Origin of the sequence: Candidatus Pelagibacter communis, assembly GCF_001180105.1 — a bacterium.
Classification (GTDB): domain Bacteria; phylum Pseudomonadota; class Alphaproteobacteria; order Pelagibacterales; family Pelagibacteraceae; genus Pelagibacter; species Pelagibacter ubique_K.
Genome location: NZ_CVSO01000002.1, coordinates 115,344 through 171,033 on the forward strand (window position 1 = coordinate 115,344; position 55,690 = coordinate 171,033).

65 protein-coding genes, 1 tRNA gene and 1 pseudogene (2 of these 67 only partly in view) are annotated in these 55,690 nt (G+C 30.3%); 42 read left to right on the forward strand and 25 right to left on the reverse strand.

Annotation, left to right across the window (positions count from 1 at the left end):
• Positions 1–214: the 5' portion of an alpha/beta hydrolase gene (locus AMN84_RS00605; protein WP_075482441.1), read on the reverse strand. Its footprint begins 443 nt before the window's first position; only the first 214 of its 657 coding nucleotides appear in the window; it begins with the start codon at positions 212–214; its stop codon lies off the left edge, out of view.
• A 134-nt stretch (positions 215–348) separates the two neighbouring features.
• Here AMN84_RS00605 and AMN84_RS00610 point away from each other — a divergent pair, with 134 nt between their 5' ends.
• From AMN84_RS00610 to AMN84_RS04995, 9 genes are read left to right on the forward strand one after another with little or no spacing between them, the layout of a single operon-like run.
• On the forward strand, positions 349–771 hold the full coding sequence (locus AMN84_RS00610) for an Rrf2 family transcriptional regulator (protein WP_075482442.1): 423 nt from the start codon (positions 349–351) through the stop codon (positions 769–771).
• Positions 771–2,207: a Fe-S cluster assembly protein SufB gene (gene sufB / locus AMN84_RS00615; RefSeq protein WP_075482443.1), complete on the forward strand. Its 1,437-nt coding sequence runs from the start codon at positions 771–773 to the stop codon at positions 2,205–2,207. The genes AMN84_RS00610 and sufB overlap by 1 nt, the downstream gene beginning before the upstream one ends.
• Positions 2,207–2,941, forward strand: coding sequence for a Fe-S cluster assembly ATPase SufC (sufC, locus tag AMN84_RS00620; protein WP_075482444.1), 735 nt, complete (start codon positions 2,207–2,209; stop codon positions 2,939–2,941). Before sufB ends, sufC begins: the two co-directional genes overlap by 1 nt.
• On the forward strand, positions 2,941–4,191 hold the full coding sequence (gene sufD / locus AMN84_RS00625) for a Fe-S cluster assembly protein SufD (RefSeq protein ID WP_075482445.1): 1,251 nt from the start codon (positions 2,941–2,943) through the stop codon (positions 4,189–4,191). The genes sufC and sufD overlap by 1 nt, the downstream gene beginning before the upstream one ends.
• Positions 4,181–5,398, forward strand: coding sequence for an aminotransferase class V-fold PLP-dependent enzyme (locus AMN84_RS00630; protein WP_075482447.1), 1,218 nt, complete (start codon positions 4,181–4,183; stop codon positions 5,396–5,398). Before sufD ends, AMN84_RS00630 begins: the two co-directional genes overlap by 11 nt.
• Entirely contained in the window at positions 5,398–5,868 is a 471-nt protein-coding gene (sufU, locus tag AMN84_RS00635) for a Fe-S cluster assembly sulfur transfer protein SufU (RefSeq protein ID WP_075482449.1), read from the forward strand. The genes AMN84_RS00630 and sufU overlap by 1 nt, the downstream gene beginning before the upstream one ends.
• A complete protein-coding gene (locus AMN84_RS00640) occupies positions 5,869–6,168 on the forward strand; it encodes an SUF system Fe-S cluster assembly protein (RefSeq protein WP_075482451.1) in 300 nt (99 codons plus the stop codon). It abuts the gene before it with no gap.
• Complete coding sequence (locus AMN84_RS00645; protein ID WP_075482453.1) at positions 6,165–6,494, forward strand: HesB/IscA family protein; 330 nt, start codon at positions 6,165–6,167, stop codon at positions 6,492–6,494. The genes AMN84_RS00640 and AMN84_RS00645 overlap by 4 nt, the downstream gene beginning before the upstream one ends.
• Before the next feature lie 32 nt (positions 6,495–6,526).
• On the forward strand, positions 6,527–6,724 hold the full coding sequence (locus AMN84_RS04995; RefSeq protein WP_179850671.1) for a hypothetical protein: 198 nt from the start codon (positions 6,527–6,529) through the stop codon (positions 6,722–6,724).
• Here the strand turns inward: AMN84_RS04995 and glnA are convergent, their stop codons facing one another.
• Complete coding sequence (gene glnA, locus AMN84_RS00650) at positions 6,725–8,131, reverse strand: type I glutamate--ammonia ligase (RefSeq protein ID WP_075482455.1); 1,407 nt, start codon at positions 8,129–8,131, stop codon at positions 6,725–6,727.
• 107 nt (positions 8,132–8,238) lie between these two features.
• Here glnA and AMN84_RS00655 point away from each other — a divergent pair, with 107 nt between their 5' ends.
• The 5 genes from AMN84_RS00655 to AMN84_RS00675 all read left to right on the forward strand — a co-directional run bounded on the left by AMN84_RS00655 (position 8,239) and on the right by AMN84_RS00675 (position 12,848).
• Positions 8,239–8,751 carry a YbaK/EbsC family protein gene (locus tag AMN84_RS00655; RefSeq protein WP_256998134.1) on the forward strand — a complete coding sequence of 171 codons (513 nt, stop codon included), beginning with the start codon at positions 8,239–8,241 and terminating at the stop codon, positions 8,749–8,751.
• On the forward strand, positions 8,748–9,653 hold the full coding sequence (locus AMN84_RS00660) for a DMT family transporter (RefSeq protein ID WP_075482457.1): 906 nt from the start codon (positions 8,748–8,750) through the stop codon (positions 9,651–9,653). Before AMN84_RS00655 ends, AMN84_RS00660 begins: the two co-directional genes overlap by 4 nt.
• 130 nt (positions 9,654–9,783) lie before the next feature.
• Entirely contained in the window at positions 9,784–10,635 is an 852-nt protein-coding gene (locus AMN84_RS00665; protein ID WP_075482459.1) for a DMT family transporter, read from the forward strand.
• A gap of 283 nt (positions 10,636–10,918) precedes the next feature.
• Entirely contained in the window at positions 10,919–12,448 is a 1,530-nt protein-coding gene (locus AMN84_RS00670; RefSeq protein ID WP_075482670.1) for an aldehyde dehydrogenase family protein, read from the forward strand.
• Between the two features lie 49 nt (positions 12,449–12,497).
• Positions 12,498–12,848, forward strand: coding sequence for a DUF779 domain-containing protein (locus tag AMN84_RS00675; protein WP_075482461.1), 351 nt, complete (start codon positions 12,498–12,500; stop codon positions 12,846–12,848).
• Positions 12,849–12,856: 8 nt separating this feature from the next.
• Here the strand turns inward: AMN84_RS00675 and AMN84_RS00680 are convergent, their stop codons facing one another.
• Complete coding sequence (locus AMN84_RS00680) at positions 12,857–13,174, reverse strand: GYD domain-containing protein (protein ID WP_075482464.1); 318 nt, start codon at positions 13,172–13,174, stop codon at positions 12,857–12,859.
• 103 nt (positions 13,175–13,277) lie between these two features.
• On the opposite strand from AMN84_RS00680, the gene AMN84_RS00685 reads away from it, so the two are divergent.
• From AMN84_RS00685 to AMN84_RS00695, 3 genes are read left to right on the forward strand one after another with little or no spacing between them, the layout of a single operon-like run.
• Positions 13,278–14,720, forward strand: a complete 1,443-nt coding sequence (locus AMN84_RS00685) for an NAD-dependent succinate-semialdehyde dehydrogenase (RefSeq protein ID WP_075482466.1) — start codon at positions 13,278–13,280, stop codon at positions 14,718–14,720.
• A 5-nt stretch (positions 14,721–14,725) separates the two neighbouring features.
• Positions 14,726–15,433 carry a cytochrome c biogenesis CcdA family protein gene (locus AMN84_RS00690; protein WP_075482468.1) on the forward strand — a complete coding sequence of 236 codons (708 nt, stop codon included), beginning with the start codon at positions 14,726–14,728 and terminating at the stop codon, positions 15,431–15,433.
• A 30-nt stretch (positions 15,434–15,463) separates the two neighbouring features.
• The gene (locus AMN84_RS00695) at positions 15,464–16,483 is read left to right on the forward strand and encodes a class I SAM-dependent methyltransferase (RefSeq protein ID WP_075482470.1); all 1,020 of its coding nucleotides are present in this window, start codon (positions 15,464–15,466) and stop codon (positions 16,481–16,483) included.
• Here AMN84_RS00695 and AMN84_RS00700 read toward each other — a convergent pair whose 3' ends face one another.
• On the reverse strand, positions 16,484–17,584 hold the full coding sequence (locus tag AMN84_RS00700; RefSeq protein WP_075482672.1) for a TauD/TfdA family dioxygenase: 1,101 nt from the start codon (positions 17,582–17,584) through the stop codon (positions 16,484–16,486).
• An 83-nt stretch (positions 17,585–17,667) separates the two neighbouring features.
• On the opposite strand from AMN84_RS00700, the gene AMN84_RS00705 reads away from it, so the two are divergent.
• A complete protein-coding gene (locus AMN84_RS00705; RefSeq protein ID WP_075482472.1) occupies positions 17,668–18,453 on the forward strand; it encodes an inositol monophosphatase family protein in 786 nt (261 codons plus the stop codon).
• Here AMN84_RS00705 and AMN84_RS00710 read toward each other — a convergent pair.
• Positions 18,450–19,328 carry an NAD-dependent epimerase/dehydratase family protein gene (locus tag AMN84_RS00710; protein WP_075482474.1) on the reverse strand — a complete coding sequence of 293 codons (879 nt, stop codon included), beginning with the start codon at positions 19,326–19,328 and terminating at the stop codon, positions 18,450–18,452. The genes AMN84_RS00705 and AMN84_RS00710 overlap by 4 nt on opposite strands.
• Positions 19,329–19,404: 76 nt before the next feature.
• Here AMN84_RS00710 and AMN84_RS00715 point away from each other — a divergent pair, with 76 nt between their 5' ends.
• Positions 19,405–19,797, forward strand: a complete 393-nt coding sequence (locus tag AMN84_RS00715; RefSeq protein ID WP_075482476.1) for a carboxymuconolactone decarboxylase family protein — start codon at positions 19,405–19,407, stop codon at positions 19,795–19,797.
• 3 nt (positions 19,798–19,800) lie between these two features.
• Entirely contained in the window at positions 19,801–20,136 is a 336-nt protein-coding gene (locus AMN84_RS00720) for a DMT family transporter (protein ID WP_075482478.1), read from the forward strand.
• Positions 20,137–20,138: 2 nt separating this feature from the next.
• Here the strand turns inward: AMN84_RS00720 and AMN84_RS00725 are convergent, their stop codons facing one another.
• The 6 genes and pseudogenes from AMN84_RS00725 to AMN84_RS00750 form a co-directional block, all read right to left on the reverse strand.
• On the reverse strand, positions 20,139–20,360 hold the full coding sequence (locus tag AMN84_RS00725) for a DUF2798 domain-containing protein (RefSeq protein ID WP_075482480.1): 222 nt from the start codon (positions 20,358–20,360) through the stop codon (positions 20,139–20,141).
• Positions 20,361–20,378: 18 nt separating this feature from the next.
• Positions 20,379–20,795: a hypothetical protein gene (locus tag AMN84_RS00730; RefSeq protein WP_075482483.1), complete on the reverse strand. Its 417-nt coding sequence runs from the start codon at positions 20,793–20,795 to the stop codon at positions 20,379–20,381.
• A 13-nt stretch (positions 20,796–20,808) separates the two neighbouring features.
• Positions 20,809–21,096 carry a DUF1330 domain-containing protein gene (locus AMN84_RS00735; protein WP_075482485.1) on the reverse strand — a complete coding sequence of 96 codons (288 nt, stop codon included), beginning with the start codon at positions 21,094–21,096 and terminating at the stop codon, positions 20,809–20,811.
• Positions 21,097–21,266: 170 nt separating this feature from the next.
• A complete protein-coding gene (locus AMN84_RS00740) occupies positions 21,267–22,268 on the reverse strand; it encodes a cysteine synthase A (protein ID WP_075482487.1) in 1,002 nt (333 codons plus the stop codon).
• Position 22,269: 1 nt separating this feature from the next.
• Complete coding sequence (gene epsC / locus AMN84_RS00745; protein WP_075482489.1) at positions 22,270–22,851, reverse strand: serine O-acetyltransferase EpsC; 582 nt, start codon at positions 22,849–22,851, stop codon at positions 22,270–22,272.
• 216 nt (positions 22,852–23,067) lie between these two features.
• A pseudogene (locus AMN84_RS00750) lies at positions 23,068–23,736 on the reverse strand (MBL fold metallo-hydrolase); the annotation flags it as partial.
• A gap of 75 nt (positions 23,737–23,811) precedes the next feature.
• Here AMN84_RS00750 and AMN84_RS00755 point away from each other — a divergent pair.
• The 6 genes from AMN84_RS00755 (at position 23,812) to AMN84_RS00780 (ending at position 27,456) form a co-directional block, all read left to right on the forward strand.
• Complete coding sequence (locus tag AMN84_RS00755; RefSeq protein WP_075482491.1) at positions 23,812–24,474, forward strand: peroxiredoxin; 663 nt, start codon at positions 23,812–23,814, stop codon at positions 24,472–24,474.
• A 1-nt stretch (position 24,475) separates the two neighbouring features.
• Complete coding sequence (locus AMN84_RS00760; RefSeq protein ID WP_218836766.1) at positions 24,476–25,129, forward strand: class I SAM-dependent methyltransferase; 654 nt, start codon at positions 24,476–24,478, stop codon at positions 25,127–25,129.
• 1 nt (position 25,130) lies between these two features.
• Positions 25,131–25,745, forward strand: coding sequence for a LysE/ArgO family amino acid transporter (locus AMN84_RS00765; RefSeq protein ID WP_075482495.1), 615 nt, complete (start codon positions 25,131–25,133; stop codon positions 25,743–25,745).
• Between the two features lie 67 nt (positions 25,746–25,812).
• Positions 25,813–26,493 carry an alternative oxidase gene (locus AMN84_RS00770; RefSeq protein WP_075482497.1) on the forward strand — a complete coding sequence of 227 codons (681 nt, stop codon included), beginning with the start codon at positions 25,813–25,815 and terminating at the stop codon, positions 26,491–26,493.
• A 6-nt stretch (positions 26,494–26,499) separates the two neighbouring features.
• Positions 26,500–27,006, forward strand: a complete 507-nt coding sequence (locus tag AMN84_RS00775; RefSeq protein ID WP_082254941.1) for a cupredoxin domain-containing protein — start codon at positions 26,500–26,502, stop codon at positions 27,004–27,006.
• A gap of 6 nt (positions 27,007–27,012) precedes the next feature.
• Positions 27,013–27,456 (forward strand): DUF4396 domain-containing protein, encoded by a 444-nt coding sequence (locus AMN84_RS00780; RefSeq protein WP_075482499.1) that lies wholly within the window; start codon positions 27,013–27,015, stop codon positions 27,454–27,456.
• On the opposite strand, the gene hisD is transcribed toward AMN84_RS00780, so the two are convergent.
• Positions 27,453–28,739, reverse strand: coding sequence for a histidinol dehydrogenase (gene hisD, locus AMN84_RS00785; protein WP_075482501.1), 1,287 nt, complete (start codon positions 28,737–28,739; stop codon positions 27,453–27,455). The genes AMN84_RS00780 and hisD overlap by 4 nt on opposite strands.
• Before the next feature lie 23 nt (positions 28,740–28,762).
• Positions 28,763–29,674: a bifunctional enoyl-CoA hydratase/phosphate acetyltransferase gene (locus tag AMN84_RS00790; RefSeq protein ID WP_075482503.1), complete on the reverse strand. Its 912-nt coding sequence runs from the start codon at positions 29,672–29,674 to the stop codon at positions 28,763–28,765.
• 68 nt (positions 29,675–29,742) lie between these two features.
• On the opposite strand from AMN84_RS00790, the gene AMN84_RS00795 reads away from it, so the two are divergent.
• Positions 29,743–30,597 carry a bile acid:sodium symporter family protein gene (locus AMN84_RS00795; RefSeq protein ID WP_075482505.1) on the forward strand — a complete coding sequence of 285 codons (855 nt, stop codon included), beginning with the start codon at positions 29,743–29,745 and terminating at the stop codon, positions 30,595–30,597.
• Here the strand turns inward: AMN84_RS00795 and AMN84_RS00800 are convergent.
• The 5 genes from AMN84_RS00800 to AMN84_RS00820 all read right to left on the reverse strand — a co-directional run bounded on the left by AMN84_RS00800 (position 30,577) and on the right by AMN84_RS00820 (position 36,370).
• Positions 30,577–31,596 (reverse strand): Ldh family oxidoreductase, encoded by a 1,020-nt coding sequence (locus AMN84_RS00800; RefSeq protein WP_075482507.1) that lies wholly within the window; start codon positions 31,594–31,596, stop codon positions 30,577–30,579. The two genes, AMN84_RS00795 and AMN84_RS00800, sit on opposite strands and share 21 nt — an antisense overlap.
• Positions 31,575–32,636: a PQQ-dependent sugar dehydrogenase gene (locus AMN84_RS00805; protein ID WP_075482509.1), complete on the reverse strand. Its 1,062-nt coding sequence runs from the start codon at positions 32,634–32,636 to the stop codon at positions 31,575–31,577. The genes AMN84_RS00800 and AMN84_RS00805 overlap by 22 nt, the downstream gene beginning before the upstream one ends.
• Positions 32,618–34,543 carry an ABC transporter permease gene (locus tag AMN84_RS00810; RefSeq protein WP_075482511.1) on the reverse strand — a complete coding sequence of 642 codons (1,926 nt, stop codon included), beginning with the start codon at positions 34,541–34,543 and terminating at the stop codon, positions 32,618–32,620. Before AMN84_RS00810 ends, AMN84_RS00805 begins: the two co-directional genes overlap by 19 nt.
• A complete protein-coding gene (locus AMN84_RS00815; protein WP_179850672.1) occupies positions 34,544–35,341 on the reverse strand; it encodes an ABC transporter ATP-binding protein in 798 nt (265 codons plus the stop codon).
• 87 nt (positions 35,342–35,428) lie between these two features.
• On the reverse strand, positions 35,429–36,370 hold the full coding sequence (locus AMN84_RS00820) for an ABC transporter substrate-binding protein (RefSeq protein WP_075482513.1): 942 nt from the start codon (positions 36,368–36,370) through the stop codon (positions 35,429–35,431).
• Between the two features lie 179 nt (positions 36,371–36,549).
• On the opposite strand from AMN84_RS00820, the gene AMN84_RS00825 reads away from it, so the two are divergent.
• From AMN84_RS00825 to AMN84_RS00840, 4 genes are all read left to right on the forward strand, one after another.
• Positions 36,550–37,890 (forward strand): omega-aminotransferase AptA, encoded by a 1,341-nt coding sequence (locus tag AMN84_RS00825; RefSeq protein ID WP_075482515.1) that lies wholly within the window; start codon positions 36,550–36,552, stop codon positions 37,888–37,890.
• Positions 37,891–37,898: 8 nt separating this feature from the next.
• Positions 37,899–39,017, forward strand: a complete 1,119-nt coding sequence (ald, locus tag AMN84_RS00830) for an alanine dehydrogenase (RefSeq protein ID WP_075482517.1) — start codon at positions 37,899–37,901, stop codon at positions 39,015–39,017.
• A 4-nt stretch (positions 39,018–39,021) separates the two neighbouring features.
• Positions 39,022–41,466 carry a GcvT family protein gene (locus AMN84_RS00835; RefSeq protein WP_075482519.1) on the forward strand — a complete coding sequence of 815 codons (2,445 nt, stop codon included), beginning with the start codon at positions 39,022–39,024 and terminating at the stop codon, positions 41,464–41,466.
• A 90-nt stretch (positions 41,467–41,556) separates the two neighbouring features.
• Positions 41,557–41,745: a hypothetical protein gene (locus AMN84_RS00840; RefSeq protein ID WP_075482521.1), complete on the forward strand. Its 189-nt coding sequence runs from the start codon at positions 41,557–41,559 to the stop codon at positions 41,743–41,745.
• Here the strand turns inward: AMN84_RS00840 and AMN84_RS00845 are convergent.
• Positions 41,742–42,746, reverse strand: coding sequence for a helix-turn-helix domain-containing protein (locus AMN84_RS00845; RefSeq protein ID WP_075482523.1), 1,005 nt, complete (start codon positions 42,744–42,746; stop codon positions 41,742–41,744). The two genes, AMN84_RS00840 and AMN84_RS00845, sit on opposite strands and share 4 nt — an antisense overlap.
• A gap of 143 nt (positions 42,747–42,889) precedes the next feature.
• Here AMN84_RS00845 and AMN84_RS00850 point away from each other — a divergent pair, with 143 nt between their 5' ends.
• The 3 genes from AMN84_RS00850 to AMN84_RS00860 all read left to right on the forward strand — a co-directional run bounded on the left by AMN84_RS00850 (position 42,890) and on the right by AMN84_RS00860 (position 44,725).
• Positions 42,890–43,711 carry a bile acid:sodium symporter family protein gene (locus AMN84_RS00850; RefSeq protein WP_256998137.1) on the forward strand — a complete coding sequence of 274 codons (822 nt, stop codon included), beginning with the start codon at positions 42,890–42,892 and terminating at the stop codon, positions 43,709–43,711.
• Between the two features lie 20 nt (positions 43,712–43,731).
• Positions 43,732–44,586, forward strand: coding sequence for a sulfotransferase domain-containing protein (locus AMN84_RS00855; protein ID WP_075482527.1), 855 nt, complete (start codon positions 43,732–43,734; stop codon positions 44,584–44,586).
• 62 nt (positions 44,587–44,648) lie between these two features.
• Positions 44,649–44,725, forward strand: a tRNA-Met gene (locus AMN84_RS00860).
• 3 nt (positions 44,726–44,728) lie between these two features.
• Here AMN84_RS00860 and AMN84_RS00865 read toward each other — a convergent pair.
• Genes AMN84_RS00865 through rfbB form a run of 5 tightly spaced genes read right to left on the reverse strand, consistent with a single transcriptional unit; the run spans position 44,729 to position 49,028 of the window.
• The gene (locus tag AMN84_RS00865) at positions 44,729–45,436 is read right to left on the reverse strand and encodes a sugar nucleotide-binding protein (RefSeq protein WP_075482529.1); all 708 of its coding nucleotides are present in this window, start codon (positions 45,434–45,436) and stop codon (positions 44,729–44,731) included.
• Positions 45,433–46,611, reverse strand: a complete 1,179-nt coding sequence (locus AMN84_RS00870; protein ID WP_075482531.1) for a class I SAM-dependent methyltransferase — start codon at positions 46,609–46,611, stop codon at positions 45,433–45,435. Before AMN84_RS00870 ends, AMN84_RS00865 begins: the two co-directional genes overlap by 4 nt.
• A 1-nt stretch (position 46,612) precedes the next feature.
• The gene (gene rfbC / locus AMN84_RS00875; protein WP_075482533.1) at positions 46,613–47,137 is read right to left on the reverse strand and encodes a dTDP-4-dehydrorhamnose 3,5-epimerase; all 525 of its coding nucleotides are present in this window, start codon (positions 47,135–47,137) and stop codon (positions 46,613–46,615) included.
• A gap of 5 nt (positions 47,138–47,142) precedes the next feature.
• Positions 47,143–48,009: a sugar nucleotidyltransferase gene (locus AMN84_RS00880; protein WP_075482535.1), complete on the reverse strand. Its 867-nt coding sequence runs from the start codon at positions 48,007–48,009 to the stop codon at positions 47,143–47,145.
• Positions 48,006–49,028, reverse strand: a complete 1,023-nt coding sequence (gene rfbB / locus AMN84_RS00885; protein WP_075482537.1) for a dTDP-glucose 4,6-dehydratase — start codon at positions 49,026–49,028, stop codon at positions 48,006–48,008. The genes AMN84_RS00880 and rfbB overlap by 4 nt, the downstream gene beginning before the upstream one ends.
• Positions 49,029–49,078: 50 nt before the next feature.
• On the opposite strand from rfbB, the gene AMN84_RS00890 reads away from it, so the two are divergent.
• Positions 49,079–50,005, forward strand: coding sequence for a glycosyltransferase (locus AMN84_RS00890; protein WP_075482539.1), 927 nt, complete (start codon positions 49,079–49,081; stop codon positions 50,003–50,005).
• Here the strand turns inward: AMN84_RS00890 and AMN84_RS00895 are convergent.
• Positions 50,002–50,529 (reverse strand): adenine phosphoribosyltransferase, encoded by a 528-nt coding sequence (locus AMN84_RS00895; RefSeq protein ID WP_075482541.1) that lies wholly within the window; start codon positions 50,527–50,529, stop codon positions 50,002–50,004. The genes AMN84_RS00890 and AMN84_RS00895 overlap by 4 nt on opposite strands.
• 41 nt (positions 50,530–50,570) lie before the next feature.
• On the opposite strand from AMN84_RS00895, the gene AMN84_RS00900 reads away from it, so the two are divergent.
• The 7 genes in view from AMN84_RS00900 to AMN84_RS00930 are tightly spaced (at most 56 nt apart) and all read left to right on the forward strand, a layout consistent with a single transcriptional unit that may run on beyond the window.
• Positions 50,571–51,443, forward strand: coding sequence for an S-methyl-5'-thioadenosine phosphorylase (locus tag AMN84_RS00900; protein ID WP_075482543.1), 873 nt, complete (start codon positions 50,571–50,573; stop codon positions 51,441–51,443).
• Complete coding sequence (gene mtnA, locus AMN84_RS00905) at positions 51,440–52,510, forward strand: S-methyl-5-thioribose-1-phosphate isomerase (RefSeq protein ID WP_075482545.1); 1,071 nt, start codon at positions 51,440–51,442, stop codon at positions 52,508–52,510. Before AMN84_RS00900 ends, mtnA begins: the two co-directional genes overlap by 4 nt.
• Positions 52,507–52,830, forward strand: a complete 324-nt coding sequence (locus AMN84_RS00910; RefSeq protein WP_075482547.1) for a hypothetical protein — start codon at positions 52,507–52,509, stop codon at positions 52,828–52,830. The genes mtnA and AMN84_RS00910 overlap by 4 nt, the downstream gene beginning before the upstream one ends.
• On the forward strand, positions 52,820–53,467 hold the full coding sequence (locus AMN84_RS00915; RefSeq protein ID WP_075482549.1) for a class II aldolase/adducin family protein: 648 nt from the start codon (positions 52,820–52,822) through the stop codon (positions 53,465–53,467). The genes AMN84_RS00910 and AMN84_RS00915 overlap by 11 nt, the downstream gene beginning before the upstream one ends.
• Positions 53,468–53,473: 6 nt before the next feature.
• Positions 53,474–54,514: an adenosylmethionine decarboxylase gene (gene speD / locus AMN84_RS00920; protein WP_075482551.1), complete on the forward strand. Its 1,041-nt coding sequence runs from the start codon at positions 53,474–53,476 to the stop codon at positions 54,512–54,514.
• Between the two features lie 56 nt (positions 54,515–54,570).
• Positions 54,571–55,422 (forward strand): transporter substrate-binding domain-containing protein, encoded by an 852-nt coding sequence (locus AMN84_RS00925; protein ID WP_075482553.1) that lies wholly within the window; start codon positions 54,571–54,573, stop codon positions 55,420–55,422.
• 43 nt (positions 55,423–55,465) lie between these two features.
• Positions 55,466–55,690, forward strand: the 5' end (the start) of a protein-coding gene (locus AMN84_RS00930; protein ID WP_075482555.1) for an ABC transporter permease. Its footprint extends 468 nt past the window's final position; only the first 225 of its 693 coding nucleotides appear in the window; the start codon lies at positions 55,466–55,468; its stop codon lies beyond the right edge, outside the window.

Genomic DNA, 55,690 nt, shown 5'->3' on the forward strand with positions numbered 1-55,690 from the left:
CTCCTCTAAAATTTACTCTACAAACAGAAAAACCATTATCCATAAAAGCATGAAAAGTATCTACAACCACTTTGTTATTCATTGTGCCGCCATACTGTGGATGCGGTTGAAGAACTAAAGCTATAGGTGATGTAATTTTTTGACTCTTATAATATTTTGCCTCCAACCTTCCCGCAGGTCCTGGAATAAATATTTCTAAAATTTTATTTTCCATGTTTGTTAATGATTATTATTCTCACTAAAAAACTTTATTTATCATATTGCAGTGTCAATTTGCGAGTCTTTTTCTTTAATGCAATCTTGACTATTTTAGTCGGGTATATATATAAGTCCCATAAATTGCGGATTATGAAGCTTAATACTAAATCACGATATGCTGTAATGGCACTTGCTGACATGGCAAGGTTTGACGGGAAAAACCCAGTTAGTCTAAGAGATATATCTCTTAGACAAAGTATATCTTTACTTTATTTAGAACAAATTTTTTTAAGATTAAAAAAAAATAATATTGTTAAAAGCGTGAGAGGCACAAATGGTGGTTATATTATATCTAAAAATATTAACGATCTGAAAATTTCAGATATTTTTTATGCTTTGGATGAAAAAGTCAAAACAGTTGGATGTAAGAAAGAGTCAAAAAAAGGTTGCAATGGGAAATCTTCAAAATGCCTAACTCACAATTTGTGGGATGAACTTGACTTACATATTAACTCATTTTTTGAGAATAAAAAATTGGGTGATTTAGTAAAGAAAAAAGAAAGTAGAAATTAATGAGAGAAAAAGAACTCGAAAAATTAAAAGATTATAAATACGGATTTTCTACTGATATTGAAAACTTTAAAGCTCCCAAAGGTTTAAACGAAGATGTAATTAAATTTATATCTAATATTAAAAAAGAACCTAAGTGGCTGTTAGATTGGAGATTAAAAGCTTACGATAGAGTTAAAGCTTTAAAAGAGCCAAACTGGCAGAAACCAAAATATCCTAAAATTGATTATCAGGATTTATATTATTACTCTGCGCCCAAAAGTTTTAAAGAAAAACCAAAAAGTTTAGATGAGTTGGATCCAAAACTTATTGAGACTTATAATAAGCTTGGTATTCCACTAAATGAACAGAAAAGATTAAACGGTATAGCTGTTGATGCAGTGTTTGACTCCGTTTCTGTAGCTACGACTTTTAAAGATACATTAACTGAGAAAGGAATTATTTTTTGTTCTATCTCTGAAGCAATTCAGAAACATCCTGATTTAGTAAAAAAATATTTAGGTTCTGTAATACCCATTACAGATCATTACTTTGCAACATTAAACTCGGCAGTTTTCACTGATGGGTCATTTGTTTATATCCCGCCAGGTGTGAGATGCCCGATGGAGCTTTCAACATATTTTAGAATTAATGCTTCTGACACAGGTCAGTTCGAGAGAACTCTTATAATTGCGGACAAAGGAAGTTACGTAAGTTATTTAGAAGGATGTACTGCGCCGATGAGAGATGAAAATCAGTTACACGCAGCAAACGTTGAATTAGTCGCATTAGATGATGCAGAAATAAAATATTCAACTGTTCAAAACTGGTATCCAGGAGATAAAGATGGAAAAGGTGGAATTTATAATTTTGTAACCAAAAGAGGTTTATGCAAAGGTAAAAATTCTAAAATTTCTTGGACACAAGTTGAAACTGGATCAGCTATCACTTGGAAGTATCCAAGCTGTATATTACAAGGCGATAACTCAGTTGGAGAATTTTATTCAATAGCAATTACAAACAATCATCAAAAAGCTGACACAGGAACTAAGATGATTCATTTAGGAAAAAATACAAAAAGTAAGATTATATCAAAAGGTATTAGTGCAGGTTTTTCTGATATGACATATAGAGGATTAGTTGATATCTCAACTAAATCATCAAACTCTAGTAATTATACTCAGTGTGATTCATTGCTTATGGGAAATAAATGTGGCGCACATACAATTCCTTATATAAAAAATAAAAACTCTAATTCTAATATTGCTCATGAAGCGACGACATCAAAAATAAGTGATGAACAATTACATTATTGCCAACAAAGAGGACTAAATTCTGAAGAAGCAGTTAGTTTGATTGTAAATGGTTTTTGTAAAGAAGTTCTTCAGCAATTGCCAATGGAATTTGCAGTAGAAGCTCAAAAACTTGTTGGTATTAGTTTAGAGGGGAGTGTTGGTTAATGTTAAAGATCAATAACCTTAATGCAAAAATTGAGGATAAATCAATTTTAAATGGCTTCTCTCTTGAGATTAAACCTGGAGAAGTTCATGCAATCATGGGTCCAAACGGATCAGGAAAAAGCACGCTGTCTAATATTTTATCTGGAAAAAAAGGGTATGATGTAACTGGAGATGTTTTATTTGAAAATAAAAATCTTTTTGATCTTGAAACAGAGGAAAGAGCGCACAAAGGAATATTTTTAGCTTTTCAATATCCTCTTGAAATTCCAGGAGTTAATACAAACATCTTTCTGAAAACCTCTTTAAACGCTATTAAAAAAGCGCGTGGTGAAAAAGAATTAGACGCATTAGAGTTTCTCAAATTAGTAAAAGAAAAAGCCAAAAATCTTAAATTTGATGAAGATAAACTTAGCAGACAACTTAACGTTGGTTTTTCTGGTGGAGAAAAAAAGAAGAATGAAATTTTACAAATGTCTATTTTAGAACCAAAATTATCAATTTTAGATGAAACAGATTCAGGACTAGATATTGATGCATTAAAAATTGTTGCAGATGGTGTTAATTCATTAAGAAAAAAAGATAATTCTTTTTTAATTATAACCCACTATCAACGATTACTTAATTATATAAAACCTGATTTTGTTCATGTTTTAATGAATGGAAAAGTAGTTAAATCAGGAGGACCAGAGTTAGCGTTAGAGTTAGAAAAGAAAGGTTATGAAAATATAAACTAATGGAAAATTTTAAAACAGACTTTGAGAAAGCATTAAAAAATAACAATTTAACTGAAAAGGAAATTGCTTTCAAAAATCTAAATGCAAAAGAGTTCTCGAGCCATGGTTTCCCAAACAGGAAAGACGAGGATTGGAAATTTTCAGATATCAATCAAATTATAAAAAAAGAAATTGGAGAATTAAATTTTTATAGTGAACAATTAAAAAAAAGTGAGATTGATAAAGATATTTTACTAAATGAAATAGAACATAACAAATTGGTTTTTATAAATGGTCAATTTTTACAAATTGACTTTAATTCTGAGGATAAAGGTAAAATAGAATTTTTAGATAATCAAAATAATATAGATGAACAATTAGCAGATAATTCTTTAATAAATTTGAATAATGCCTTATCAAATAAAAGTTATAAATTATTAGTTAAGAAAAATTACCAAATTAAAAAACCTCTTATTATTTACCACACAACCAATAATGAATTAACATCGCAAAACATAAATTTAAAAATTAACTTTGAGTTGGAGGAAAATAGTTCTTTAAAATTAATTGACCTTGTAAAAGACAAAGGTAATAAAAATTTTATTAATATTTTTTACAATTTTTCTTTAGAAAAAAATTCAATTTTAAAAAACTACAAAATTGATCAGTTTGAAAATGATAATATTAGGTATATGTTTAATAACATTAAGCAATCTTCTAATAGTGTTTCAGAAACATTCTATTTATCTAAAGGATCAACTTTTTCAAAAAATGAAATCTTTTGTGACTTAAAAGGAGAACACTCTTCAGCTTTTGTAAATGGTATATTTTCACTAAATAAAAGTAAACACCACGAGATTAAAGCAAAAATTAATCATTTTGTTGAGAATACTAAAAGCTACCAGTTAGTGAAAAGTGTTTTAGAGGATAAATCAAGATCAGTCTATCAAGGAAAAATATACGTAGACTCGAAAGCACAAAAAACAGATGGCTATCAATTAAGTAAAGCAATATTGGTTGATGAAACAACAGAATTTAATGCAAAGCCCGAATTAGAAATTTACGCGGATGATGTAAAATGTTCACATGGATCTGCTTCTGGGAGTTTAGACGAAAATTCAATATTTTATTTGATGTCTAGGGGCCTAAGTTACATAGAGGCAAGAGAATTATTGATCAATGGTTTTCTTGTGGAAGTAATCAATCAAATAACTGATGAACCAATTAAAAAACTTATTAAAAATTTATATGGATTAAAAAATGAATATTAAAGATATCAAAAAAGAATTTCCAATATTCGATAATAAAGTTCATAATAACGATCTAGTTTATTTAGATAGTGCTAATTCATCCCAAAAGCCTAAAGTCGTTGTAGATAGAATTTATGATTTTTATACTAAAGAATTTTCAAATGTGGGTCGTAGCGTTCATTACTTAGCTGTAGCAGCAACGAATTTATATGAGAATACAAGAGTTTTAGTTCAAAAATATATAAATGCAAAAGATCCAAATGAAATAGTTTTTACTAAAGGCGCAACTGAGGCAATAAATTTAGTAGCAAATACATTTGGTCAAAAATACTTAAAAGAAGGTGATGAAATTTTAATTACAGAATTAGAACACCATTCAAACTACGTTCCTTGGCACTATTTAAGAAAATCAAAAGGTGTTAAGATTAATTTTGCTGACGTAGATGAGAACGGTGATATTAGTATAGAAAGTATTGAAAAGAAAATTACTCCTAAAACAAAAATTTTAGCTATCACTCATCTATCTAATGTTACAGGTGCAATTCTTCCTATTAAAGAAATTATTCAATTGGCGCACTCAAAAAATATTCCAGTTCTTGTTGATGGTTGTCAGGGAGCTCCACATTTAAAATTAGATATGCAAGATCTTGATTGTGATTTTTATGCAATATCTTGTCATAAAATGTATGGACCTACAGGTCTTGGTGTTTTGTACGCTAAAAAGAAATGGTTAGAAGAGTTACCACCTTACCAAGGTGGTGGCGGAATGATTGGAGAAGTCAAAAAAGAAGGAATTACTTTTGGAGATCTTCCTAATAAATATGAAGCAGGTACGATGGCAACTGCACAAGTGATAGCTTTCGGTGAGTCAATTAATTTCATAAACAAACTTGGTATAGAAAAAATTGAAGAACATGAAAGAGAATTGACAAAATACGGTGAAGAAATTTTAAGAAAAAATAATTCTGTAAAACTAATTGGTAGTCCAAAAAACAAGGGATCAGTTTTATCATTTACATTAGATGGAGTTCATCCACATGATATAGCAACTATACTTGATGAAGATGGTGTTGCAATAAGAGCCGGGCACCATTGTTGTCAAATCCTACATGAAAAATTAGGATTAGCAGCTACAGCTAGAGCATCCTTAGGTGTTTACAATACTAAAGATGATCTTGATCAATTAAACAGCTCAATTAACAAATGTATAAAAATATTTAATTCATAATGGACTTAAAAGATTTATATCAAGAAATAATTTTGGATCATGGAAAAAATCCCAGGAATTTAGGAAAGTTTGAAAATTTTAATAAAGACGCTAAAGGTCATAATCCTTTATGTGGAGACAAGGTTCATGTTTATCTTAAAGTTGATGAAAATAAAAAAATCTCAGATATTAAATTTGAAGGTCATGGATGTGCAATATCAATGGCCTCAGCTTCAATAATGACAGAGTTGATGAAAGATAAAGATGAAAAAGAGGTAAATGAATTAATAGAAGACTTCTTAAAAATGATAAAAGATAACCCTGAACTAAAATCAAAAATTATAAGTGATGATGATAAAACTAAGCTTATGTCTTTATCAGGTGTAAAAAAATATCCAATGAGAGTTAAATGTGCTACATTACCATGGCATACATTGATTTCAGCAATGACAAATAAACCTGGAGAAGTAAATACTGAGAAGGCAGATTGAATGGAATTAAAAGATAAAGTAATAGAAGAAATTAAGAAAATTTATGATCCTGAAATTCCAGTCAATATTTATGATTTGGGTTTAATATATGATGTTAAAGTTGATAAAGAAAATATTGTAGAAATTAAAATGACACTAACTACTCCAAATTGTCCAGTTGCTGAAAGTCTACCAAAAGAAGTAGAGGACAGTGTTAAAGGTATTAATGAAGTTAAGGATGCAAAATTAGAATTAGTTTGGGAGCCGCCATGGGATAAATCAATGATGTCAGAGGCTGCTAAATTGGAGTTAAATCTATGAGTCAGATAATTAAACTTAGTGATAAAGCTGCAGATAGAATTAAGTCAATTTTATCAAATGACAAAACATCTTTAGGAGTAAGGATTGGAGTAAAGAGTGGGGGATGTGCTGGGATGTCTTACGTAATGGAATATGCGAAATCTCAAAAACCAAATGATGAATTGATTGAGGAAAAAGGTGTTAAAGTATTTATAGATCCTGGTGCTGTTATGTATTTGTTAGGTACTACAATGGATTTTAAAGAGGAGGAGTTTTCATCCTCTTTTGTATTCAATAACCCTAATGAAACTGAGCGTTGTGGGTGTGGAGAGTCCTTTAAGGTTTAAATCCCATTTTGAGCATATCAGCATTGCAACAAATGCATATCTTTAGTAATATAATGTTAATGAATCTTTTTGAATTTAAAAACTTGCTGAAGTCAGAAGACAAAAAAGAAAAGAGAAAGTCTTTTTTTAGAACTCTGATTAAATCTGTTGAAGCAGGTGCAAACGGGACACAAGATTACGTGGTAAAAAAAGGTCCTAACAAAGATAAGATTGCATCAACTGATCAGTAATTAGCAACTGTAATACATGTCGAACTCTATAGGGTGTGGTGTGTGTTCGAAGTTGTGTATTTCCTCAAATTTTAATGCGATGTAAGCATCAATTTGATCATCAGTGAATACGTTTCCTTGTTTTAAGAAATCTCTATCTTTATCTAAACTTTCCATTGCTTCTCTTAAAGAGCCGCAAACAGTTGGAATTTTTTTAACCTCTGCTTCTGATAATGCATAAAGATCTTTATCGAAAGATTTACCTGGATCAATTTTATTTTTAATTCCATCAAGCCCAGCCATTAACATTGCCGCAAACGTTAAGTATGGGTTCCCAGCAGCATCACCAAATCTTACTTCACATCTTGCTGCTTTTTTACTTAATGTAATTGGTATCCTACATGATGCAGATCTGTTTCTCGCTGAGTAAGCTAATAACACAGGAGCTTCAAAACCAGGAATTAATCTTTTGTAACTGTTAGTAGTTGCATTCGCAAATGCATTGATAGCTTTTGCGTGCTTTAAAATTCCACCAATGTAATTTAACGCTAGGTCTGATAGTCCCGCGTATTTGTCTCCTGAAAATAATGCTTTATCACCTTTCCAAATTGATTGGTGCACGTGCATACCTGAACCATTATCACCTTTGACAGGTTTTGGCATAAAAGTAGCTGTTTTCCCAAATGAGTGAGAAACCATATGAACTGCGTATTTATAAAGTTGTAGATTATCAGCTTGATCTACCAAAGTACCAAAGTACATTCCTAACTCGTGTTGGCTAGGAGCTACTTCATGGTGGTGTTTTTCAACTTTAATACCCATATCTCTCATAGCTTTTAAATATTCACCTCTCATGTCTTGAGCGCTATCAACTGGAGGGACTGGAAAATATCCACCCTTAATTCCAGGTCTATGACCCATATTACCATTTGGATAATCTTTACCTGTATTGTAAGGACCTTCTGTACTATCGATTTTAAAACCTGTTTCATTCATATCATTTTTGTATTTAACATCATCAAATACAAAAAATTCTGCTTCTGGCCCGAAAAACGCTTTATCTCCAATTCCTGATTGTTTTAAATAAGCTTCAGCTTTTTTTGCCGTGCCTCTTGGATCTCTCTCATATGGATCTTTCTTAATTGCATCTAAAATATCGCAAAAAATATTTAAAGTGTTATGTGATGTAAAAGGATCAACAACCAACCTGCTTAAATCAGGTTTCAATATCATATCAGACTCGTTAATTGCCTTCCACCCCGCGATTGAAGATCCGTCAAAAAATATACCTTCGTTTAGCATTTCATCATCTACAATTTTCGCATCCATAGTGACATGTTGAAGTTTACCTCTTGGATCCGTAAATCTTAAATCTACGTACTCGATCTCTTTATCTTTTAGTGTTTTTAAAACGTCTTTAGCGCTCATAAAATTCCTTTAATTTCATGGATTACTATCAAAAAAAATTATAATTTAATCTCGTTTTTAATTAATATCTCCTATGCAATTTAAGCATAGGACTTAACAAGAAATATATGGGTATTACAATCACTGAAAAGTTGAAAATGGAAGAAATTATCAACAAAGAACCAGTTCAGAGAGTAATCAAAGCTTTGGAAATATTTGATGAAAGTTTGAAAGTGCAAATTCTTCAAGAAACTGCCAGAACAGCAAAAGATGCGGCTAATGCCTTAAACTGTGAGGAGGGCGCTATAGTTAAAAGTTTAGTATTTCGAGCAGAAACAAAATTCCTAATTTGTCTCGTTTCTGGTGATAAAAGGTGCTCTCTCAATAAACTTAAAAAGGTGATTTCAAAAAAAGATGTTTCAATGGCAAGTGCAGATGAAGTTAAAGCTCAAACTGGCTTTACTATTGGTGGTGTTTCACCCGTAGGTCATATAAATGACTTAAATATTATTATAGATAAGACACTTGAGAGATTTCATGATGTATATGCTGCAGCAGGTCATCCAAACAGTATATTCAAGATAAATTTTTCAAAATTAAAAGATATTACAAAAGGAAGGATTGAAGACATTACTGAATGAGACAACCTACTTTATCAGATTATTCATTGTTGGTTTTTCTAGCAATTGTCTGGGCCTCTGCTTTTTTTAATATCAAATTAGCCACGGACTCGTTCGGTCCTATAACCATTGCATTTATAAGAGTTTTTTTGGGATCTCTCCCTTTAATCATTTTATGCTTTTACAAAAATATAAAAATTGAAGTTTTCTCGAAAGACTGGCCCTGGTTTGCAGCAATAGGTTTTGTTAATTTAGTTTTCCCTTTTTTCTTAATTGCTTATGGGGTTAAAAACGTTCAAAGCAATCTGGCCGCAATATTAATGTCTACCTCTCCCTTGACGTCGACTTTACTTGCACATTTTTTTATCAAGAAAGAAAAAATTAACTTGCTCAAAGTTATAGGAGTTTCTATTGGTTTTGCAGGCATAGTGTATCTGTTTTCTGACAACTTCTTGATTAATGAAAACAATCTATTTTCAGCACTATGTATTTTGCTAGGATCTTTAGGATACGTTATTGGTGGAATACTAACTTTAAAAATAAGTCATAAAAAAAATGAAAATGTCACCGCATCTATCTTAATTTGGGCAACAATAATTTTATTACCAATATGTTTTTATTTTGAAAAACCATGGAACTATGATCCATCATTGACATCAGTAATTTCAATTACGTATTTAGGAATTATAGCTACGGGCTTAGCTTGGGTTTTAAGATTTAAAATTTTAAAAGATAATGGTTTGGTTTTTCAGTCACAGGTCGCTTATTTAATACCTATTTTTGGAGTTATGTTAGGTTACATATTTTTAAATGAAATTATCACATTCAAAGTAATAGTTGCTTTATTTGCAATAGTAATTGGAATTTATTTTGTTAAAAAGTCTACTCAATCAAAAAAAATTTTGAACCAATTCAAAATTTGAATTTCAATTAGAAATAGAAGAATTTATGTAAAACATACCAAATGTTGTTATTGATTGATAATTCAATAATATTTTCAACTTTAGGTTTTTCTGTGGTTTCACGTGAAAATCATATAGGTTCACCAGACAAATGAATAAATTTTTACCTCTTATCTTTATTTTATTATGGTCTTCAGCTTTTGTTACTACAAAGCCAATAGTAGATAACAGTGATCCTTTTGCAGCTTTGGCATTTAGATTTTTTATAGTTGCTATTGGTTTTTTTATTTACTGTGTTTACAAAAACTTGTCGTTGAAACTAAATAATAGGGACTTCGTTCAGTCTTTTTCAAGTGGAATTCTATTTCATGGAGTTTATTTAGGAGGTGTTTTTTTTTCCATTTCAAAGGGTATACCAACTGGCATAACTGCACTTATTGTAACAATGCAACCGATCTTAACAAATGCTTTAGCAGGGCCCTTTCTTAGAGAAAACGTTGGTTGGAAACAATGGTTAGGTGTAGCATTGGGCTTTATTGGTTCAGCATTAGTTTTAGGAATAGACATAGGAGGAACTTTGCCAACCATCGGAATTATTGCTTCATTCATTGCTTTAATATCCATTACAACTGCTACCCTTTTCCAAAAAAAGTTTAGTGGCAATATCCCTTTACCTGTTAGCAACACTTACCAGGCTGCAGGAGGGTGTTTTTTTCATTTAATAATAATCCTATTTTTCGTAGATCCGTTTATTGAATTCAATTCAAGTTTTTTAATAGCAATGGGTCATCAAATTTTTCTTGTATCTTTTGGGGCATTCACAATATTGATGTTTCTAATCAAAAATAATTCAGCAAGTAAAACAGTAACAGTATTCTTTTTAATACCTGCAACATCTGCTTTAATTGCTTGGATATTTTTAAATGAACAATTATCTTTAATTGACATATTAGGTTTTATTGTTGCATCACTTGGGGTTTTTATCGCAACAAGAAAATCTTAAATCATTCAAATTATTGAAAAAAAACATTTCAACCAAAAATTGAAATATATTTTGCGCATTTACATCATGTCCAAAAAGGGCTTAAATTGAATTTATACAAATGGCTAAGAAGAAAAAAAAAGCTGTTAAAAAAAGAGGAAAGAAAACAAAAAAGTCGATTAAGAAAAGATCAAAAACTTTTAAAAAAGCGACTAGAAAACTTTCTAAAAAAGTAAACAGAAAAAAAATTCTTAAGCCAAAACTCAAAAAACGTAAAACAAATGGAGGAAAAATGAGTGCAGAGATGAAAGTGTCTTCTGTTCTAGATACCTCTCATTTGAAGGTTAAATTTCCGTTCAAAGCAAAATACGGAAACTACATTAATGGAAAATTTGTAGAGCCTAAATCTGGAAAGTATTTTGATAATACTTCTCCGATCTCAAATGAAGTTATCTGTTCAGTTGCGCGATCTAACGAGAAAGACGTGGATGCAGCATTAGATGCAGCTCACGCAGCTTTCCCAACTTGGGGAAAGACATCAATCACTGAAAGATCAAACATTCTATTAAAAATAGCAGATGTATTAGAAAAAAATCTAAATACATTAGCAGTAGCAGAATGTTTAGATAACGGTAAGCCAATCAGAGAATGTATGGCTGCTGACTTACCTCTTGTAATAGATCACTGGAGATATTTTGCAGGAGTAATAAGAGCAGAAGAAGGTTCAGTTGCTGAAATCAGTAACGGTGAATACTCTTATCATATTCCTGAGCCACTTGGTGTAGTTGGTCAAATTATACCTTGGAACTTTCCATTACTAATGGCAACTTGGAAGCTTGCTCCGGCATTAGCTGCTGGTAACTGTGTGGTATTGAAACCTGCAGAGCAAACTCCAGCGTCTATCATGGTAATGATGGAGTTAATTGGTGATCTTTTACCAAAAGGTGTTGTTAACATTGTAAGCGGTTATGGTTTAGAAGCTGGTAAGCCTTTAGCATCTTCTAAGAGAATAAGAAAAATTGCTTTCACTGGAGAAACAACAACTGGTAGATTGATTATGCAATATGCATCACAAAACTTAATTCCAATAACTTTAGAATTAGGTGGTAAATCTCCAAACATTTTCTTCGAAGACGTCATGGAAAAAAACGATGACTTCTTTGACAAGTGTTTAGAGGGTTTTGCAATGTTTACATTAAACCAAGGAGAAGTTTGTACTTGTCCAAGTAGAGTACTAGTTCAAGAGTCTATCTATGACAAATTCATGGAAAAAGCTATTGCTAGAACTAAAGCTGTAAAACAAGACAATCCTTTAAAAATGGAGACAATGATTGGTGCGCAAGCTTCATTAGAACAAATGGAAAAAATCAAATCTTATCTTGATTTAGGTAAGAAAGAGGGTGCCAAAGTTCTATGTGGAGGAAATGTTGCAAAAATCAATAGTGGTTTAGAAAAAGGAAACTACATTGAGCCAACTATTTTCGAAGGTAAAAATAATATGAGAATATTCCAAGAAGAAATTTTTGGACCAGTTGTTTCTGTAACTAAATTTAAAGATGAGAAAGAAGCATTAGAAATTGCTAATGACACTCTTTATGGTTTAGGTGCAGGAGTATGGACTAGAAATGGAAATCTTGCGTTTAGAATGGGTAGAGAAATTCAAGCTGGTAGAGTTTGGACAAATTGTTATCATGCTTATCCTGCTCATGCTGCTTTCGGTGGATATAAACAATCTGGTATCGGAAGAGAAACTCATAAAATGATGCTTAACCACTACAGACAAGTGAAGAACTTACACGTGTCTTACAGTGAAAAGAAATTAGGCTTCTTTTAAAAGATAATTAATATATAATGGCCCGTGAGAAATCACGGGCCGTATATTTATGAAAGTAAAAGCAACAGAATCAGCATTAAAACTAATTGAAGATATTAAAGCTCAACACGGTGAGGAGCTTTTATTTCATCAATCGGGTGGATGTTGCGATGGAAGTGCTCCAATGTGCTATCCTAAAAAAGAGTACATGGTTGGAAACAGCGATGTTAAGTTAGGAGAAATAGGTGGAGTTCCTTTTTATATGAATGATGACCAATATGAAAAGTGGAAACATACTGATTTAACTATTGATGCAGTAAATGGTATTGGCGGGATGTTCTCTTTAGATAACGGAACAGGTCGCAGATTTCTGACTAAATCAGAAATCTGCTTAGTCGTTGATAACGACAAAAAAAATTAAATAATCTTTTATTGTCCTGGGGCTTTGTAACCAATTTTACCTGCTTTAGCAGTAGCTTTTGAAAAATCAATAGCCTCAAGTATTGTTAAATTTTTAACAGCACCTGATCCTTCTACAACAAGTTTTATCGCAGCAAAATCATCAAAAGATGAAAGTTCTGCAACAACTACAAAATCATAAGATCCTCTAACAATGTCCATACTATGCATTGTTCCACCCATAGCTTTTGTTAATTGTTCTACAACTGCTTTTCTGTCAGTTCCTGGATCTTTCAAAAATCCTTGAAAAGCTTTTTCAGTGTAGTTACCCATTATATACGCTTTCATATTTTACTCCTTATATTTAGGTTTATAGTATCGAGTTTATGGGTTTTGTTGATATGATTTATTTGCACACTAGACACTTTAAAAGGTCATGTTAGATTAAATTATGTACGAAAAATATGGTCAATTCATAGATGGTAAGTGGCACAAATCATCTACAGGCGAAACTTATGAAGTTATCAATCCAGCAAATGAGGAAGTTATTGGTAAAGCATCTAAAGCTTCATCTGAGGATGTTGATAAAGCTTTGTTGTCTGCTCAAAAAGGATTAGAGGTTTGGAAAAAAACACCACCATGGCAACGTGCTTATATTTTAAGAAGAATTGCTGACAAGATGAGAGAAAAGCAAGACATACTTGCTAAATGGATGACTCTTGAAGTTGGAAAACCGTTTGCAGAAGCAAAGGGTGAAGTTAATGGCGCTGCAGATATTTATGAATGGAATGCAGAGGAGACAAAAAGAATTTATGGTCAAACAGTTGAAAGTAGATTTGAAGATACTAGAGTTCATGTTTACTACCAACCCGTTGGGGTAGTAGCAGCACTAGTTCCATGGAATTTTCCACTAGTTTTATCTGCTAGAAAAATTTCTACAGCATTAGCAGCCGGCTGTTCAGTAATTGTTAAACCAGATGTCATAACTCCTGGAGTTGTTATGGAACAAGTTGAAATTTGTAGAGAATGTGGGGTTCCTCCAGGTGTTGTAAATTTATTATCAGGGGACCCTCCAAGTATCGCCCAACAATTAATTGCCTCTGATATAGTTAAAAAGATTTCAATTACAGGATCTTCAAGAGTTGGTAAGTTAATTTTAAAACAGGCAGCAGATAAAGTTCAAAGAGTTACAATGGAATTAAGTGGTCACTCTCCATTTATAGTTTTTGATGATGCAGACATTAAAAAAGCAACCGACATGGCAATAGCTGCAAAGTTTAGAAACAATGGCCAAGTTTGTATTTCACCCAATAGATTTTACATTCAAGAAAATAAAAAAGATGAATTTGTTAACTTGTTTGTAGAAAAAACTAAGAAATTAAAAATTGGTGACGGTATGGATCCTTCAGTACAACTTGGACCTTTAACAACTAAAAAAAGATTAAATGAAATTGAAGAATTAGTTGAGACAACAAAAAAAGAGGGTGCAAAAGTTTTATTAGGCGGGAAAAGACCATCAGGTTTTAACAAAGGTTATTTTTATGAACCTACAGTTTTTGATAATGTTAAAGATGATTTTACAATTATGAAAGTAGAACCGTTTGGACCTTTGGTTCCGATGTTATCATTTAAAAGTTTCGATGAAGTAATTGAAAGAGCTAATAATCATGAATTAGGATTATCAAGTTATATTTGTACCAACTCTATGGAAAAAGCACATAGAGCTTCAGAGTTGATGGAAACCGGAACAGTGGCAGTCAATACACCTTTAGTAGCTTTAGCAGAAGCACCTTTTGGAGGTATCAAACAAGCAGGATACGGAAGGGAAGGTGGTTCTATGGCCATAAAAGATTATCTCAATGTTAAGTATACTCACCTTGGTTTAAAAGGTTGATCTAAATGACAGAATTAATTTTGGCTTTAGGTGCAGGCCTTCTAAGTTTTTTATCCCCATGTGTTTTACCTTTAATACCTGGGTATATATCTTATGTATCGGGAAAATCTTTAAATGAACTACTTGAGGAAAAAAAGGTAAATATAATACCAATAGTTCTCTTTACAGTTGGCTTCTCTTTAATTTTTATTGCATTTGGTGCAACTAGTTCTCTAATAGGAAAAATTTTGTTAAATAATTCAATAGAGTTAAGAATATTTTCTGGTTTAGTTATTATCTTTTTCTCTCTTCAAATAATTGGAATAATAAACTTAAACTTCCTGAACTTTGAGAAAAGATTTCAAACACAAAAAAGCGCTAATATTTTTAGTTCTGTTTTAGTTGGAATGGCTTTTGGTTTTGGCTGGACTCCATGTATTGGACCTATATTGGGTTCCATACTAGCTCTTGCAGCTGTTGAACAAACATTATTAAAAGCAGTATTATTATTGTTATTTTATTCATTAGGGCTGGCGATCCCATTTATTTTATCTGGTTTCTTGATACAAAAATTTATGCTTGTTTCAAAAAACCTAAAAAGAAATATCAATATTATTTCAAAAACTGGTGGATTTATTTTATTGGTAACGGGTATTTTAATACTTACAAATCAACTTCAGGCAGTGGGTTTTTATTTATTGAAATCTTTACCTTTTTTACAAAATCTTGGTTAAAAAAATCTTCTTTTTTGGTATAATTAAAATATGTCATTAAGTTATTTAATAAATCAATCTAGTAAGTTTATCTGGTACTCTGCGCACTACATCATTTCTTTTAAGTATGCGACACCTATAAAAATAGATAAGTCTAATCCACCTCCATTTTATGGAAAGATGCCATCAGGTAAAAAACTATTTTTTGAAATGATGAAGCTTTTAAATGAAGAAAGAAAACTAATTAATTCAAAATTCTATAAAATACCAAAGACAGAATTAAAAGATTTAATAAATACAGCCAAAGGGAGTTTTGACTTTTTTCTTGATTTACCAAAAATTGATAAAAGAAGAACATCAGGAAAATTCTCTGAAGTCAAAACGAATAAAGATTTACCAAAATATTTCTTAAGAAATTTCCATTACCAAACTGATGGATATTTAAGTGAAAAATCTGCAAGATTGTATGAGTTTCAAGTCGAGACTTTATTTTCAGGGTGCGCTGCAACAATGCGAAGATTTTCAATGATCCCCTTAATTAAATTCATAAAAGATGAAAATTTGCCAAGGACAAAGTTGTTGGATATTGGTACTGGCACAGGAGATATAATTGAAACATATAAATTAAATACTAAAAATTTAGAGGTCACTTGTTCTGACTTATCTGAAGAATATTTAAATGTTGCTAAAGAAAAATTAAAGAAATTCTCAGATATAAACTTTGTAAATTGCAAAGGGGAAGAGCTTCCATTTGATGAGAAGTCTTATGACATTGTTACTTCTACCTACGTTTTTCATGAGGTTCCCTCTGCTATTAGAAAAAAAATTTTTAGTGAAATTTCAAGAGTTTTAAGAAAAGGAGGGATTTTTATTTTAACAGATTCTTTACAAATGGATGATAATCCAATTTTAAATCCGCTATTAGAATTTTTTCCTTATTCGACACACGAACCTTATTATCCTAAATATATAAGAGAAGATCTTGCTAACGTTGCTAGACAAAGTGGACTAGAACTTTTTTACTCTAAGAATGCTTATCTTTCAAAAAGCTTAGCTTTCAAAAAAATCTAATTAACTAAATTTTCTTAGTAAGTGTCTCAGTTTACCTTCTGAAGAGTCATAATCTATATAACAACCTTGTAAAAATCTACTACCCTCATTAGGATTAAATTCTGTTCTACCGTGAAGTAATCTATAATTATCCATCATCAGCAAGTCACCTGGATTTAACTTGAATTTTATTAAAAATTTATCTGAGTTATAAATTTCTGAAATTTTATTTCTTGCTTTATAATATAAGTCTAGCCTATCTTTTTCTAAGGCTGGAACAAAATCTAGTCTGGTACTAAATCTTACTTGTTTAACTCGTTTATTTTGATCTAATTCAATAAGTTCTCCATAATTTTCTAAAACAACATTTTTATCTGCAAATCTAAATTTGACTTTTACCTCAGTTAGTATTTTAAAAAATTCAGGAAATTCTTTTTTTAAATTTTCTGCTACTGCAAATCCATCGACAAGAGTGGAAAATCCACCTTTAACCTCATTTTCAATACAATGTAGTAACTGGATGTTGGGAACTGGTTTTCTGTAAGGATTGTCAGTATGAGGCGAAAGAGGAAGGGGCGTATAAGCTAAATCATTTGGATTTGGTTTTGACTTAACATTAAAGTATTCACCAAAATTTGTTCTTCTAATGCTACCAATTGAATTAGCAAAATTTACAATAAAATTATCTTTAGTTGGAACATTTGAAATAATAATAAAACCATTTTTATAGAATGATTTTAAAAGCTCAAGCATCTCACCGCTTTCTAAAAAATTATCATTATATTTAAAATTCTTTATATTCTTTAGATCAGAATTCCAAAGCGTTGGCTGCATTAATTTATCTAATTCCTCATCTGAAGAAAACTCTTTTTCAATTTTTTTAATGTCGAATTTAGACTTTACTCCATCACTAAACTCGAGATTTAAAAGATCATTATCAATTTTAACATCTTTAATTGTTATATTTTTTAGAAATGAAGGATCAAATAATCTTTGTTCTGTATTAGCATCTAGATGTTCTTTTTCAGACACTCTTTCTCTTAACCAAATAGGATGCAATTCTTTCTTTTCTGATCCTAGAAACACAAATATTTTGTTATTCTTTTCTAATTGTATTTTCATATCTACAATCAACATTTCACCAAAAAATAGCTTTAATCAAGCAAAATTAAATAGTAATAAGATCTCAAGATAAATCAAAACAAATGAAAAATATTGAATTTTACAGATTTTTAATCTCTTTAGCTAAAGACTTAAATAGATTTTACAAAAAGAATTTAAACAAACCTTTTAAGGCCATTAACAAAGGTAAAGGCTCTAAATATGACCCGGTCACTATAGCTGATAAAAAATTTGAAAAATTCATAAGATCAAAGATTTATAAAAGATACCCAACTCATTCTATCGTTGGCGAAGAATTTGGAAAGAAAGAAACTAAAAGTGACTACTCTTGGATAATAGATCCAATTGATGGGACAAGATCTTTTGTAATTGGAAATCCTTCGTGGAGTAATCTTGTAGCTGTTTGTTATAAAGGACAACCAATTTTTGGGTTAGCAAATTTTCCTGAACTAAATAAATTTTATATAAATAAAAACACTAAAGAGGCTTTTTTATTTAGGGATAACAAAAAGACAAAATTAAGATCCTCAAAAGAAAAAAATTTTAAAAAGATAAAACTTTCTGGAAATTTTCATGGTCATTTTTCTTTGGAAAAGCTCAAGAAAGTTAAAAAAATTCTACCTATGATGCAATTTCCTTGCATGGATGCATTAAGTTATTCTCACTTTTGCGAGGGTAAAATCGATGTTGTCTTCCAATGTGGAAACAAAATTTGGGATATTTTTCCATTGATACCAATCATAAGGGCTTCAGGTGGAATAGTAACAAATTGGAAAAATCAATTTAACTTTAAAAGTGGAAATGTTTTGGTCTCTCCAAACAAAATCTTGCACTCTAAGATGCTTAAAATGCTTAGACCCCTAAATTAATTATTATTAATAAAAGATTTAATATAATCTCTGAGTTTTATTTTACCGAAGTGTTTATAAACTTTATTTGATAAATTCATTGTAGTAAGTGCTGATGCATATCTTTCACCGGGTCTTTTTGATAAAAGCCTAATTCGTTTTTTAAACATCTTTGCAACTTCTAAAATCGTAAAACTTTGCTTATGGGAAATACTATAATGCCTACATAGATTTTTTTTCCAAGCGACATAACAAACATTAACTGTATCATCTATATGTGTAAATCTTCTTGATTGAGATCCTGGTTTAACTACTGGTAAAGCTTTGTTTTTTCTGTAACAGTTTTCGAATATTCCAATTACAGTAGCCATATTTCCTTTACTAATTTGATTAGGACCATAAACATTATAAAAATAAATAACTTCATATTTGAAATTATACCATTTTTTTAAATTCTCTAATAACTCTAAGTTTTTTGATTTTGTAAATGCATACGGAGATAGGTTTTTGTCGTTTCCTTTATTGCCAAGTGATGCAGATGTTGCGCTGTAAACTAATTTAATCTTATTTTTAAGGCAGAAATTAAAAACTGCATTTGTTCCAATTGAGTTAGATTCAATACATTTATCCATTTGTAAAAAACTTTGATAAATCCTAGCAAATTCTCCAAAATGAAAAATTGAATGTATTTGTTTTGGATTTAATACTGCTGATATATTTTTTGTGTGAGCGTTTATGTATTTTATTCGAGAGTCTTTAATATGGTTTTTACGTGAACTTGAACTGTAATCATCTAATGAAATTAGTTTGTATCTTGTTTTTTTTAAAAGTAATTTTATTAGATTAGTACCAACAAAACCTGCACCACCTGTGATTACTATCTTTTTTGAGCTCATTAGCTTTTTATTTATTAATTTAAATATTTATTTATGTAAATAACTAAATTAAAATGTATTAAAAAAGAGGGGGAATATGGAAATTTTTAAACCAATAAATGAAAAAAAAGCAAATTCAAAAGTTAAAAGAATTTTTAATGAAATTAAGAAAACTAGAAAAATTACTAAAATTCCAAATTTTTGGAAATCTATAGCACATAACCCACAACTTTTAGAGAGAACATGGAATAATCTTAAACAAATTATGAAAGATGGTGCACTAGACTCAGTTACCAAAGAATTAATTTATGTTGCTGTATCAATTACAAATAGCTGCAGTTATTGTACTAGATCACATACTTTTGCTGCTAAAAAAAAGGGCGCATCTGACGAGATGATTAAAGAGATGATAGATGTAGTTGGTATTGCTAATCAAAACAATAAACTTGTTGAAGCGTATCAAGTTGAGGTAGATAAAATTTATAAATAAACTATGACGAATATTCTTGGATATGCATATCTTTTGTTAGCTGTAATATTAGGAATTACTTCTAATGGCTTTTTAAAAACTACTAATGGATTTACAAACCTTGTACCAACCGCAATGTGTATAATAACAATTGTTCTTTGTATATTTTTTCTAGCAAAAGCAATGATGACAATACCTGTTGGTTTTACTTACGCAACATATGGAGGTTTAACTATAACTGCCGTAACAATATTCGGAATATTGAAATATAATCAGGTTCCAAACATATACGGAATTATAGGTATTTCTTTGATTATAATTGGTGTGATACTGGTTAATTTTTTAGGCAAAACAAACTAAATTTATTTAGTAATCTTATCCACAAAATTTTTAGTTATTGGACCAACTACCAAGGCAGCTACAATTGCAATAGGAAGACTAACTACCCAAGCTTTCAAAAATCTATTTATGTATTCACTATCCATCCCTGTGTTAATGTACGTGATGATTAGTGTCATCATAAGGCTCATTCCAAAGCCCATGATTAAGATAAATAATAAATTAGAATATTTTTTTGGAAACATTCGATAATTTATTAATTTCTATACGTAAATTTTATCAGCTAATCCGTAACAAAGAACAGCGCTAATAATAACCAGAACTAATGGGGCATATATTCCATCATTTCTAGTTTTCTCAGTCAAACCAGTTTTATCAATTTTTAAAGTATAAAAATTTGCACATAATATTGTGACATTAATTATAAAAACTAAATTAAAAAATGCCCAAGTAGCATCTAAACCACCCGATCTTATGAAAGCGATATATATTGCCATTAAAACCATTGCAATCATGAACGAACCAGCAAATCTTGTTATTAAAGTAGCTGTTTTATCTACTCCTCTACCTTCAAGAAATTTTTGAGTTCCGAAAACCAATTGGAATGCGTAGCTTCCAACAATAATGAAATGAACTAAGTATATTATTAAGTAAAATATATTTCCAAACTTATCTATCATGTTATCTCCTTTTTTATATCCCTTTAATAATTATTATATTACCTTCAGATCCCTTTTGGCGCAATTCCTTTAATGGCTTGTATAGGTCAGAGTTGTACCATTCTAACGCTTTTTCATAAGTTGGAAATTGAATAATTACATTTCTTGTGAAATCCCACTTTCCTTGCATTGATTTAAACTCTCCAGCTCTAACCAAGTACTTACCACCAAATTTTTTTACAGATTCAGGCACTGTTTCAGCATAAAGCTTAAAATTTTCTTTGTCTGTCATGTTGAGTTGAGCTATTAGGTAGCCGCTCATTTGCTAAAATGCCAAAGCTAATGAAAAAATAAATAAACTGAACAGTATGATTAATAAAAATGAGAAGAAATTTTTTTTAAGTAGTTCGTTCATAATCTTAAATAATAAAATTATTTAACTACAATATTATTGTTATGTAAAAGAATTATTAAAAAGTGCGCGAAAAAAAATTAAATCCAAGCGGGAATTGGAAGACCTTTTTCTTGTAAAAACTTCTTATTAAACAGCTTAGAGTTGTATTTATCTGATCTGTCACAAAGAATAGTAACAATTGTCTTACCCGGTCCTAATTTTTTACCAAGTCTAATAGCTCCAGCAATATTTACACCACAACTTGTACCTAAACTTAAACCTTCGTTTTGAATTAGGTCATATAACACTGGTAAAGACTCTTTATCTTCAATTGAGAAGGCACCATCAATTTTTGCTTCAGCAAAATTAGCTGTAACTCTACTAGATCCTATACCTTCAGTTATAGAATTACCTTCACCTTTTAATTCCCCATTTTGAATGTAGTTATAAAGGCATGATCCAGCAGGATCTGATAAATAAATCTTAATATTTTTGTTTTTTTCTTTCAAAAAACTACTTACACCAGCAATAGTTCCACCTGTGCCTGATGAACAAACAAAACCATCAACCTTTCCATCAGTTTGCATCCATATTTCTGGCCCTGTCGTCTCATAATGTCCTTTAGAATTAGCGGTATTATCAAATTGATTAGCCCAAACCACTCCGTGATTGTTGCTACTCTTTAATTCATCCGCAAGTCTACCCGCTACTTTTACATAATTGCCATCATCTTTGTATGGTTTAGGGGGGACTAACCTTAAATCAGCTCCCATGTTCTTTAACATATCTTTTTTTTCCTGAGTTTGATTATCATTCATCACAATAATTGTCTTATACCCAATAGAATTTCCTATTAAGCAAAGACCAATACCAGTGTTACCTGCGGTACCTTCAACAATCGTTCCACCTTTTGAAATTAATTTTTTTTCTTGAGCGTCTTTAATCAATGCTAAGGCCGCTCTATCTTTTACGGATCCACCTGGATTTAAGTATTCTGCTTTGCCATAAATGTTGCATCCAGTAATTTCGGATGCAGCTCTTAACTTAACTAATGGTGTATTTCCAATTCCCTCAATAAAATTATTTTGAGCATTTTTCATATCAACTTTTATCACTTTCAGAAGTTATACCATAAGGTTTAAAGTTCTCATCCGAACCAGAAGTTTCAGCAACATTTTTCGCTGGTATTCCAACCATCACTGCATTTTCTGGAACATCTTTTGTGACAACTGCGTTTGCACCAATTTTTGCGTTTTTGCCAACAGTTACTGGCCCAAGTATTTGTGCACCAGACCCAACTACAACATTATCTTTAAGTGTTGGATGTCTTTTAATATTTCTTTGTTCATTTGAGTTTACGCTTGGTGAGATGCCACCTAACGTTGCCATATGATAGATTGTTACATTATCCCCAATTTCTGAAGTTTCACCAATCACAACTCCCATTCCGTGATCTATAAATAAATTTTTCCCAATATTGGCTCTTGGATGAATTTCTATACCAGTTAAAAATCTTGAAAATTGAGAAATTATTCTTGCAACTAAATGAAATTTTGCAATTGCAAAAAAATTTGCAATTTTGTGAAAAAAAACAGCCTTAGCACCAGGATAAGTTAAGATAATACTTAACTTTGATTTGGCAGCCGGATCTCTCTTAATTATAGACTCTAAAAATTCATTCATAATTTTGTGAAATTAAATTAGCTTACTAATTGCAACAACAGCAAACACTTTCAGGTTTGCAATTACATTGCATATCCCCATCGCAAGCACATGTGTCGTTAGTACAGTTTGTGCAAATACATTTTGAATTGTCGCAAGCCATAATTAATATATAGAGCTAATAACTGAATAATCAACCCAAATTTTGTCGCTTTAAATTTGATTTAAAGTAAGACCTTTTACGTTTGCAGGTACAGCCACATCCATCATTTTTGGATTAGCTAATTTTAAATTATTCATAATCTCTACATATTGATCTATTGAATTTACTTGTAATCTTGGATTATTTTTTATTTCATTTCCAATTGTAGAATTTTTTTTCCCATTATAATCATGCGCAGGAAAAACTATTGTACTTTCTGGAAGTTTAAGCAATTTATTAAACAATGAATCGTATTGTTGTTTAGCATTTCCATTTTGAAAATCAGTTCTTCCAGTCCCATTAATTAATAAAGTGTCTCCAGTGAAAACTCTGTCCTCCATTAAAAAACTATACGAACAATCTGTATGTCCAGGAGTGTACAAAACTTTTAATTCAATACCATCTAATTTAATTTTTTCATTTTCTTTCACTCTTAAATCAACAACTTCAGATTTAGAATTTTCACCCATTATTTTTGTACAACTAGTTCTTTTACTTAACTCATTAAGTCCAGTAATATGATCAGCATGAATATGTGTATCAATTACTTTTACTAATTTTAATTTTAGTTTTTCTAAAAGTTTTAGGTATTCTTCAGTGTGTTCTATTACCGGATCGATTATTAAAGCTTCACGACCCTCTCCACTTGACAGTATGTACGTATAGGTTGAAGACTTATTATCAAATAGTTGTTCAAAAATCATATTAATAATCATCTTATAAAAAATTGCATAGCAAATCAATCTTGCATATAATTTGATTTTAAAAAGGAGATGTAAATGACTCTAAAAATAAATAGTTTAGCGCCTGACTTTAAAGCTAAAACAACAGTTGGTGATATTTCGTTTCATGAATGGCTAGGTGATAGTTGGGGTGTCTTATTTTCACACCCAAAAGACTTCACACCTGTTTGCACAACAGAATTAGGTTCTCTTGCAAAATTAAAACCTGAATTTGAAAAAAGAAATGTAAAGGTAATAGGTCTAAGTGTTGATCCAGTTTCAGATCACGTAAAGTGGTTAGAAGATATAAAAGATGTAACTGGAAAAAAACCAGACTATCCAATCATAGCTGATGAAGATCTTAAAATTGCAAAACTTTATAACATGTTAGAAGGTGATGCAGGAACTACTTCAATGGGCAGAACTGCTGTTGACAATCAAACAGTTAGAACAGTTTTCATTATAAGACCTGATAAAAGAATTGGTTTGTTCTTAACTTATCCAATGGCAACTGGAAGGAACTTTATGGAATTATTGAGATCAATAGACTCAATGCAGTTAACTGCAAAACATAAAGTAGCAACTCCAGCTGATTGGAAAAAAGGTGAGGAAGTTATCATTGTACCTGCTGTTAAGGATGATGAAGCTAAAAAATTGTTTCCTAAAGGTTGGAATGCAATTAAACCTTATTTAAGAAAAGTTCCAGATCCGTCTAAGTAGATTGGACAAAAAACTTTTAAACCAACAATCTCAGCATTGGGAAAAAAGTTTCTCAAGTAAGCCTGAGATGTTCGGTTCTGAACCAAGCCACTCTGCAAAAATAGCCTTAGAAAATTTTAAGAAAAATAATATAAAACATATTATTGAACTTGGTGCAGGACTAGGACGAGATACTATTTATTTTGCTAAAAATTCTATTAAAGTAACAGCATTAGATTACAGTCCATCTGCAATTAAAATTATCAAAGATAAATCAAGCAATTTGAGATTGACTGATTTTATAAATGTTCAAACACATGATTTAAGACAAAAATTAAATTTTAAAGATAATAGTTTTGAAGGTTGTTACTCTCATATGCTTTATTGTATGGCTTTCACATACTCTGAATTAGAAAATTTAAATAATGAGATCTGCAGAGTTTTGAAAAAAGATTCTCTAAATATTTATACAGCGAGAAACTATAGAGATGCTGACTATAAAAAGGGGATATATCATGGAGAAGATTTATACGAAATGAATGGATATATTGTTCATTATTTTTCAGATGAAAAAATTAAAAAATTATTAATAGGATTTAAAAACTTAAGTATCAATCATTTTGATGAAGGAAGTTTTCCTAGAAAATTATCATTAGTTATTAATCAAAAAATTTAATATGGAATACTTGGTAATTGGTTTTTTTACTGGTTTAAGTCTAATTTTGGCACTTGGAGCCCAAAATATATTTGTAATAGAACAGGGACTAAAGAGACAATATACTTTTTTAGTTTGTTTAATTTGTTCAATTTCTGATTATATCTTAATTTTTTTAGGTATTATCTTATTTGAATATTTTCAAAGCTACTTCAATCAAACAATTGAACTGATATTAAATACTCTATTATTATTATTTCTATTACATTTTATTTATTCTAAAATAAAATTAAGTTTTTCAAATATTAATTTCTCGACTAATAAAACTCATGAAACTTTTAAAAGTATTCTTTTTAAAACTTTAGGGTTTACATATTTAAATCCGCACGTTTATTCGGATACAGTATTTTTTTTAGGAAATTTCTCTAAAAATTTTTCTTTGGTAAATAAAATATATTTCGGTTTAGGTGCTACTATATCTTCTTTTTTATTTTTTTTTACCATTGGTTATCTAGCTAATTCTTTATCTAAATATTTTAATAATAAAAAAACCTGGTTTTATATAAATATATTTGTAATTATTTTTATGACTGTTTTGTCTCTTTATGTCTTAAATACTATTCTCAATTTCTATTGATATAAAAGGTTTCTAAACGTCAATTTAGACCTATTGGATTTTAAAAAAAAATCACTAAATATATTGTATGAGTAATTTAGATAGCCATTATAAACCGAGTAACTTTAGTGATAAGGTAGCTTTATCTTTCACAAAATTCTTAAGGTTCCTTGCAGATACTTTTTTTAAGAAAAGGTACGGTCATAGAGCTGTTGTATTAGAAACTGTAGCAGCAGTTCCAGGTATGGTTGCTGGAATGTTAATCCATTTAAAATCTCTTAGAAAGATGGAAGATGACAAAGGGTGGATCAAAACTCTTCTAGATGAAGCTGAAAACGAAAGAATGCACTTAATGACCTTCATACATATCGCTAAACCAACTTTTATAGAAAGAATTGTAATAATGATTGCACAGTTTATTTTCATAATTACTTATGCAATTATTTATTTAGTTTCTCAAAGAACCGCACATAGAATTGTTGGTTATTTTGAGGAAGAAGCTGTCAGAAGTTACACAGAATATTTACATGAATTAGAAACTGGCAAAATTAAAGATCAACCTGCTCCAGAAGTTGCAATTAATTATTGGAACTTACCTTTGCATGCAACATTAAAAGATGTTGTAAAAGTTATTAGAGATGATGAGGCAGGACATAGAGATGTAAATCACAGTTTTGCTGACGTTATTGATGAGAGAAAAACTAAAGAAAAAGTTAAATTAACTGATAAAGAAATAAGTACAAAAGAGAATTTAGAGGCAAAGAATTAATTAATAATGAATAAAATTTTTACATACCTATCTATTTTTTTTATTTTTACGTCGGCTTCATTTGCAGACAAAAATATGATGATTGGTTCAAAAGGAAAACTTTCTGAAGTAGATAGAACAATCAAAGTGAAGATGTATGATAATTATTATGAACCAAAATCATTTAATATTAAAAAAGGTGAAACGATAAAGTTCGAAGTAGTTAACGCAGGCAACCTTGTCCACGAATTTAATATTGCTAATGCAATGATGCATAAAAAACACCAGCCAGAAATGGAAAGAATGGTTGAGAATGAAATTTTATTAGCTGACTCTATTGATAGAGAGAAAATGAAGAAAATGGCAAAAATGGACAAAGCGATGGGTCACTCACATAGTAATAGTGTTCTTTTAGCTCCAAATGAAAAAGGAGATTTAATTTGGAAGTTTGACAATGCAATGAATATTGAAATTGCTTGTAATGTGCCTGGCCATTATCAAATTGGAATGGTAGCTAACGTAGACTTAAAATAATTTTTAGTGAGTTCAGAAAGTTTATCTTTTAATTGGTCGTGTAAACACACATGGAAAAGAAGTGCAAAAAATACTGCATGGTGTTTACTTGGATGCTCTATTGGTGATTTTGGAACAATCTTATTTTTTCAATTAACTAAAATTTCATTTCCAGTTCTTGGAATAATGACTTTAGCAATTATCAATGGATTAATCACAAGTATAATTTTGGAAACAGTTATACTTATGAGACAAAATTTTGATTTTAAAAAAGCATTCAATACGGCAATAGGGATGAGTTTTATATCTATGATCAGTATGGAAGTTGCAATGAATTTAACAGATTATCTTTTAACAGGTGGAGCAATATTAACTTGGTGGGTTGTTCCGTTAATGTTGATCGTAGGATTTGTTACACCTTGGCCTTATAATTATTGGAGATTAAAAAAGTTTAATATAGCTTGCCACTAATTGGAATAACCATATTTTCTAAGTCTTACATCACCAGTTCTTGCATGCGCTTCCATTCCTTCATATCTTGAAATTCTTGCAGCTGCAGCACCAACTTCTTTTGTAGATTCTTTAGTCATTCTTTGAAAACTTAGTGTCTTAATAAACTTACCTACAAATAAACCGCCAGTATATTTTCCAGCTCCTTTAGTGGGCAATATGTGGTTAGTACCTGAACATTTATCACCATAAGCAACAGTAGTTTCTTCACCTATAAATAATGATCCATAATTTTTTAATTTTTCATGGAACCATTTTAAATTTTTTGTTTGTAACTCTAAGTGTTCAGGAGCATAATCGTCACTAACTTTGACCATTTCTTCATTAGTATCACACAAAATAACTTCACCATAATCTCTCCACGCTGCTTCAGCACTTAATCTTGGAACCTCTGGCAATTCTTCAATTAATTCAGGAACTCTTTTCATAACTGCATCAGCTAATTTTTGACTTGTTGTATATAACCAAGCAGGTGAGTTATAACCGTGCTCAGCTTGTCCTACTAAGTCAACTGCAACAATTTCAGGATCTGCAGTTTCATCAGCTATAATTCCAATCTCTGTCGGTCCAGCAAATAAATCAATACCAACTTTACCAAACAAAATTCTTTTAGCTTCAGCAACAAATTGATTTCCAGGTCCAACTAAAATATCTGCTGGTGCATTACCAAATAAACCGTAAGTCATTGCAGCTATCGCTGGTACACCACCTAAATTTAAAATTACATCTGCACCACATAAGTCTGCTGTATAAATTATAGAAGGGTGTGCGCCTGTATTCTCTTTTGGTGGACTGCATGCGATGATGTTTTTAACTCCAGCTACTTTTGCGGTAGTCACACTCATCACAGCTGAAGCAATGTGCGCATATCTACCACCGGGTATATAACATCCAGCTGTATTTACTGGTACTAGTTTTTGTCCAGCATATAATCCATTTGAAAGCTCTACTTCAAAGTCTTGTCCGTAATTTTTTAATTGAGCTTCAGCAAATTTTTTAACTCTATCGTAAGAAAATCTAATGTCGTCTTTAGTCTTTTGATCTAATTTTTTTTTAATCTCTTCAATTTTTTCTTTAGATACGATTATTTCACCATCATATTTATCAAATTTTTTTGTTAATTCTTTGCAACCTTCTTCTTTTGATTTTTCAAGTTCTTTTAAAAGATTTTGAACAATCTCTTTAGTTTTAGTGTCATCCGTTGAAGCTGTTTTAGTTGCTTTTTTTAAATATTTAATTGTCATTTATATAAATTTATATTTCATTCTTAATCTAATGCAACAACTGCAGCAGCTATAGAAGCTAGCCTTGCAACTGCCTCATCCGATCTACTTGTAATAACTACAGGAACTTTCCCACCAACTACAACTCCTGCTGCGCACGCTCCCATAAAATAAATCATCATTTTAACCAAAGCATTTCCAGTTTCTACACTTGGTACCAAAAGAACATCAGCATCTCCTGCAACAATATTCTTTATTCCTTTAATACTAGCTGATTTTTTAGAAATACAATTATCAAATGCCAAAGGTCCAAAAACATCAGCATCTAATTTTTCTTTCTTTGATAATTCAGTAATTTCTTTTGCTTCCATTGAACTTTGTATACTATCAAGAACTTCTTCTGTAGCTGATAAGACTGCAACTTTAGGTCTATTGTTTCCAATCCTTTTTGAAAAACCGATAACGTTTTTTAAAATATGCATTTTAGTTTTAACATTTGGCATAACATTTAAAGCACCATCAGTTATAATTAGAGGTTTGTCCTCTTTGTCCAATGTCATATGCCATATATGACTTAGTCTAGTTTTTCCTAAAAGCTGATATTCTCTTTTTAAAACTTCTTTCATTAATATATCTGTGTGAATATGACCTTTAACAATAATTTTGATCTTTCCTGCTTTTGCTAATTTAGCAGCTACGATTGCAGTATTATTTTCTACTGGCTCATGAATAATTTCATACTGAGAAATATCAAACTTAATTTCTTCAGCACATTTTTGAATTTCTTGTTTGTCTCCAATGAAAATTGGTTTAATCAAATTTTCTTTAACAGCGTCCATTACTGAAAGCATAGGCAAGGGTTTTCCAGCGTTTACAATCGCTGCGCTCACACCCTTCTTTTTGCTAGCTGCATCCAAAAGATTGTTAGGACACACTATTTGCTTATCTGAAATCATTAAAAATCTTATATTTGTTTTTATAATGAGTATAAAGGAATTTGAGCATATTTGTGGTAATATAAAGAGTGGAAATCGTAACAAAAATAACACCGATAATCCTTGCATTAATTATGCTTGGTTTAGGATTAGGTTTAAAACTTGAAGATTTTACAAGAGTATTAAAAACACCTAAAGATTTTATTGTTGGTTTTATTTCACAATTAATAATTCTTCCACTCGTTGCTTATTTACTAATTATAATTTTAAAAACACCTCCTGAAATTGCAATTGGAGTAATGATTATTGCATCAGCACCTGGAGGAGTTACCTCAAATATAATGACTAAATTTGCTGATGGGGATGTAGCATTATCAATTTCTTTAACGGCTGTAATAAGTTTATTAAGCATTATTACAGTCCCTTTTATAATTTTTACATCTGCAGATTTGTTTGGAATTATCAATATCTCAGAAAATATATCCATGATTGGTATCGCATTTAAGATGTTTTTAGTTGTTACTGTGCCAGTTATATTAGGAATGATTATAAGAAAATTTGCAGAAAATTTTGTGGCGTCAAAAGTAGAAATATTTAATAAACTTAATATTGTCTTGTTTGCAGTTTTTTTCTTTGCTGCATTTTATGAAGAAAGAGAAAACTTAATAAATTTATTGAAACAAGCAGGTCTTATAGCCTTACTTTTAAATGTTACCATGATGGTTATTGCTTTTTATCTTGGTAAAATTTTTGCATCAGGCGTTAAACAACTTAAGTGTATTGCTTTAGAGTGTGGCTTACAAAATGGAACTTTAGCACTGTTTGTTTCTACACAAATTTTTGGCTCTGATATATTATATGCAATTCCAACTGGTGCTTATGCTCTTATAATGTATATAACTGGATTTACTTTTGTTTTTTTATTAAGAAGAAGCGCTAATTAATTTATCTAAATCTTTTTTTATTTCTTTCGGTAAATTAATTTTCTTTTTAGAGTTTTTCGAAAATCTTTTTGCTTTATTTTCTCCAGGATAAGAAATTGAGGCAAAACCCTTAGCTCGCGGGAGCTTTTTTATAATTCTTATATTTTCTTTTATTCTTTTGATATAATTTTTTCCAATAAAGATATTGGGTTTTATAGCTAAAAATAAATGTCCAACATTTTGCGGTCCTCTAAAATCATCAAATGGGTCTCTGACTTTTCCGCCGTGAGCAGCTCCTGTAATTACTCCACTTAAGATATCAACCATCCATGCAAGACCCGATCCTCTAAAGCCTGCGATCGGAAGCTGAACTCCTTTTAAAGCTTTTTTAGCATCAGTGGTAGGGTTTCCATTTTTATCTAAGGCGACACCAGCAGGAATTTTTTTACCAAGTCTAGCAGCAACTCTTATAATACCTCTGTTAATCATTGAAACCGATGAGTCTAAAATAAATGGAACCTTTCCTCCTGAAGGAGTTCCAAAACAAATTGGATTAGTCCCAAACAAAGTTTTTTTTGCTCCATAAGGTGCTATTGCGGGTGGTGCATTAGTAAAGCACCAAACCATTAAATTTTTTTTAACTGCTTGTTCAACGTAATAACCTGACAAACCATAATGTCCCGAATTTTTTACACCGACTAATCCTATACCTGTCTTTATTGTATTTTTAATTAAAGTCTTAATAGCTGTATCTGCTGCAACAAATCCAATTGAATTGTTAGCATCAATAAAAGATATTGAGTTAGATATTTTTTTAATCTTAATTTTTGGTTTTGGGTTAATAACTTTTTTTTTAATTCTTTCACAATACATCTTAAGTCTTGATATACCATGACCATATGCACCGACATATTCAGCATTTATTAAGGCATCAGCACTTATTGATGCATGAGGGAGACTTAGTCCTCTTTTTTTTAAAATTTGGATAACAATTTTTTTTAGTTTTTTTCCATCAACCATAGACCATCCTGACCAAGAAAATAAATCTTTCCATTGACGGGATGAACCTGAATATCTCTAATTCTTCCAATTTGATTTTGAAATACAATTTCTTCTCGCACATTTTTAGTGTCAGAAAAATCAAGCTTTCTCAAAGACATATCTTTTAAAGATGTTACTAATGCTTGACCATTCCATTCTTTAAATTCATTACCTTTATAAATTGTTATTGCACTTGTTGCAATTGAAGGAACCCAATATTTAATAGCTTTTGTGTAACCAGGCATCCATTTTGGTCCTATCTTGGTTCCACTATAATTTGTTCCACCCCAACCTAATATTTTCCATCCATAATTTTCACTCTTCTTAATTTCTCCAAACCAATCACCGCCTTTAGCTCCGTGATTACTTGCATAAACTTTTTTATCAAAAGGAGATACCGTTAAACCTTGTGGGTTTCTTACACCAATTTGAAATATTTCGGGCAACCAATCTTTTTTATCTAAAAATTTAGGATTATCTTTTGGGATGCTCCCATCTAACTTAATTCTTATAATGCTTCCAGGATGTTGAGTTGGATCTTGCGCTATCATTCCTTTTCCTCTTTCACCAATGGATGCAAAAAGAAATTCATCTTTGACTGCTAGCCTAGAGCCAAAATGATAACCTGAGTTAATAGGGGGTTGAGCAACAAATATATTGTCAAATTTTAATTCTCCTCTATCTAAATTTGCTCTTGCAATAGAAGTGGTAGATTTGAATTTCCCGTGATCCTCTGAGTAGCTAACAAAAACAATCTCATCTTTATATAGAATATCTAATAATCCACCTTGGCCGTCCTCTAATATTTTTAAATTATGATTTACATCAGAAACATTCCCAGAGCCTAGTTCTATTAATTTAATTTTTCCTGACTTCTCAGTAATCAATAATTCTTTATTAGAGATGAAAGTTGAGCCCCAAGGAGCATCTAAATCTGTAATTTTATTTATTCTAAATTCTTGTGCTTCAGCAGATACTGAAAATATAAATAAAAATAGAATTAACCTTTTCCACGCCATGGAATAGTTTTATCTATTATTTTTCTCAATGTAACGTCGAATAATAGTCCCAGCATACCCATAATGAAAATAGTTATCCAAATAACTTCATATTGGAAATATTTTTTTGCGACATTTTCAACAAATCCAATTCCTGTAGTACCTGCTAAAAATTCTGCTGCAACAAGAGTTCCCCAACACATACCAACCGCTACTCTAATTCCTGTAAGAATTTCCGGTAAAGAGTTAGGAAAGATCACGTATCTTAAAATTTGTTTTTTAGATGCACCAAGTGAGTGAGCTGCATGAATTTTAGAAAGCTGAGTTCCAGATGCACCAGCTCGTGCAGAAATAATCATAATTGACAATGAGACCATAAATAATAAAAACACTTTTCCAGTGTTATCAATACCTAGAACTGAAATGATTAAAGGAGCCCATGCTAATGGTGGTACAGGTCTGTAAAGTTCAATTAAAGGATCAAAAAAACCTTTAGCAAATCTATTTAAACCCATAAACAATCCAAGTGGAACTCCAATTAAAATTCCAAAAATAAGTCCTAAAAAAACTCTTAAAAATGAGTCCCAAATATGCCCGTAAGGAACAGGAATTTTAAATAATTTGAAATCTCCTGTAACAACTTTAAGAACTCTTCCTTTAAAGTTTTGTTCAACCACACCATCTTTAGTATGAATAGGGTATTCACCTGGAAGAACGTCAGCAATCCAATCAGGTAAAATGAATCCAATTATTTTACTTACATCCATCATGTCAATCCAAAGTAAAGGTATATTTTTGTAACCGACACTTGGTTTTGACATTAAGATAAATTTATTAAGAGTATCTGATGGTTTAGGTAACCATCTTCCAGAACCCTGTTCAGAACAACTCGTTCCACTTGATACAATTGTTCCCGCAGGGAATAAAAACATATCTACAAACCTTAATCCACCTTGTTCAGATTTTTGAACATTATCGAATTCAACAATTGCATTTTGCATTTCATTGAGTGCATTTGGCGGATAGATACTTGCAAACTCTATTCTTCTTGCGATTTTAACAATATTTTTTGCAAAGGTAGAAGCTACTTCTTCTGTATCGTCTAAGCCACCTCTGTATTCTTTAATTTTATCTTTTAAAGCTTTTATAGAATTTTTGAATTGTGGATTGTGATTTCTTAATTTAAAGAATTTATCATTTATAATCTCAAGCTCTTTTGCAGCAGCATCAAATTTTAGACCTTTATTAGTTGCTGGAACTAAAGGTACCTCAATTGTATTTTCGATTGAACCTGTACCAGATTGAACTTTTGTGATACCCCAACCACCTTCTTCAGATACTGCTTTTAATCTTTCACTTTTTTGTTCATCAGTTTCAAATGGGTAATCATTCTTTTTAAAATTAGAGGTTAAAAGTCTTATTTCTTCAGTCATCTCTTTAATCTTAATTTTTGTGTCTGTTTCCATTAAATTTTCGTTTGTTAGTAATGGAATTAACTGTCTCGTCTCGTTGATAAATCCAACTAAAGTTGTTTTCTGTGGACTACTTAAGTCTGGGGAGCTTTGTATTTCGTTAGTAATTATTTGAAGGTTTTTATTTTCAATTTTTATTATTGAAGTACTTTTAAATTCTCTCTCCTCTATTGGAAACTGATACTTTAGACCTAAAAGAGATTCATTTACTTTAGCTACCTGACATAATTCATTAGCAGATTTAGGATAAAAACCTTTCGCTATATCCCAAGAATAATATAACCAAATTAAAAGTATCGCACTACTTCCAACAATAATCCAATGCGTTCCACCTTTTGCTCTTTCAGGGTTACCAAATACAGCGTCAACTTTTTCTGTTCGAATTAATCTTCTTCCGTAAAGAATACATCCGACAATCGATACTAATATTAATATTGTAATAAATTGGGTAAACATTTAATTATCTTTCCCCATTATTTCCTCTTCCATATTCCATATCATGGATAGTATTTCTTCTCGTTTTGATGAAAATTCTTTATTCTTTTTAATTTCTCTTAAATCTTCTTTTAAACCCATTTCTGCAAATGGAAGTTTATATTCTTTATGAATTCTACCTGGTCTTGGCGCCATGACATATAATCTTTCACCCAATAACAAAGCTTCTTCAACTGAGTGAGTAATTAAGATAATTGTTTTTCCAGTTTCTTTCCAAATTTTTAAAACAAGTGATTGCATTTTTTCTCTAGTTAAAGCATCTAATGCACCTAAAGGTTCATCCATTAAAATTAAATCTGGGTCATTAATTAAACATCTTGCAAGCGCAACTCTTTGCTGCATACCACCTGACAATTGATAAGTAGGAGTATTTCCAAAACCTTTAAGACCAACTATTTCTAACCACTCATCAACTTTTTTTTGAGTTTCATCCGGATCTTTTTTCTTCATTCTTAATCCAAAGTTGACATTTTCAGAAACAGTTAACCATTCAAATAAAGCACCTTGTTGAAATACCATCCCTCTATCAACTCCAGGACCATTAATTTCATTTGAACCTAAAGTGATTGTTCCTGATGTAGGTCTAATAAAACCAGCTGCAATATTTAATAAAGTTGTTTTTCCACATCCTGATGGACCGAGAACTGTTAATAGTTCTCCTTTTTTAATTGTGAAATTTAAATCTTTTAATGCATGAACAGTTTCTCCTTTAGGAGATTTAAAGATCATATTTAGATTTTGAGAAACTAAATCACTCATATCAAGACCTTACATTAAAATTTGTGTAAAAAAAATAGGCACCAATTAAAAAAATTGGCGCCTATTTAATTCTATTTAACCTTCTGATTATAAAGGTAAGAAACTAGTGTCTACGTTTCCTCTTGGTGTTCCCATTCCTTTTAAGAATGCATCAAGATTTCCTTTAGTCATAGATTGCTTAGTCTCTGCTGGTGTTAAAAATTTGAAACCACTTAAAGTTTCTTTCATATCACCAACTTTCATTTCAGAAGCTTTAGACATTGCGTTCATGTCGCTTTTGCCAGCTCTGTATCTGTCATTAGCTTCATGAGTTACTTCAATAAAAGTTCTTAGCATTTCAGGATTTTCCTTCATGAACTTAGTAGTTACTGAAGTAATATCTATTCCTAAGATACCAGCGTCTCTTGCTTCTTGAACTGTAAGTAATCTTGTTCCAACAGCTGTTGCAGCTTTAATTGAATTACCACCGAACAAACATGCCATTACAACATCACCACTTACTAATGCAGCAGCACCTTCTTCAGGGTCCATTTGAATGATATCCATTTTTTTTCTGTCTGCACCAACAACTTTCATACTTTCATCAAAAACGTATTCAGCCATTGTTCCTAGCGGTACAGCAACTTTTTTACCTTCAAGTTCAGTAGCATTAGCTTTTGTAATACCTGAAGCGTTTGAAGTTACACAAGTTGTTCCACCCATTCCATATTCCATAGCTATATCTACAAGCTTGATAGGTGCTTTAGATTTAACTGCGTTTATGAAAGGTACTAAACCTTGTGAGTAAGAAATATCGATGTCTCCCGCTAACATAGCGTCAGTCATTGCTCCACCGTTTGTGAAGTTAGTCCACTTAACTGGTACACCTAAAGCTTTAGCAAAATTTTTCTTCTGCATGTCCTCTAGGTTTGGACTAGGCCATTCTAAAAAGTAAGCAACTCTAACTTCTTTTGCAGCTGAATTAGCAACTGAAATAGTCAAGTTAAGAGCTAAGATACTTCCAAGAATAAAACTTAGTATTTTTCTCATTTATTCCTCTCCTTATTTAAATTTATAAGCGGTATTTAAGTTGAAAATAGATCCAATGTAAATGAAGTTGTTAACAGGAATGGGTGTCAAAATAGACTATTCAATTTTTGGTTGTACTGCTATAATAGATTTTTATAGTTAATTAATATTAATTAGTCTAAAGATTAGGAATTAAAAAAATGAGTCAAAAACCTTCAATACCAAATTCGCTTAACGAACATTGGATGCCATTTACATCCAATAAAGATTTTAAAGAAAGACCAAGATTAATAACAGAAGCAAAAGGCGTTTATTTAAAAAATCATGAAGGTAATACTCAAATAGATGCAAGCTCAGGATTATTCTGTAATCCTTTAGGTCATGGCAGACAAGAAATTATAGATGCAATATCAAATCAATTAAAAACTTTAGACTATGCTCAACCGTTCCAACAAGGTTTTGGTGGATCGTTTGAACTAGCAACAAGAATTTCAAAACACACACCAGGAAATTTAAATAGAATTTTTTATACAATATGTGGATCAACTGCAGTTGAAACAGCAATTAAAATTGCAATCGCTTATCATAAAGCTAGAGGTGAAGGACATAGATTCAGATTTGTTGGAAGAGAAAGAGCTTACCACGGAATGAATATAGGAGCGACATCAGTTGGTGGAATGATTAACAACGTAAAAACTTTTGCAAGTGTATTGATGCCAGGTGTTGTTCACATGAGACACACTCATTTACCAGAACACAAATTTGTATCGGGTCAGCCTGAAACAGGAGCAAATATGGCTGAGGACTTAGAAAGAATATGTACAAACTTCGGCGCAGAAAATATAGCAGCATGTATTGTTGAGCCTATTGCTGGATCAACTGGAACACTAGTTCCTCCAAAAGGATATTTGCAAAAACTTAGAGAAATTTGTGACAAGCACGGAATACTTTTAATTTTTGATGAAGTTATAACTGGTTGGGGCAGAACTGGTTCTGCTTTTGGTGCACAAGAGTTTGGTGTTACTCCAGATATAATGACTATGGCGAAAGCTACAACAAATGGAATTGTTCCAATGGGTGTAGTTGCAAGTAAAGAAGAAATTTACGATACAATAATGGACTCAGCTCCAAAAGGAACAATTGAATTGTTTCATGGTTATACTTATTCAGGTATTCCAATTTCAGTTGCAGCTGCTTTAGCAGTTCAAGATATATTTGAAAAAGAAGATATTTTTAAAAGAGTAAAAGAATTATCACCATATTTCCAAGAAGGTTTGATGTCTTTAAAAGATTTAGAGGCAGTAGAAAATATTAGAGGATATGGAATGATGGGTGGAATTGATATGAAGATGGATCAAAAACCTGGAAGAGCAGGTTTAACAACTTTCAAACATTGTTATGATGCAGGTGTAAACTTTAAAGCCACAGGTGATTGTTTAATTATTGCACCAATGTTTATATCTGAGAAAAAACATATTGATGAAATAATTGAAAAACTAAGAACTGGTATTAGCAATTATTCTAAAAGTAAAAAAAATTAATTTTCTAAATGAAAATTGGCGTTCCAAAAGAAATAAAACCACAAGAAAATAGAATTGGATTAACCCCTGATAGTGTAAAAACTTTAGTAGGTGAGGGTCACGAAGTTTTAGTTGAGTACAATGGTGGGTTTGAAGCAGGTTTTGATAATGATCAGTACACTAAAGCTGGAGCAAAAATTGCAAAAACTGCTGGTGATATTTTTAATGATGCAGACATAATTGTAAAAGTAAAAGAGCCTCAAAAAGTTGAGGTGGATATGTTAAGAGAAAATCAAATTCTTTATACTTATCTTCATTTAGCAGCTGCAAAAGAGCTTACTGAAGGATTAATTAAATCTAAAAGTGTCAATATTGCTTATGAAACTGTTACAGATGATAATGGTAGACTTCCATTACTTGCACCAATGAGCGCGGTCGCTGGGCGTATGTCAGTTCAAGCGGGAGCACATTGTTTAGAAAAAAATCAAAAGGGTAGAGGTATTTTGTTAGGTGGTGCACCAGGCGGCGAACCAGCAAATGTATTAATTCTTGGAGGTGGAGTAGTAGGAGAGAATGCTGCAATTATTGCAACAGGTATGAGAGCAAAAGTTCACATAGTTGATAAGTCTGAAGAAAGATTAAAACAATTAGTTAAAATGTTTGGTGATAAAATTATTCCAGAACAAAGTGATAAAGTTGATTTAAATAAGTTAGTTTCTGAGGCAGATCTATTAGTTGGTGGTGTTTTAATCCCTGGTGCAGAAGCTCCAAAATTAGTTACTAAAGATATGCTTAAATTAATGAAAAGAGGGTCTGTAATAGTTGATGTTGCAATTGATCAAGGTGGGTGCGTTGAAACAAGTAAACCAACCACTCATGGAGACCCGACATATATAGTAAATGATGTTGTTCATTATTGCGTTGCTAATATGCCAGGTGGAGTTCCCAGAACTTCTACATTTGCATTAAATAAAGCAACTCTTCCATACTTAATAAAATTAGCAAATAAAGGTTATCAAAAAGCTTTAGGTGAAGATAAAAACTTTTTAGCAGGACTTAATGTTCACAAAGGCCATGTGACTTATAAAGCTGTTGCAGATGTTTTTGGTCATGAATATGTTAGTGCAGGAGAAGCTATCAAAAATTAATTAGATGAGTAAAAAAATACCTAGTAGCACAAAAGTTGTTGTTATTGGTGGCGGGGTTGTTGGATGTTCTTGCGCTTACCATTTAGCAAAATTTGGATGGAAAGATGTTATTCTTTTAGAAAGAGATAAACTAACTTCAGGAACTACTTGGCATGCTGCAGGATTAGTCAGTCAATTAGGACCCTCTGCAACAATTACAAAAATAAGAAAATATTCTTTAGATTTATATAAAGAACTTGAAAAGAAAGTAGATCACTCAGCAGGACTTCGTTTAAATGGCGCAATGTCTATTGCCCAAGAAGAAGGTAGATGGCAGGAATTAAAAAGACAAGCAACAACTGCTCAACTTTTTGATGTTGATGTTCAAATTTTAAATAAAGATCAAATTAAAGAAAAAGTTCCATTAATTAAAAATGATGATTTACTTGGAGGCATTTTAATGCCTGGTGACGGATCAGGTGACCCATCTGGAATAACTCAATTACTTGCTAAAGCTGCAAGAGCAGAGGGAGCCAAAATTTTTGAAGACTCACCTGTTGAAGATATTTTAGTTAAAAATAAAAGAATTGAAGGTGTAGTTGTAAATGGAGAAAAAATTGAGTGTGAATATATTGTTTTAGCAACAGGGATGTGGTCAAGACAAATTGGAGAAAAATTAGGTATAAGTATTCCATTATATCCTGCAGAACATTTTTATGTAATTACTGAACCAATTAAAGAAGTACCAAAAGATTTACCAGTGATAAGAGATTTTGATAGTAGAACTTATTTTAAAGAAGATGCAGGAAAATTACTTTTAGGAATATTTGAAGGAAAATCTATTCCTGCATTTGATAAAACTAATAAAGTTCCAGAGGATTTTTCTTTCGGCGAGTTTCCAGAAAATCTTGAGCATTTCGAGCCATACTTAAATGCATGCATGAAAAGATTTCCCATTTTAGAAAAAACAGGAATTAGAAAGTTTTTTGCAGGACCAGAATCTTTTACACCAGATACGAATACTTTGTTAGGCGAAGTTCCTGAAGTTAAAAATTTTTTTGTTTGTTGTGGTTTGAATAGTATTGGAATAGCAAGTGCAGGAGGTGTTGGTAAAGTTACAGCTGAATGGATGATGAACGGTCATATTAATGAAGACATCTTTAGTTATGACATTAAAAGATTTCAAAAATTTCACTCTGGTATTAATTTTATTAAAGAAAGAGTAACTGAAACACTTGGTGATTTATATGGAATGCATTGGCCGTATAAACAACATAAAACTTCAAGAAATGTAATTACACTTCCTTATCATGAAAGATTAAAAGATAATGGAGCATGTTTTGGGGTTTCTGGCGGTTATGAAAGACCAATGTGGTTTTCAAAGGATGAAAAAAATAAAGATTACAAATATAGTTACAATTATCAAAATTGGTATCCAAGTGCTGAATTTGAAACAAAAAATGCTAGATCAAATGTTGGTTTATTTGAATTATCTCCATTTTCAAAATTCGATTTAAAAGGCGAAAAAGTACATGAAGAATTACAAATTTTATGTACAGCTAATATCCCAAATGAACCTGGTAAAATTAAATATACACAAATGTTAAATGCAGATGGTGGAATTGAAACTGACTTAACTGTTATTTGTGTTGAAAAAAATTATTTTAGAATTGTTTCTTCAGCTGCAAATAGAGAGCATGATAAATTTCATATTTTAAAGCATATTTCTAAAGATGTGAAATTAACAGATGTTACAGAAGATTATTGTTGTTTAGGTTTATTTGGACCAAAAAGCAGAGAAATGATTTCCTCAATCAGTTCTGACGATTTCTCTAATGAAAACTTTAAATTTGGTACAGCTAAATTAGTTAAAATAGATGATGTAGAAGTATGGGCTCAAAGAATTTCATATGTAGGAGAATTAGGCTTTGAACTCTATGTAAAAAAAGAAAATGCATTAAAACTTTTTGATATTTTAATGGATAAAGGAAAAACTTATAAAATTTCTCTTTGTGGAATGCATGCTATGGATATTATGAGGATGGAAAGTGGTTATTTACATTGGGGCCACGATATTTCACCTGAAGAAAACCAATTTGAGGCAGGTTTAAACTTTGCTGTCAGTTTTAAAAAGAATATGAATTTTATTGGAAGAGCTGCTTTAGAAAAGAAGCGAGATAAAAAGGACTATAAGAAATTTAAAATGCTCATTTTGAACAATTCTAAAGAAGGAGCACCTCTTCTACTTCATGATGAACCAATTTATTTAAAAGATAAGATTGTGGGTCGTACAACCTCTGGCTGCTATTCTTTTAATTATAATAAAAATTTAGCATTTGGTTATATTAATTCTGGTCTAAGAAGTGACCAAATCGATAAACAAGCCTTTGAAATAGAGGTTGAGAAAAAAAAATACCCTGCATCTGTGATCACCCGACCTCTTAATGACAAAAAGCTTAGCTCTTTGTAGGACCATTTTGGACAAAACTCAAAAATGTACAACTCATTTTGAACAACGCTTTTCTTGAAAGATCGAATCGGGTGGTGTTAAATAACCTTCATGAGTGGGGAAACATCTAGTTACGATCAACAAGTAGAGCTTAAAAAAACGCCAAACATCAAAGTTGATATCAACGATTTGCTATCAAGAGTAAGAGACGAGAAGAAAAAAGAAAGAAAAGAAAATCTTTTATTTCTCGGTCTAATTGGTTCAGTGATAGTGATTACTGGTATAATTGCGTCTCTTTAATTAAATACTGTCAAATTTAACAATTTCGTTAACATTTTAATAAATCTTTCTTCATTAGTTTTATTAATATCACGAACTGCTTTTAAGGTAACATCTTTTTCAATAGTATTTGTATCCAATTTTGGCAACCCGAATAAAAGATAAAGATTATTTTTATCTTTTTTAAGCAATTTTCTTTTAATCAAACCATTTAATTTTCTAAGTGCTGTAGGCCTTGGTATTCCTGATAGCTCAGATATAGTCATAGCATTTAAACCTTGGTTCCCCCAATTATTAATTTTTTCAACGTAATTATCTGATGTTAATTCTGGACTCATATTTTCTTTAAAACCTTTATTCATTACAAGATTTTGATTATAAGCGCACTGAGCCCAGATAGACCAAGTCTCTATATCTCCAAAAAATTTTTTCCAACCTACAATAGTTGGTATTTGAAATTCAAAAAAAATATTCCAAATTTGTGTAAAACTATCTCTTATCTTTTTATCTAAAACAGAGTTTTCAACTTTTTTGTCTAAATAACCTGCTTGACTTAGAAATTCTGTAAATCTTGAAAGTAATCTAGACATGTTTCGTATCGAGTCTTTAGGTTTTTGATATTCTTGCCCTTTACGATTAATCATTATTCTTTTTTTATCTTTCTTAATAGCTCCATCTCTTTCCATTTCTAAAATTTTTCTTCTAGTTGTTTCCTTTGAAATTATTAATTCCCTTGATAAATCAATTACATTTATTTTCGGTATTTCATAAGTTTCTTTTGCATAAAACTCATCAAATGAATTTTTGATCTGATAATCACCGTATGCTTTAAAAGTTTTGTGTACTAGATGAATTAAAATTAAATACTTATCAAAGTCTTTAAATCTATTATAAGCAGCATGAAGCCATTGTTGTTGGAAATAAAATCTTTCTGTAACGATATAATTAAAATTTTTGTGATAGACAGATCTAATTTGTTCTTCTTGAATTTGATTTGAAAATTTTAACTCTCTTAATGACATTTTTAATTATTTACGCAAATAATCCTAAAATTTTTGATTTAGCAACCCCAAAATGAACAAAAATGCCTTGAATTTTATTTTTTTTCGTTCATAAAGCTCATGAGGGAATTGTGGAATTTGTAAAAACCGTTGGACCACTTGGCATGATTTTTATCATGTTTTCTTTAGGTCTTAATTTATCTTATAAAGATTTCTTTGAGGTATTAAAAAAGCCAAGAAATCTTATAGTTGCACTTATATGTCAAATGATAATGCTTCCTTTAATTGGAATTATCATTATTTCCTTCTTCCCGATGCAAGCTGAATTTCAACTTGGAGTATTTTTATTATTAATTTTACCTTCAGCAGTAATGTCTAACTATGCGACCAAACTTGTAAAAGGAAACGTAGCTTTATCAATAACAATAACCTCAATTTGTGGATTGGTATCATTTATAACAATTCCGATGTTTTTAAAGATTTATGCAGCATTCTTTTCGTCAGTAGAATTTGATCTGAATCTTTTAAAATTTTCCGTGAGAATGTTTTTATTTATAGCTTTACCAACATTTGTAGGAATCCTAGTTAGGGGAAACTTCAAAAGATTCTCTGAGCAAAATAATTTAAAATTTGATAGAGCAGCTCTTGCTTTATTCATAATTATTTTATTAGTTGCCATATTTACAGAGCAGGGAAATTTAGGTGGTTATTTTGCTGATGCGGGAGCAATTGCTTTTGTAGTAATAATATCAGTTTTATCATCGGTTTATCTCATCACCAGCTACACCTTAAGAGATGTAAGGGTAAAAAGAACTATTATGATTGAAGCTATGTTGCAAAATGGCGCAATGGGCTTTATCGTTGGAGCACAATTATTTCATGAGATTGAATATATCACACCGATAGCAATTTATGCTTTGATACAATACGTTGCTTTAATGTTTTATATTGGTAATATAAATATTACTAAAATCACTTCGAAATAATTTAATTTTACTATTAAATAATGAATTTATTTTTTTGTGGAGGAATAGCAAAATCGGGAACTACTTTGCTCCAAAGAATCTTAAATTTACATAATGATATTACTTGTGAGTCAGAAGATGATCTTAATTTTTTATTAGGAGAATTTATAAAAGTTCATAAGCTTTATAATTCAAGAATAAAAAAAATTGGAGAAAGAATAGGTTTAAAAGAAGTAAAAACTGTCAGTTCCAATGTTTATTTCAATGCTTTAATCAAAATAATTAATGGTATTGCTGAAGAAAGGAGTGGAGATAAGAAATTTGTTGGAATTAGTGATAATAGCTTTTTATTAGAAAATTTTAATATTTTGAATAATCATTTCATAAATAGTAAATCGATAATAATTTTCAGAAATCCAATTGATAGAGCTATATCTTTATGGAATCATAATCATAGATTATACAAGAAAGAAAATGAATATGGTCATATCAAAGTTTTAGAAATTGATGGCAAATTAGATCTTGATAAATTTGTTATATACAAATCTAATTTGTGGAACACTCAAGTAAAAAAAATTTTTGAGAAAATTAAAAAAAAGGATGAAAATTTGCTATTCATAACATATGAATTATTATGCACAAAAAAATCAGATGTTGTTAAAAAAATTTTTGATTTTATTGGTTGTAAATATGATAACTCAACTATAAATAACATATTAGAAAATACGACATTAGAAAATTTTAAAGCTAAAAGCTCTTACCCAGAATTTTACGATAAAGGGAGTTTGAATTTTGGAGAAAATTTTTTAAATTCAGAAACTATAAAAAAATCAATTGAATTATCAAGAGAGAGCTTAGATTTACTTAATATTAAAATTCCAGATAAATTTAAATAATTGAAATATTGAGTTGTTTGCAACAAAAAAATAAAAGTGTTATAAATCAACAATAATTTAATGGCGGGGTAGCTCAGTTGGTTAGAGCGCGGGACTCATAAGCCCGAGGTCAGTGGTTCGATCCCACTTCCCGCTACCATTATTAAAAAAGTTTTTTAAATCTTCTGATATTCATCGTTGAGTTTAATGGAAGATTACTAGTTGCTTTTTTTAAGATTTTTTTTTTAACTTTTTTATTATTTTTCTTTGCAAAACTATAAACAGATTGTACAGGACCACCAATATTAATTATCCCTTTTTTATTTATAAGCTTAAAAAAAACTTTTGCCAAATCCTCATGAAACATAAAATTTGTTTTAAGATTTGTGAAGGCATAACTATGTATAAATGGTTTTTCGGTCATACAAATTCTAAGTATTAGAGAATTTTTGTACATTTGAACTGCTGCTTCACCACCCAGTTTAGACCAACCATAATTATTAAAAGGTAGCATAGCACTGTTTTCATCATAATTTCCTTTTTTAGCTGGATACACGTAGTTAGTGGAAAAATAAATTAATTTAATTTTTTTTTCACTACAGGCCTTAACTACATTGCATGTTCCAATGATATTTGTATCAATACTCCTAGTAATTTCTTTTTCATGAATACTCATTGGTCTAGACAAAGCCGCTGCATGAACAAAATATTTTGGCCTGTGTTTAATCAAATATTTTGCAGTTTTCTCAAAATTTGTAACATCTAGTTCTTTAGAGGTAGGAAATAAGATATTTTTATCATTGTATATATCTCTAAGTACTTTACCGAATCTTCCAGATCCACCAGTAAATACTATTTTGTAATTTTTCATCTAATTATCCTTGGTGTAGGTGTGTGCGTAATAAACCTTGTACCATTTTTAATGAATTTTTTCTCCTTCTTTAAAATTTCATTTTTAAAATTCCAAGCTCCTAAAAAGACATAGTGAATATCTTTGAGCGAATTTTTGTTATATTTTTTAATTTTAATTTTTACACCAGGCAAATATTTGTTTATTTTTTCTGGAGTAACATCTAAAAAATAATCAATAATGGAACTATTTATTTTGCAATAATTTAATATTGTTACTGATTTGGCTGTTGCACCATACCCAATAATTTTTTTTCCAGATTTTTTGATTTCTTTTAATATTTTAATTAATCTTATTTTCGAATTTTTTATTCTTTTAGCAAAATTTACATATGTTTTTAATTTATGCAAAGAAAATTTCATTTCTTCTCTTCTTAGGTTTTCAACAGACTTATCAATTTTTATTTTACTTTGATCTTTACAAATGAAATATCTGTTTGAGCCACCATGAACTTTTATCTTGTCAACTTTAAATATTCTAAGTTTATGTTTTTTGAGGAATTTGGACAATGCAATTAGTGAAAACACGTATATGTGTTCGTTATAAAACTGATCGTAAGTATTCTTCTTTATACACTCCAAGAGAGATGGGTCTTCCATTATAATTATACCATCAGTCTCTAAAATATTTTTAATTGCAGAAAAAACATTATCTAAATTTTTAATGTGAGTAATAGTATTTGCCGAGTAAACAATATCGAATTTTCCATATTTTAGTTTGATTTTATTAGAAAGTTTTGTATTCCAGTACTCTGAAATTACGTTAATTTTTTTTTTTCTTGCTAAATTTGCGATATTTTTACAAGGCTCAATTCCTAAAGAACAATTGTTATCAAAATTTTTCAAAAAAGCTCCATCATTACATCCTATTTCTAAAATCTTTTTATTTTTATATTTCTTTTTTAGTTTATTTGATAATTTTAAAAAACTATCTTTCATTGTTTCTGACATTGAAGATCTGTAAGGATAAGTGTCATTAAACATTTTTTTACTTGAAAAAGTTTTTTTAATAGAAACAATTTTTGTTTTAACATTAAAATCTAGAAGTAATCTAAATTTTGTTTCGTGTTTTTTTATTTGATTAAAGTTTAAGTATTTATTAGCCAAAGGTTGAAGCCCTAAATCTAGAAAAATCATTTTATCTTCTTTTTAAATATTCACTTACAAAGATTGCTTTTTTATCTTTTTTGGAAAGTATAGGTTTATTTATACCCCATTTAATTTTTAATTTTTTATCGTTCCATCTAATTGAAACTTCACTATTTTTGTCTCTATAGTTACTGCAGCTGTAAGTTACAATATTTTCTTTGTCTAAACCAAGAAAACCATGAGCAAAACCTTTTGGTATGAAAAATGATTTAGAATTTTTTTCACTAATTATTATCTTATGATACTTACCAAAAGTTTGTGAATTTTTTCTTAAATCAACAGCCACATCTAAAATCTTTCCTTTTAAACAAGTTATCAGTTTATCTTGAGATTTTTTAGTTTGTAAATGTAGGCCCCTTAAAACATTTTTTTTTGACTTAGATGTGATTGAGAAAAGCATTTTTTTATTAAAATAATTTTCCTTAAAAGTCTCTTTAAGCCATCCTCTTTTGTCAGTGAATTTTTTCCCTTGTAAAATAAAAAGACCTTTTATTTTAGTTTTTATCTTTTTCATTAAGCTTAAATTAATCTTCTAAGATAATTTGAATAATCGCAATTTCCATAAAATTTTATCGAGTCAACAACATTTTTTCTTGAAATCCACTTATTGTTAAGTGCTATTTCTTCTAAGCATGCTATTTTAAATCCCTGTCTATTCTCAATTGCGGATACAAAAGCACTAGTTTTGTAAAAATCATCTATCGACCCAGTGTCCAGCCATGCTCCGCCTCTTCCCAATAAATCTGAAGATAATTGTTTTTTCTTACGATAAATATTTAGCAAATCAGTGATTTCTAATTCTTTTCTCTTAGAAGGTTTCAATTTTTTAGAATATTCTACTACTTTACTATCAAAAAAATATAGACCTGTTATCGCTAGGTCAGAAATAAATTTCTTAGGTTTTTCCTTTATCAAGCTTATTTTTCCTAAATTATTTGTTTTAGCTACACCAAATAACTCAGGTTTAAGAACTTTATGCAATATTACTTTTGCTCCCTTTTTTAACTTAGTGCAGTTAATTAATTTAGCTGTTAAGTTTTGACCATAAAAAAAATTGTCACCGAGTATTAAAGCAACATTTTTGTTGTCAATAAATTTTTCACCAAGCAAAAAAGCATCGGGTAACCCTCTTGGTTGTGATTGTTCTTTATAACTTATCTTTATTCCTAAATTATTTCCATTTGGTAAAATTTTTTTATACTGATTAAGTTGTCCTTTATTAACAATAATTAATATATCTTTTATTTTAGCTAGCATCAAAATTGAAAGTGGATAGAAAATTAGTGGTTTATCGTAAATTGGAAGTAATTGTTTATTGACTGCTTTTGTTAAAGGACTCATTCGAGTACCCATACCACCAGCTAAAATAATTGCTTTATTTATCATTTAACAACCCCAAGTCTTCTTGTGATATCCTTTTTTTTTAAAGTTGTATAGTATTTCATATTTTTGAAATACCAATTAAATGTATTTTCTAAACCTTTTTTAAGATTTATTTTCGATTTCCATTTAAGTCTTTTAAAAATTTTTTTACTATCTAAAGCGTATCTGACATCATGACCAGGCCTATCTTTAACAAACTTTATCTTTACTTTTTTACCTAATTTAGTTTTTTTCTTAGCAATATTTATTAATAGTTTTGCAATATCTAAATTGCTTCTATTTATGTTAGATCCGATATTATAGAATTGACCTTTAGCTCCATTTTTAAATACTTTGAACAAAGCCTCACAATGATCATCTACAAATATCCACTCTCTTGAATTTTTTCCCTTTCCGTATAGAGGAAGCGGTTTGTTCTTAATTATATTGTAAATTAATTTTGGTATCAGTTTTTCAGGATGTTGGTGAGGCCCGTAGTTATTTGAACAGTTAGTAATCATTGCATTAAGTTTAAAAGTCCTTACGTAAGAATATACCAGATGATCTGACGATGCCTTTGATGCAGCATAGGGTGAGCTTGGTTTGTAAGGATCATTTTCTTTACTTCTTCCTTTTAATACATCGCCATAAACTTCATCAGTTGAAATATGAATTAGTTTAGATTTTTTATTTTTCTTTGTAAATTCTCTGAATTCTTCAAGTAAATTAAATACTCCAACTATATTACTTTTTATAAACTCAGCAGGCCCATCAATAGATCTATCAACGTGAGTTTCTGCCGCTAAATTAAACACCGCAATAGGTTTATGTAAGTTTAAAACTTTTCTTAATTTAGATCTGTTATTAATGTCTAATTTAATAAATTTATAATTCTTCTTGTTAAAGAAATCTCTAGTGTTGTAAAAGTTTGAGGCATAATTAACTTTATCAACATTAATTACAAAATAGTTTTTTTTAATTAATAACTTAGCTAGATTACTGCCAATAAATCCCAAACCTCCAGTTACAATTATTTTTTTCATTACTTTTTTTTTTTACAACAATAGTTATTTTAAGTATACTTCATTCTTACATGGAATTCACAAGTAATAACCTTACCTTTGTAATAGTCACCTTTAACAGTAGAAAAGTAATCTATGATTGTCTAAATTCTCTACCAAAAGATTTTCATAAATTAATAATTGAAAATTCATCAGACAAAGAATTAAAAAAAGAATTAGAGCAAAATTATGTTAACACGAAAGTAATTTTATCAACTAATATAGGGATGGGCGCTGGAAATAACATTGGAATTGCTAGTTCTAAAACAAAATTTGTGTATGTTTTAAACCCCGATGTAAAATTTAGCAAAGATACATTTGGACTTTTAAATGACTCAATTTCAAGATTAAACGACTTTGCTATAATTTCACCAATTTCAGACAATCCAAAATTTCCAAATTATAAAGAGGAGATAAATATACCTTATATGAAAATGTCATCTGTAGATGAAGGCCCTAAGATAATTAGTCTTGAAAAAGAACAGCAAGAGCAAAAGTCAGCAGGATTAATTAGAGTAAAAGAGATTGATGGTTTTTCTATGATTTTAAATAAAGACTATTTTGCTGATAATATCTTTTTTGATGAAAAATTTTTTATGTATTTAGAAAATGTAGATTTATGTTTAAGAGCAATGGAAAATAATGGAAAAATGTTTATTGTAAAGAATTCAAAGATTAATCACTTAGGAGCTAAAGCAGTTGATGATAAGTATAATGATGAAATAGAGCTTTCCAGAAATTGGCATTGGATGTGGTCTAAATTCTATTTCAATAAAAAACATCGAGGAATTTTTGTTTCGACTTTATTAGGATTAAATAATTTATTAACAAATCTACTAAAATATTCTTTGTATACTCTTATTTTTAATAAAAAAAAAAATATTTATAAAATGAGAATGTTGGGTATTTTTAATGCTTTGATGGGCAGGAATTCTTGGTTTAGACCAAAATTAAATTAATGGCCAGGGAATTCAATTAAATTTTCAACTTTAAAACCTTTTTCTATCAATTTATCAGAACCACCTAAATCAAATAAGTTTATAACAAAAATAAACGCTCCAACTTTTCCTTTTGAGATTTCAATAAGTCTCGAAGCTGCTTCAGCTGTTCCACCGGTAGCAATTAAATCATCAATTATTAAAACAGTGTCATTTTCATTTACCGAGTCTTTATGGACCTCAATAGTTGCAGTTCCATACTCTAATTCAAAATCAATAGAGTGAGTTTCAGCAGGTAATTTATTTTTTTTTCTTAACATTATAAAAGGTTTTTTGAGAATATATGAAACAGCAGATGCAAATACGAAACCTCTTGATTCAATTGCTGCAATCTTATTAAATTTAAATTTTTTTGATCTTTCAACTATTTGATTAATTGTTTCTTCAAAAGCTTTTTCATCTTTTATTAAAGTTGTAATATCTCTAAACAAAATACCCTTCTTAGGATAGTCAGGTATAGATCTAATAAATTTTTTTAAGTCCATTTAAATTTGTGTTATATTATTAAATAAACTATCTTTTGAATATGGCAAACAATAAATTAGCAATTATAGGTGGAAGTGGATTGTATGATGTTGAGGAATTTAAAGATAGAGAGTTATTAGACTTACATACTCCTTGGGGAAAACCTTCAGATAAAATTTTAAAAACAAATTATAAAAGTAAAGAAGTTTACTTCTTACCAAGACATGGAAGAGGTCACTTTATAAATCCATCTAATATCAATTTTAGAGCTAATATTGACGCTCTCAAACAACTTGGTGTCACTGATATTATTTCTATTTCAGCTGTAGGATCTCTTAAAGAAAATTTACCACCAGGTAAATTTGTGATTGTAGACCAATTTATTGATAGAACATTTGCAAGAAATAAAACTTTTTTTGAAGACGAAATTGTAGCCCATGTATCAATGGCACATCCAACATCAACTGGATTAATGAATGCATGTGAAAAAGCTATCAAAAAAGAAAAAATAGATTTTCAGAGAGGTGGGACCTATGTAGTAATGGAAGGGCCACAGTTTTCAACGTTGGCAGAGTCAAATTTATATAGATCTTGGAAAGCAGATGTAATTGGAATGACTAACATGCCTGAGGCAAAATTAGCTAGAGAAGCAGAAATAAGATATGCCTCAGTTTCAATGGTTACAGATTATGATTGCTGGCATCCAGATCATGAAAACGTTGATGTTCAACAAGTTATTAAAGTTCTTTTAGGTAATGCTGCAAAAGCAAAGAATATGATTAAAAATCTAATAGAAAATTTTGAAAAACATATTGATCCTAAAGATCCAACTAATAATTGTTTAGATGTAGCTATTATTACAGCACCGGAAAAAAGAACACAAAAAACTATAGACAAATTAAAAACAGTTGCTGGAAGAGTTTTAAATAAATGAAAATTGAGGGAAAAGAATATCGAACGATTTGGTTCGAAAATAATGTTGTAAAAATTATTGATCAAACAAAACTACCACATCAATTTATTATAAAGGATTTAAAAACAGTAAATGATGCGATTAATGCAATTAAATTAATGGAAGTTAGAGGTGCACCTTTAATAGGGGCTACAGCAGCTTATGGATTGGTTTTAGCAATTATAGAAAATAATGATCAATCCTTTTTAAATAAATCTGCAGAAAAGTTAATTGGTTCAAGGCCAACAGCAATAAATCTTAAGTGGGCAGTAGATAGAATGATGAACATACTTTCGGGGATAAATTCTGAAAAAATTTTAGATGTTGCATTAAACGAAGCAAAAGAAATTTGTGAAGAAGATATAAATTTTTGCGAAAATATTGGGTTAAATGGTCTTAAGATTATTGAGGAAATTTATAATAAAAAAAAAGATACAGTGAATATTTTAACTCATTGTAACGCAGGATGGCTTGCAACAATTAATTGGGGTACAGCTACATCCCCAATTTATCATGCGCATAAAAAAGGCATTCCCGTACATGTTTGGGCAGATGAAACTAGGCCCAGAAACCAAGGCGCAAACTTAACGTCATATGAATTAAATGAAGAGGGTATTAAAAATACAATTATTGCTGACAACACTGGTGGAATTTTAATGCAGAGAGGACAAGTTGATATGTGTATAGTTGGAACTGATCGCACTTTATCTAATGGTGATGTGTGTAATAAAGTAGGGACTTATCTCAAAGCACTTGCTGCAAAAGATAACAATATACCATTTTATGTGGCTTTACCAAGTTCTACTATCGATTGGAAAATCAAAAATTCTAAAGATATTCCTATTGAAGAAAGAAGTTCAGATGAGTTATCAAAAATTGAAGGTGTTGACGAAGATGGAAAAGTTAAAAAAGTAAAGATATATCCAAATAAAAGTAAGGCTATGAATTTAGCATTTGATGTTACTCCAGCAAAATATATAACTGGTTTAATAACAGAAAAAGGTATTTGTGAAGCATCAGAAAAAGGATTAAAAAATTTATTTAAATGAACCCACTTATTTTATCGCTTATATGTCTTTTATTAGTTGGTGTTTCAGCTAATTGGCTCAGTATTGTCAAAAATAATAAGACTTTAATTTATCTTTCATTAGCACCATGTATTTATATAGCAATTTACGGAATTTATTTAGTTATAGGACCTGTCGATTTGTATGAAGACGGTTCAAAAAACTTTTTTATGCAGAACCCTTATGAAAGTGAGCTTCCACCACAGTTTTTATTATTAAAGCTTTACCAGTATATTCTAATAGGCGTAGGTCTAATTTTTGGGTATTTATTTTTAAAATATTTAAAAAATTATGGACGTTAAGAGTAGAGAAGAAATAATAAAATTTGCTCAAAAACTAAATAGTACAAATTTATCTCCTTTAAGATCAGGAAATATTTCACTTAAAGCTCAGAAAAATAATGAAAAAGGGTTTTTAATTACTCCATCAGGCAAGAAATACGACAGTTTAAAAGCTGATGATATCGTTTTTGTATCTTTAGAGGGTAAATATGATGAAAAAGGATTGCAGCCCTCTTCTGAGTGGAGATTTCATAAGGATATTTATTTAAAAAAGACTGATGCAAAAGCTGTTGTTCATGCTCATTCACCACACGCAACAGCTGTATCTGCACATAACAAAGACATTCCAGCTTTTCATTACATGATAGCATTAGCTGGGGGAGACAATATAAAGTGTGCAAAGTATGCAACTTTTGGAACACAAGAACTATCTGACAATATTATTGAAGCGTTAGAAAATAGAAAGGCATGCTTGATGTCTAATCACGGTCAAGTTGCTTATGGGGATAACTTGAACTCAGCCTTTGAACTTGCAGAAGAAGTTGAAAATATTTGCCATCAATACATAAATGCAATAAAGTTAGGAGAGCCTAAGATTCTTTCATCAAGTGAGATGGATGTAATATTAGAAAAAGTTAAAAACTATAAAAAAGGATAACTTTTTATGACGAAGGTTGGGGAGCACGTCACTTTAGATATTATAGGTACTGAAAAAGAGTACGAACCAAAGTTCTTTGAAAAACTAGTCTACAAGATATCAAAGAAGGCAAAAGTAACTGTTCTAGAGATTTCAAAGTATAAATTCGAACCACAAGGCTTTACTCTCGTAGCCTTATTAGCAGAAAGTCACATAAGCTTTCATACTTTCCCAGAAAGAGGAATAATAAGTTTTGATTTTTTTACGTGTGGAAAAGTAAATCCTAATATTGCTTATGATATTTTAAAAAAAGAAATCAAACATAAAAGAATTGTTAAAAAAGAGTTTAATAGAGACACTATAAGTTATTATGATGACATTTATAGCTCACCAGGTTTAAAAAAATATTATATGGTAAAAGATGTTTTAGAAAACTTTACCTCAAAAGTAGGTCAAAACATTGAAATTTTAGATTTAGAACAGTTCGGTAAATCTCTTTTTATCGATGGTGAACTTCAAGTGGCAGAAAATGATGAACACTTATATAGCTCCACATTTGTTAACTCTGGTTTAAAACTTAATCCATCAAATGATAAAACTGCAATTATTGGTGGAGGGGATGGAGGGGTTGCAAGAGAATGTATCTCTAAAGGTTTTAAATTAATTGATTGGTACGAGTTAGATCCTGAAGTTGTAACAATGTGTGAAAAATATTTATCTAAGGTAGGTAAGAAAGCTACTACAAAAAATCATGTCCAATGTGTATGGGGAGATGCATTTGAAAGCATTAAATCAGTTGAAGACAATAAGTATGACAAAATTTATGTAGACCTGAACGATGATCAGTACTGTATTGATTTAGCCGCGAAAAATATCAAATCTTTAAAAAGAATTCTTAAACCAAATGGAACTATAACCGCTCAAGTTGGAAGCCAAGATAAAAAACCTAAACAAGTTGATAAATGGTTAAATCTTTTTGAAAAAAGCTTTGGAAATACATCTTTAGATAGAATTTACATCCCAAGTTTTGATTGCTCTTGGAATTTTGCCTCTTCTTTAAATAAATAATTTCTTTTAAGCAAAATAAATTTATGAAATAATCATCTCAAAATTATGGAGGTATTATGAATATACTAAAAAAATTCAGTTTGGGAATATTGATTTCGTTTTTTGTCACGTTTTCAGTATTGGCTGATAAAATTAAGATTGGTACTGAAGGTGCTTATCCTCCCTGGAATGCAAAAGATGCATCAGGAAAATTAATTGGCTTTGAAGTAGAGCTTGCAAATGAATTATGTAAAATTATGGGTCATGAGTGTACTATAGTTGAACAGGATTGGGACGGTATGATACCAGCTCTATTAATGAGAAAATTCGATGCGATAATGGCTGGAATGTCAATTACAGACGAAAGATTAAAAACAATTAACTTTTCTCAGGGTTATGCTGATGAAGTTGCATCACTCGCAGTTATGAAGGGTTCAAATTTAGAAAGTATGGAAACTTCTGAGGGAATAAATCTTTCAAAAAAAAGTGGATCAGCTAAGAAAGATCTAAAAACAATCACTGCTGCTTTAAAAGGAAAAACAGTTTGTGTTCAAACTGCAACTATTCATCAAAACTTTTTAGAGTCAGGTGAAGTTGGCAAAGTAAATGTTAGAACTTACAAAACTCAAGATGAGGTGAATCTTGATCTAGCAGCAGGAAGATGTGATGTAGCACTAGCTGCCGCTGTTGCTTTTACTGACTATGCAGATAAATCTGGAAAACCAGTTGTACTAGTTGGACCAACATTTTCAGGTGGAGCATTTGGAAATGGAGTTGGTGTTGGAATTAGAAAAAGTGGTGACGGAGCAATCGGGAAAAGAGATGCTCAGTTACTAAAAGATTTCAACAAAGCAATTAATGAAGCGAGAAAGCAAGGAATTATAAGTAAACTTGCAATAAAACATTTTGGTTTTGACGCTTCCATGTAATTATTTCAGTTATGGCGGCTATATTATATAGTCGCCATAATTTATGAGTCTTCTTTCATTTGGAAATTCAGGTTGGGGTGATGAGTTGTTTTTTGCAACTCTCATGACTTTAGCGGTTTCATTAACAGCAATGATAATAGGTTTTATTTTTGCATTAATTTTTACCCCTTTAAAACTATCGAAAAATAAATTTTTAAACATTATTGCTAACTCTTACACAACAGTAATTAGAGGAGTACCTGAATTATTAGTTATATATTTATTTTTT

Excerpts from the sequence above, each read along its gene's own strand:
- AMN84_RS00665 (WP_075482459.1), top strand. The coding sequence starts at position 9,784 with ATGAATAAATTTTTACCTCTTATCTTTATTTTATTATGGTCTTCAGCT.
- AMN84_RS00800 (WP_075482507.1), bottom strand. The coding sequence starts at position 31,596 with ATGGTTGATGGAAAAAAACTAAAAAAAATTGTTATCCAAATTTTAAAA.
- AMN84_RS00895 (WP_075482541.1), bottom strand. The coding sequence starts at position 50,529 with ATGGACTTAAAAAAATTTATTAGATCTATACCTGACTATCCTAAGAAG.
- AMN84_RS00680 (WP_075482464.1), bottom strand. The coding sequence starts at position 13,174 with ATGAAAGCGTATATAATGGGTAACTACACTGAAAAAGCTTTTCAAGGA.
- AMN84_RS00855 (WP_075482527.1), top strand. The coding sequence starts at position 43,732 with ATGAATTTATTTTTTTGTGGAGGAATAGCAAAATCGGGAACTACTTTG.
- sufU (WP_075482449.1), top strand. The coding sequence starts at position 5,398 with ATGGACTTAAAAGATTTATATCAAGAAATAATTTTGGATCATGGAAAA.
- rfbB (WP_075482537.1), bottom strand. The coding sequence starts at position 49,028 with ATGAAAAAAATAATTGTAACTGGAGGTTTGGGATTTATTGGCAGTAAT.
- AMN84_RS00825 (WP_075482515.1), top strand. The coding sequence starts at position 36,550 with ATGAGTCAAAAACCTTCAATACCAAATTCGCTTAACGAACATTGGATG.
- AMN84_RS00910 (WP_075482547.1), top strand. The coding sequence starts at position 52,507 with ATGAACCCACTTATTTTATCGCTTATATGTCTTTTATTAGTTGGTGTT.
- speD (WP_075482551.1), top strand. The coding sequence starts at position 53,474 with ATGACGAAGGTTGGGGAGCACGTCACTTTAGATATTATAGGTACTGAA.
- AMN84_RS00755 (WP_075482491.1), top strand. The coding sequence starts at position 23,812 with ATGACTCTAAAAATAAATAGTTTAGCGCCTGACTTTAAAGCTAAAACA.
- AMN84_RS00710 (WP_075482474.1), bottom strand. The coding sequence starts at position 19,328 with ATGAGCTCAAAAAAGATAGTAATCACAGGTGGTGCAGGTTTTGTTGGT.
- epsC (WP_075482489.1), bottom strand. The coding sequence starts at position 22,851 with ATGAATGAATTTTTAGAGTCTATAATTAAGAGAGATCCGGCTGCCAAA.
- AMN84_RS00715 (WP_075482476.1), top strand. The coding sequence starts at position 19,405 with ATGGAAATTTTTAAACCAATAAATGAAAAAAAAGCAAATTCAAAAGTT.
- AMN84_RS00790 (WP_075482503.1), bottom strand. The coding sequence starts at position 29,674 with ATGATTTCAGATAAGCAAATAGTGTGTCCTAACAATCTTTTGGATGCA.
- AMN84_RS00805 (WP_075482509.1), bottom strand. The coding sequence starts at position 32,636 with ATGGCGTGGAAAAGGTTAATTCTATTTTTATTTATATTTTCAGTATCT.
- glnA (WP_075482455.1), bottom strand. The coding sequence starts at position 8,131 with ATGAGCGCTAAAGACGTTTTAAAAACACTAAAAGATAAAGAGATCGAG.
- AMN84_RS00655 (WP_256998134.1), top strand. The coding sequence starts at position 8,239 with ATGGGTATTACAATCACTGAAAAGTTGAAAATGGAAGAAATTATCAAC.
- AMN84_RS00840 (WP_075482521.1), top strand. The coding sequence starts at position 41,557 with ATGAGTGGGGAAACATCTAGTTACGATCAACAAGTAGAGCTTAAAAAA.
- AMN84_RS00730 (WP_075482483.1), bottom strand. The coding sequence starts at position 20,795 with ATGATAGATAAGTTTGGAAATATATTTTACTTAATAATATACTTAGTT.
- AMN84_RS00870 (WP_075482531.1), bottom strand. The coding sequence starts at position 46,611 with ATGATTTTTCTAGATTTAGGGCTTCAACCTTTGGCTAATAAATACTTA.
- AMN84_RS00640 (WP_075482451.1), top strand. The coding sequence starts at position 5,869 with ATGGAATTAAAAGATAAAGTAATAGAAGAAATTAAGAAAATTTATGAT.
- AMN84_RS00890 (WP_075482539.1), top strand. The coding sequence starts at position 49,079 with ATGGAATTCACAAGTAATAACCTTACCTTTGTAATAGTCACCTTTAAC.
- AMN84_RS00845 (WP_075482523.1), bottom strand. The coding sequence starts at position 42,746 with ATGTCATTAAGAGAGTTAAAATTTTCAAATCAAATTCAAGAAGAACAA.
- AMN84_RS00775 (WP_082254941.1), top strand. The coding sequence starts at position 26,500 with ATGAATAAAATTTTTACATACCTATCTATTTTTTTTATTTTTACGTCG.
- sufD (WP_075482445.1), top strand. The coding sequence starts at position 2,941 with ATGGAAAATTTTAAAACAGACTTTGAGAAAGCATTAAAAAATAACAAT.
- AMN84_RS00720 (WP_075482478.1), top strand. The coding sequence starts at position 19,801 with ATGACGAATATTCTTGGATATGCATATCTTTTGTTAGCTGTAATATTA.
- AMN84_RS00670 (WP_075482670.1), top strand. The coding sequence starts at position 10,919 with ATGAAAGTGTCTTCTGTTCTAGATACCTCTCATTTGAAGGTTAAATTT.
- AMN84_RS00630 (WP_075482447.1), top strand. The coding sequence starts at position 4,181 with ATGAATATTAAAGATATCAAAAAAGAATTTCCAATATTCGATAATAAA.
- AMN84_RS00695 (WP_075482470.1), top strand. The coding sequence starts at position 15,464 with ATGTCATTAAGTTATTTAATAAATCAATCTAGTAAGTTTATCTGGTAC.
- ald (WP_075482517.1), top strand. The coding sequence starts at position 37,899 with ATGAAAATTGGCGTTCCAAAAGAAATAAAACCACAAGAAAATAGAATT.
- sufC (WP_075482444.1), top strand. The coding sequence starts at position 2,207 with ATGTTAAAGATCAATAACCTTAATGCAAAAATTGAGGATAAATCAATT.
- AMN84_RS00765 (WP_075482495.1), top strand. The coding sequence starts at position 25,131 with ATGGAATACTTGGTAATTGGTTTTTTTACTGGTTTAAGTCTAATTTTG.
- AMN84_RS00770 (WP_075482497.1), top strand. The coding sequence starts at position 25,813 with ATGAGTAATTTAGATAGCCATTATAAACCGAGTAACTTTAGTGATAAG.
- AMN84_RS00700 (WP_075482672.1), bottom strand. The coding sequence starts at position 17,584 with ATGAAAATACAATTAGAAAAGAATAACAAAATATTTGTGTTTCTAGGA.
- AMN84_RS00725 (WP_075482480.1), bottom strand. The coding sequence starts at position 20,360 with ATGTTTCCAAAAAAATATTCTAATTTATTATTTATCTTAATCATGGGC.
- AMN84_RS00850 (WP_256998137.1), top strand. The coding sequence starts at position 42,890 with ATGATTTTTATCATGTTTTCTTTAGGTCTTAATTTATCTTATAAAGAT.
- AMN84_RS00705 (WP_075482472.1), top strand. The coding sequence starts at position 17,668 with ATGAAAAATATTGAATTTTACAGATTTTTAATCTCTTTAGCTAAAGAC.
- AMN84_RS00610 (WP_075482442.1), top strand. The coding sequence starts at position 349 with ATGAAGCTTAATACTAAATCACGATATGCTGTAATGGCACTTGCTGAC.
- AMN84_RS00740 (WP_075482487.1), bottom strand. The coding sequence starts at position 22,268 with ATGAAAAATGCTCAAAATAATTTTATTGAGGGAATTGGAAATACACCA.
- AMN84_RS00690 (WP_075482468.1), top strand. The coding sequence starts at position 14,726 with ATGACAGAATTAATTTTGGCTTTAGGTGCAGGCCTTCTAAGTTTTTTA.
- mtnA (WP_075482545.1), top strand. The coding sequence starts at position 51,440 with ATGAAAATTGAGGGAAAAGAATATCGAACGATTTGGTTCGAAAATAAT.
- AMN84_RS00810 (WP_075482511.1), bottom strand. The coding sequence starts at position 34,543 with ATGTTTACCCAATTTATTACAATATTAATATTAGTATCGATTGTCGGA.
- AMN84_RS00835 (WP_075482519.1), top strand. The coding sequence starts at position 39,022 with ATGAGTAAAAAAATACCTAGTAGCACAAAAGTTGTTGTTATTGGTGGC.
- AMN84_RS00880 (WP_075482535.1), bottom strand. The coding sequence starts at position 48,009 with ATGATAAATAAAGCAATTATTTTAGCTGGTGGTATGGGTACTCGAATG.
- AMN84_RS00735 (WP_075482485.1), bottom strand. The coding sequence starts at position 21,096 with ATGAGCGGCTACCTAATAGCTCAACTCAACATGACAGACAAAGAAAAT.
- AMN84_RS00925 (WP_075482553.1), top strand. The coding sequence starts at position 54,571 with ATGAATATACTAAAAAAATTCAGTTTGGGAATATTGATTTCGTTTTTT.
- AMN84_RS04995 (WP_179850671.1), top strand. The coding sequence starts at position 6,527 with ATGCATATCTTTAGTAATATAATGTTAATGAATCTTTTTGAATTTAAA.
- AMN84_RS00675 (WP_075482461.1), top strand. The coding sequence starts at position 12,498 with ATGAAAGTAAAAGCAACAGAATCAGCATTAAAACTAATTGAAGATATT.
- AMN84_RS00815 (WP_179850672.1), bottom strand. The coding sequence starts at position 35,341 with ATGAGTGATTTAGTTTCTCAAAATCTAAATATGATCTTTAAATCTCCT.
- rfbC (WP_075482533.1), bottom strand. The coding sequence starts at position 47,137 with ATGAAAAAGATAAAAACTAAAATAAAAGGTCTTTTTATTTTACAAGGG.
- sufB (WP_075482443.1), top strand. The coding sequence starts at position 771 with ATGAGAGAAAAAGAACTCGAAAAATTAAAAGATTATAAATACGGATTT.
- AMN84_RS00660 (WP_075482457.1), top strand. The coding sequence starts at position 8,748 with ATGAGACAACCTACTTTATCAGATTATTCATTGTTGGTTTTTCTAGCA.
- AMN84_RS00900 (WP_075482543.1), top strand. The coding sequence starts at position 50,571 with ATGGCAAACAATAAATTAGCAATTATAGGTGGAAGTGGATTGTATGAT.
- AMN84_RS00865 (WP_075482529.1), bottom strand. The coding sequence starts at position 45,436 with ATGAAAAATTACAAAATAGTATTTACTGGTGGATCTGGAAGATTCGGT.
- hisD (WP_075482501.1), bottom strand. The coding sequence starts at position 28,739 with ATGACAATTAAATATTTAAAAAAAGCAACTAAAACAGCTTCAACGGAT.
- AMN84_RS00645 (WP_075482453.1), top strand. The coding sequence starts at position 6,165 with ATGAGTCAGATAATTAAACTTAGTGATAAAGCTGCAGATAGAATTAAG.
- AMN84_RS00820 (WP_075482513.1), bottom strand. The coding sequence starts at position 36,370 with ATGAGAAAAATACTAAGTTTTATTCTTGGAAGTATCTTAGCTCTTAAC.
- AMN84_RS00915 (WP_075482549.1), top strand. The coding sequence starts at position 52,820 with ATGGACGTTAAGAGTAGAGAAGAAATAATAAAATTTGCTCAAAAACTA.
- AMN84_RS00685 (WP_075482466.1), top strand. The coding sequence starts at position 13,278 with ATGTACGAAAAATATGGTCAATTCATAGATGGTAAGTGGCACAAATCA.